The organism is Xanthomonas sp. 3058, from assembly GCF_014199765.1.
Classification (GTDB): Bacteria; Pseudomonadota; Gammaproteobacteria; order Xanthomonadales; family Xanthomonadaceae; genus Xanthomonas; species Xanthomonas campestris_B.
Genome location: NZ_JACHOF010000006.1, coordinates 111,232 through 166,417, shown reverse-complemented (window position 1 = coordinate 166,417; position 55,186 = coordinate 111,232). Strand labels below are relative to the sequence as shown.

Below are 55,186 nucleotides of genomic sequence, written 5' to 3'. Positions count from 1 at the left end.
CATGTGGCTGTCGGTCTCGTTGGTCGCGTAGCCGAACATCAGGCCCTGGTCGCCAGCGCCCTGTTCTTCGGGCTTCTTGCGGTCCACGCCCTGGTTGATGTCCGGCGACTGCTTGCCGATCAGGTTGAGCACGCCGCAGGTCTCGCCGTCGAAGCCGACGTCGGAGCTGTTGTAGCCGATGTCCAGGATCACCTTGCGGGTCAGCGCTTCCAGGTCGATCCAGGCGCTGGTGGTCACTTCGCCGGCGACGATCGCCACGCCGGTCTTGACCATCGTCTCGCAGGCCACGCGGGCGCGCTTGTCCTGGGCCAGGATGGCGTCCAGCACTGCGTCGGAGATCTGGTCGGCAATCTTGTCCGGATGGCCTTCGGAGACCGATTCGGAGGTGAACAGATAGCTGGACATCAGGCTTATATCCCTTAATTCGGATGAAAAGATGGGTGCGGATGATACACCCTCCGGCACGCCTGCGCATTGTGCGCCTGAATGGGCTGGTGTGGCGTTAAAACCGTGTGCTGGCGCGGGTTTGCATGGTCATGCGGTTGTCTTGATACTGCCATGCGGTGGTCGTGTCGAGCGGTCAGCATGCGCCCGTGCCGGGGCTGCGTCGCTGCATGCAGAGGTGGTCCCGGGGGAATCTGAGATGTCTTCGGGCATCGTCGTGCTGGAGTGAGGGCGCAGGACCACGTTGGCAGCCAAGTGGCCCTGGGCGGGATCGCCAGTGCGGCAAGCTGCGCCGCAGCGATGCGGGTGCGCTGACCGTTCGACGCGATGCCGACGCCTGCAGGCGGCGCACGCACCGGCTGCGCACGCACCGGCTGCGCACCGCTTTGCCAGCGGCTGCGAGGATTTTTGCCCTGGAGACGTCCGCATGCGCCTGTCCACCTTGCATCCTCCCGTCCGCGCCTTGTTTCTGTCCGATCTGCATCTGGGGTCGCAGCACTGCCATGCCGCCGAGATTGCCGCGTTCATTGCCCGCCAGCGCTGTCAGACCCTGTATCTGGTGGGCGATATCGTCGACCTGTGGTGGATGTCGCAACGCCGCGCGGTCTGGGACGCGGCGCATCAGCAGGTGATCGCCGCGTTGCATGCGCAGGCCAGGCGTGGCACCGAGATCGTCTACGTACCCGGCAATCACGATCGTGCCATCCGCCGCTTCTGCGGCCTGATGATGCCGGCCATGCAGGTGCGTCGACGCAGCATCCACACCTTGCTGGACGGGCGTCGGCTACTGGTCACCCACGGCGACGATTATGATGCGCAGACCCATTTCGGTGGGTTGCAGGAGCGCTTCGGCGACTGGTTGTACTACCGCATCCTCACCGGCAACCAGCTGACCAATCGCCTGCGTCGCCGCCTGGGCATGCGCTATTGGTCGTTGGCCGAATTTCTCAAACGCCGCAGCAGCGCCGCCGAGCGCTACATCGGACGCTTCGTGGCCGCCGGCCTGGCCGATGTGGTGCGGCGCGATCTGGACGGCATCGTCTGCGGTCACATCCATCGTGCGGCATTGCGTATGCAGGCCGGGCACATCTACGCCAATACCGGCGACTGGGTGGAGAGCCTGACGGCGCTGCGCGAGACGCAATGCGGCGCGCTGCAGCTGGTGAATCATCACGGCGAAGTGCTGGCCGAGCTGGCGCCGCAACAGATGGAGCAACGGCGCGCGGCGTGAGTGCGCCGTTGTTGTAGTGGCTGATGCAAAGGCCAAGCCTGCGCCGTTGGATGTGCGGCGCGTTGCGCCGTCTGCTGCGCTCTTGCGAACGGGCATGCGCTCACCGACGCGCTGCCGCTGTTGCAGCGGTGCGGTGCGGCGGAGCGCGTCACCTGGCTGACCGCACGCCAGCGAGAAGTGGCGTGAAGGCTCCGGGCGAGGTCTGGGCTGCTAGCATCGCTGCATGGATTCATTGACCCAGATCGTTCTTGGCGGCGCCGTCGCTGCCGCCATCGCGCCGGCCGGACAGCGCCGCGCCGCCTTGCTGGCCGGCGCCGCACTGGGCACCTTGCCCGACCTCGATGCGCTGGTGCTGCTGCCGCTCACCGACGACCCGGTCACGTTGATGACGGCGCATCGCAGCGTCAGCCATTCGTTGTTCGTGCTGCCGTTGGTGGGCTGGCTGATCTGGTGGCTGTTCCGTCGCTACGGCAACGGGCGCGTGGCCACTGCGCCCAAGCGCTGGTTCTGGGCGATCCAGCTGGCGTTGATCACCCATCCGCTGCTGGATGCCTTCACCGTCTACGGCACCCAGCTCTGGTGGCCGTTGCAGCCGCATCCGGCCATGTGGTCTAGCATTTTCATTGTAGATCCGGCCTACACGCTGTGGTTGCTGCTGGCGTGCGCGGTGGCCTGGTTTGCACGCGCGCGCCCGCTCGCCCAGCACGTGCTGGTGATTGGCCTGGTGCTCAGTTCCGGCTATCTGGGATGGTCGTTGCTGGCCAAGCACCTGGTCGATCGCCAGGCAGATCGCGCACTGGCCGCGCTCGGACTGGGCGATGCGCCGCGTTTTTCGGTGCCGATGCCGCTCAATACCTTGCTGTGGCGAGTGGTGGCGATGACTCCAAACGGCTATGTGATCGGTGAGCGCTCGCTGGTGGCCGACACCGGGCCGATGCAGTTTCGCGGCTATTCCAGCAACACCCAGGCGCTGGGAGAAGTGGCTGCGTTCGATACGGTGCGCCGGCTGACCTGGTTCAATCGCGGCTTCATGCGCGCGCGCCTTGTAGACGACGACTTGATGCTCAGCGACCTGCGCATGGGCCTGGAGCCGGACTACAACTTCAACTTCGTGGTCGCCCATCGCGCCGACGGGCAGTGGCAGCCGATCGTGCCCCGGCAGATCCAGGCTGCTTACCGCGCGCCGGTGGCACGCAATCAGATCGGCGCGGTATTGGCGCAGATGTGGCAGCGCATCTGGCACGAGCCCCGCAGCACCGTGCTGACCGGCGATCTGGAACATGCCGGTTCGCCAGCGGCTGCGCCTGCAGCGGCGAGTCAATAACCGTTGCGCTCGCCTGGGCGAAAGAAGAAACGCTGCAGGCTGTGCGATGGCAGCGCACCTGCGCCTTGCTGCGAGCAACGTGCCTGATGTCGGTGGAAGGCGCTGTCATAGCGAAGGCCGCCGGCTGATGGTTCACAACCACTGTCCGGCTTCGCGCGCCGTATCAGTCGTGTGGTGGAAACCATCGATATCGTGCCGATTCCGTCCAGTGCCGAGCACGATCCGTTCGATGCTGGGGGCGCCGGCGCCGTTGCCACTCTCATGCAGGTAGTGCATCGCTGTCGTCGTGGCCTCGCTGTCGTCGCACCAGTGGAACAGGTGCGCGCTACGCGCACGTGCGCGTGTTGCCCAGGCGGCCGCCTGGTCGTCGAAACTCCCCGCATCTCTGCGCGTATCGCGCACGCAGCGCTCATGCGCGCAACGTCAAAAGCTCAGGCAGCGGCCGATAGCGCGGGCGGTACGCCGGCAATCAACGCGTCGAAGTAGTCGCCGGTCAACGCCAGCTGCGCTTCCGGGGTTTCGGCGCGATTGACCACCGCGCGGAAGTCGGCGCTTTGCGGGTGATCCTTGGCGTACCAGCCCAGATGCTTACGCGCGATACGCACGCCCTGCGGCTGCCCGTAGAACGCATGCAGCGCTTCCAGGTGGTCGAGCAAGGTGTCGCGCACGAAGACCAATGACGGTGGCGGCAACAACTCGCCGGTGGCCAGGTAATGCGCCACTTCGCCGAAGATCCACGGACGGCCCTGCGCGGCGCGGCCGATCATCACCGCATCCACGCCGGTATCGCGCAGCACTTGCGCCGCTTTCTGCGGCGAATCGATATCGCCATTGGCAACCACCGGAATCTGCAGCGCGGCCTTGATCTCGGCAATGGTGGCGTACTCGGCAGTGCCAGTGTAGTGCTGGTCGCGGGTGCGGCCATGCACGGCCAGCGCAGTGATGCCGCAATCCTGCGCGATGCGTGCGATGGTCGGGCCGTTGCGGTGATCGCAGTCCCAGCCGGTGCGGATCTTCAGCGTCACCGGCACATCCACGGCCTGCACCACCGCGCGCAGAATGCGCGCCACCAGCTCCTCGTCGCGCATCAACGCCGAGCCGGCCCAGGCATTGCAGACCTTCTTGGCCGGGCAGCCCATGTTGATATCGATCAGTTGCGCGCCATGGTCCACGTTGTAACGCGCCGCCTCGGCCAGCTGCTGCGGCTCGGTACCGGCGATCTGCACACTGATCGGGTCCGGTTCGCCGGCGTGGTCCATGCGGTGCAGCGACTTGCGCGTGCCCCAGAAGCGCGGATCGGAGATGGTCATCTCCGACACCGCCAGCCCGGCGCCCAGGCGCTTGCACAGCAACCGGAACGGCTTGTCGGTGACGCCCGCCATCGGGGCGAGGATCACCTTGGGGGCGATGGTGTAGGGGCCGATCTGCATGCGCGCATTGTCGCCGCGGTTGCCGCTGCTGCCAACTCGGGCGCCGCCGGAGGGGCGCGTATAGTGGCGAGCGCTCACTCAGGTTGGAGCGGGCCAGCGCATGCGCCAGCCGGGTCGCGCGGACGCGACCGGGCCGAAGATCGCGGTGTCAGCGGATCAGCTGGTACAGCTCGAAGCCCTTGGCGCCGCCGTCCAGGATCAGCAGCAGTTCGTCCGGCCCCAGTGCGACCATCCGGCCGACGCTGTTGCCGTTGGTGCCGTCGGAGAGGTTGCCGGGCGCGTAGCGGCCTTCCGGTGCGTCGTTGACCGTGCTGGCACCAAGGAACGCGAACTCGCGGCTGTCCTTGGCCAGTGGATACAGGGTGCCGCTGCGGCGCTGCGAGCCGTTGAGCTTGCTGAAACGATAGCCGCAGGCATCGCGGCTGATCTCGGCCTTGAAATAGGGGTAGGCATAGGCGAACCGCTGGTCGACCTGGATCGAGCGCACCTTCCAGCGGCCGTCCAGCTTGCCCGGTACCTGCGGCGACTGCGCACGCTGCAGCAGCGTGCGCGCCAGCGCGGCGCCGTCTTGCTGGTCGGCATCGTCGTAGCGTGGCGCGATCGCCTGTTGCAGGCTGTCCGCGGACACGGTCACCGCAGCGCGGTCGGCATCGCTGGCAGTGCCGTTCCAGTCGCAGCGCTGCGCAGCGGCCGACAGCGGGACAAGCCAGGCGCACAGCGCAACGAACGGGATCAGGGAAAAACGACGCATCGAGCACTCCTTGTCGTGATGCAGGCCCGTCGCGGCGACGGGCGGTCAGGTGGGGCAGGGCGAGCGAAGCAAGCCGCTACCGCCATCGGCGCAGGCAGTCAGCCGGCGTCCGGCAGCAGCCGTGGCATCGACGCCGCAGCGCCTTCCACCTCGGTGGAGCGAGCGGCGTAGCGGGTGGCAAAGCGCACGTGGGTGATGAAGCTCGCACCCGGCGACTGCGCCAGCGAGGCCACCAGCGCGCCGTTGAAGGCATCGCCGGCGCCGGTGGTGTCGACCGTCTGCGCGCTTTCCGCACCCACCCGGTAATGCGCGGCGGTGTCGCCACGCAGCTGTTCTTCGGCGTGCGAAATGAACGCGCCCACCGCGCCCAGTGTCACCACCACGGTGCCGCCCGGCAGCAGCTTGCGGCACATCGAATGCAGCGTGTTGCCGTCCAGCGCGGCGACGTCGTCGGCATTGATGCGTTCGCCGACGTGGCGGCCGAGCAGGGCGGCGAATTCGGTTTCGTTCGGCGTCATCACGTCCGACAGCTTGAGCAGGCCGATCGATGTGGGTGCATTGGCCGGTGCAGCGTTGAGCACGGTCAGCACGCCGCATTCGCGCGCCAATGCCAGCGCCGATTCGATGGTTTCCGCCGGCGATTCCAGCTGCGCCAGCAGCACCCGGGCCGAGGCGACCAACGCGCGCTGGTTGTCGATGAAGCCCGCGCTCAGCACGGAGTTGGCGCCAGCGCCGATCACGATGGTATTGCGGCCATGCGCGTCGACATAGATGCCGCCGGTGCCGGTGGGCTCATTGCTGGGCTCGGCGATCAGCGCGAATCCATCGTGCGCGGCCAGCGAGCGCGCCAGCGCACCACCGGCATCGTCGCCCAGCGCGCACAGGAAATGCGTCTTTGCGCCGGCACGCGTGGCGGCGACCGCCTGGTTGAAGCCCTTGCCGCCGGGGCCGGTGCTGTAGCGGCCGGCGATGGTGGCGCCCGGCGCAGGCAGGACATCACAACGCCACACGTGATCGACATTGAAGGATCCGACAACGACGACCGAACTCATAAATACCCTTGCTTGTAATGACTGAATAAAACGTGGCGTGCAGCGATTAGACCGGCACACCGATGAACCCGCGCCGCCTCAACCGAAATGCGAGAGCACCCCGGCAATGGTAGCGGTCATGAAGGTGGCGATCGAACCGCCCAGCACCGCACGCAGCCCGAACTTGGCCAGATCGTGACGCCGTTCCGGCGCCAGCCCCCCGATACCGCCGATCTGGATTGCGATCGAGCTGAAGTTGGCAAAGCCGCACAGCGCATACGTGGCGATCAGCCGGCCTTCGGCGCTCAGGCCCACGCCTGGCACTTCGCCCTTCACGATACGCGACAGTTCGCTGTAGGCGACGAATTCGTTGATCACCACCTTCTGCCCGATCAGCGAGCCGACCGTGGTCGCGTCCGCCCATGGCGTCCCGATGACCCACGCGATCGGCGCCAGCACGTAGCCGAAGATGGTCGACAGGTTCGTCGGGCGGCCCAGCAGCGCAGCAGCGCCGGTGATCTCGCCCAGCCAGGTCAGCGGTGCGTTGATCAAGGCGATCAGCGCAATGAAAGCCAGCAGCATCGCGCCGATGTTCAGCGCCAGCCGCAAGCCATCGCCGGCACCGGCGGCGGCGGCGTCGATGACGTTGCTGGTGGTCTTTTCCACTTCCATCTTGACCGTGCCGCGGGTCAGCGGCGTGCCGGTTTCCGGCACCAGCAGCTTGGCGACCACCAGCGTGGCCGGCGCGGCCATGATGCTGGCGGCGAGCAGATGCTTGGCGTAGAACGCCTGCTGCGCGGGGTCGCTGCCGCCGAGCATGCCGACGTACGCGGCCAGCACGCCGCCGGCGATATGCGCCATGCCGCCGATCATCATCGTCAGCAACTCGGACTGGGTCATCTTGGGGATGTACGGGCGCACCGTCAGCGGCGCTTCGGTCTGGCCGATGAACACGCTGGCGCAGACGCTGGTGGTTTCCGCACCGGACACGCGCATCACCTTGGTGATCGCCCAGGCCATCGCACGCACCACCACCTGCATCACGCCCAGGTGATAGAGCACGCCCATCAGCGCCGAGAAGAAGATGATGGTGGGCAACACCTGGAACGCGAAAATGAAGCCATAGCTGTCGATGTTCATCAGGTTGCCGAAAATGAAGGTGGACCCTTCATTGACGAAGCTCAATACCTTGACAAAGCCCTTGCCCAGCGCGTCGAACACATCGCGTCCGCCCGGCACCAGCAGCACCAGTGCGGCGAACGAGATCTGCAGCGCCAGACCGGTGGCGACCAGCTTCCAGTCGATCGCGCGACGATTGTTCGAAAACAGCCAGGTGATGCCGATAAGCACCGCCAGACCGAACAGGCCGAAACCGATCCTTCCCAAACCTTCGACCATTCCAATCCCCGGAGCTGCTGGCGGCAAACCGAGAAGCCTAGAGCAGGGGGTGACGGTGGGCAAGGCGAGCGGTGTTCAGACGTTCCCCGTCAGCCCGCAACCGAGATGCAGCGGGCGCGGGTAGGGTGGAGTTGGCAAGCGGGTGAGCCACGCTTGCGCAAAGTCGGGGATGTGCGGCGTCGACTGGCTGTCCGGATGACGCCAGCGAAGGCCGCGCTCCGAGACTCGATCCGGCAACCAAGCGCTGCTTGTCGATCAGTTGCCGACTGCAGCCGAAAAGGTGCTTGCGCGCGTGCCGGCGTGGGACCTTATGCGGCATGGATGCCGCCACACGGTCCCGCCCCCGGGTACGCCACCGCGCTCCCACTTTCTGCGGTTACTGATGGGCAAGCAATGCCGTTGGTAGGCGGAATGCCTGCGGATCACGCAGTGATCATTAGGCCAACGTGCCACGCCCTGTCACCCCGGCAACCTCACGTCCTACACTGCGCACGCCGATCCGGGGCAGGGCGCCGCGGAGGTTGTTGGAGTCTGCCAATGCATTACCGTCGTCTGGGGTCCACCGGGCTGCAGCTGTCGGCCCTTTCATTCGGGGCCTGGGTCACCTTCGGCAAGCAGATCGGGCGTGGCGAAGCGCGCAACCTGATCGCCGCCGCCTGGGACAACGGTATCAACTTCTTCGACAACGCCGAGGTCTATGCACGCGGCCGCGCCGAAGAGGTGATGGGCGATGTGATCGCCGACCTGCGTCTGCCGCGCGATGGTTACTGCGTGTCGAGCAAGGTGTTCTTCGGCGCGGTGGACAGCCCGCGCCCCACCCAGCGCGGGCTGTCGCGCAAGCACGTCACCGACGCTTGCCACGCCGCGCTCAAGCGCCTGCGGGTGGAGTATCTGGACCTGTATTTCTGCCACCGGCCCGATCCGGACACGCCGATCCAGGAAACCGTGCGCGCCATGGATGCGCTGATCCGCCAGGGCAAGGTGCTGTACTGGGGGACTTCCGAATGGAGCGCCGACCAATTGCGTGCCGCCATTGCGATCGCCGAGCAGGAACACCTGCACGCGCCGGCGATGGAGCAGCCGCAGTACAACCTGTTGCACCGCGACCGGCTGGAGCGCGAATACGCGCCGCTGTGCGAGGGCGGGCTAGGCACCACGATCTGGTCGCCGCTGGCCTCGGGCCTGCTGACCGGTAAGTACAACGCCGGCGTGGATGCCGACAGCCGCCTGGGCCAGCCGGGCAATCACTGGTTGCAGGACGAAGTGTTGGGCGCACCCGAAGCCCGCCGCCTGGAACGCGCACGCGCGTTCTGCGCACTGGCGGCCGAACTGGGCCAGTCGCCCGCCCGCCTGGCCATCGCCTGGTGCCTGCGCAACCCGCAGGTGTCCACGGTGATCCTGGGCGCCAGCCGGGTAGCGCAACTGGAGGAGAACCTTGGCGCGCTGGAGACGCTGACCCAGGTCGATGCCGCCGATTGGGCGCGGGTGGAGGAAGTGACGCGCTGAGGCGGCGTTGGCCATGCGCAAGGCGTGGCAGCGCGGCGCAATGAGCGCGTTTCAGGCAGTGGTTTGACGCAGACGCTGTGGCTCATGGGTAAGCGCAGTCATCCAGGCGATCCAGGCTGCCGGCGCGGCTGGGTCAGGGCCGGGGTCAGGCTTAAGCCACCGCAGTGCTCCCTCATCCGCCCCTGCGGGGCACCTTCTCCCGTAAACGGGAGAAGAGAAAAGGGCGAACAAAGCAGCTCACCGGAGCCGTGTCCCAGCGTGAAGCTGATTGACCTTGTGAATCGAATTGGTCGAAGTGATCTGAGAATGAAGGGATAAAGATGAGAATGCCTCTTGATCATTAAATGAGAATGGTTATTATTTGTCTGGCCAACCGACTGGAGACCCAGACCATGACCGCTCATCCCGTGCAGCTCCGCTCCGAACCGGTCAACCTGCGCGACCGCGCCGCCCCGCGCGCCGTGCCCGCCGAAGACCTCATCAGCAGCGAGGCGCTGCTCAAGGGCCGTCGCGAAGTGCTGATCCAGCATGGCGACCGTATCTATCGCCTGCGCCATACCAGCAACGACAAGCTCATCCTCACCAAGTAAGACGTTTCATCCGACCCCGCGCCTGCGCGTCGGGTCGGATCACCCATCGCGGGCGCTGCCGCCGCCGTCCGTGCACACCCTGTCTCTTCCCGGCGGCTGATCGCAGCGTTGTCAGCAGCACGCGCTGCCGGGAATTTCCTTCAAAGGTTCCCGATGATTCGCCTGCATCCGCTGGTGGTCGCGCTGTCGCTTGCGCTGCCTGCTGTTCCGTTGTGTGTCCATGCCGCCGACCTCACTGCCGGCGGCGAGACCGCGCGTGAGGTATACGACTTCGATCGCCTGCAGGTCACCGCCACGCGCACCCAGCGCGCCCTGGTCGATGTGCCGAGCACGGTGGATGTGATCGATCGCGAACAGCTCGACAACCAGCTCGTGCGCGAGCTCAAGGATCTGTTCCGCTACACGCCGGGTGTCTCGGTGACGACCAATAGCGGGCGCTTCACCGGTGCCAGCGGCATTCGCATTCGCGGGCTGGACGGCAACCGTGTGGCGATCCTGGTCGACAACGTGCCGGTGTCGGACACCTTCAATTTCGGCAGCTACCTCAACGCCAACCGCAACTTCGTCGATCTGGAAACGCTCAAGCGCGTCGAAGTGGTGCGCGGGCCGGCCAGCTCGCTGTACGGCTCCGATGCGCTGGGCGGGGTGGTGGCGTTCGTCACCAAGGATCCGTCTGATTATCTCAGCGCCGACAAGCACAGCTATGTCGGCCTGAAGTTCGGCTACGAAGGCGACTGGAACGGCCTGTTCGCCGGTGCCACCGGCGCGTTTGGAGGCGAGCGCTGGAGCGGCATGGTGGCGGTGAGTCACCGCCAGGGCCAGGAGGCGCAGAACCAGGGCGACAACCGCAGCCGCGATTTCACCCGTACCGCAGCCAACCCGCAGCGCATCGATGGGCGCAGCGTGCTCGCCAAACTGGTGTACGCCCCGAATGCGCAACAGCGCTTCAAGCTCACCGTGGAAGGCAACGAAGATTACGGCAGCATTGATGCGTTGACCGGCATCGACACACGCACGCCCACCGCGTCGCTGCGCATTCTTTCGCAGCAGGGCCGCGACCACCAGACGCGTGCACGCGTCTCGTTCCGGCACGAACTGGATGCGCTGGACTCGGCGCTCGCCGACGATCTGCAGTGGCAGCTGTATCGCCAGGACAGCGAGAGTCTGCAGCGTACCGACGAGCTGCGTGGCAACAACACCCGCCGTCACAACGAACACAACTTCGATCAGCGTGTGTACGGCTTGCTTGTCAACGCGCACAAATTCATCGACACCGGCACGCTTAGCCACGACATCACCTATGGTCTGGACGGCACCTGGACCGATACCCGCGCCAAGCGCGACGGGTATTCGGTGAATCTGGCCAATGGCGTGGTGACCAATCGCGTGGGGCAGGACGTGTTCCCGGTGCGCGACTTCCCCAAGAGCGAAACCACCAAGCTCGGGTTGTATGCGCAGGACGAGATCCGCCTGTTCGATGGCAAGCTGTCGCTGACGCCGGGTGTGCGCGTGGATTATTTCCGCCTGTCGCCGCAGGTGGACGCTATCTTCCGCGAAGACAATCCCGGCGTTGCCGCTGCCACCATCGACGAACAGCAGGTCTCGCCCAAGTTTGGCGCGGTGTGGCGCTTCAGCGATGCGTGGTCGGCATATGCCAATTACGCGCATGGCTTCCGCGCGCCGCCGTACAACGACGTCAATATCGGCTTCACCAATCTGCAGGCGCGCTATACCGCCATCGCCAACCCGGACCTGAAATCGGAGACCAGCCGAGGTGGCGAGCTGGGGCTGCGTTTCAACGACGCGATCGGGTATCTGGGCGTCAGCGTGTACTACACCGACTACCGCAACTTCATCGAATCGTATGCGCCGGCTGGCTTCAATGCGGAGGGGCTGATGCTGTTCCAGTCGCGCAATGTGGACGATGTGGTCATCAAGGGCGCCGAAGCGCGCGGCGGAATCGATCTGGGCGCCTTGGCCGGCTGGCCGGGTTGGTCGCTCAATAGCGCGGTGGCATATGCGCAAGGCGACAATCTCACCGACGACACACCGCTCAATTCGGTCGACCCGCTGCGCGGCACGCTCGGTGTGGCCTTCGACAGCGATGGCTGGGGCGCGGAGTTGATCGGCACCTTCGTGGCGCGCAAGCGCCGCCCGCAGCTGGACAGCTATTACACCCCGGCCGGCTACGCCACGCTGGACCTGATGGGGCATTGGGCGTTCGCGCCGGGCGCCAAGGTCACCGCCGGCATCTTCAATCTGGCCGATCGCCGCTATGTGGACTGGAATGCGCTGCCCAACGGCACGCTGGCCAGCAGCACGGTGCTCGACCGCTTCACCGGCGCCGGGCGCACTGCCTCGGTCAGTCTGGCCGTGAGCTGGTAGTGGCCATGTCCATCGCCCGTCCACTGCCGTCGTTGTCGCATGCACCTGCCACGCGCGCTGGGTTGCCGCGTCCGCAGCAGTTGGCGGCGCTGGGCACGATGCTGTGTCTGTATCGGCCCGCATTGGGCAATGCACTGGAGGGCTGGCGGCACGCGGTGGATGCGGCGGCGTGCCGCCAGGTCGACAGCGATGGCGTGCGCGAAAGCATCTGGTTCTTCGACGCCGAAGGACAGTGTTGCTGGCGCCTGTGCCTGCTGCCGGACAGCGACTTTCTGATCTGGGATCGGCTGATCTCGCGCCTGCGGCCGCTGCCGATGGAAACCCATGCGGCAGGCGTCGGCGAGCGGCTGTGGCGTCGCCTGGCCGGGCGCATGCGCGGTGAGACCTGGCGATTGAGCGCGCTGCGCCTGCACACCGCCGCCAGTGGCGAGCAACCGTTTGTCGCCAGCCTGGCGACCGTGTCGGCGCTGGGTGCGGACGTTGCCGCGCGGCTGGCACGCGAAGAAGGCATCGACGGTCGCGTGGCCGTGGATGATTGCTGTTGCGCCCGCGCGGCCGCCTTGCGCACTGCTTCCACCCCATCAAGCAAGATCGATTCAACCCACATGACGACGTCGCTGGCGCGCCTGCGTCGCTGACGTCTCCAACCACTACACGAGAGTTCCGATGAGCCGAACGTTTCCGCGTTGCATTGCCCTGACACTGAGCCTTGCACCCTTGATTGCCGCCGCCGATGCCCAGCGTGATCGCCAGAGCATCCTGGCGATGCAGGGCGAATATGCCGTGGATTTTGCCTTCGACGAAACCGTGCTGCTCAAGCCCGGTTACGAGCGCGCCTCGGCCATGCGCAGTGGCGCCAATGAAGTGGTGATCGTGGTGGAGGATTCACCACGCAAGCTGGTGCTGCAGCATCTGTTGGTCGACGAAAAGACCAGGCATGTGACCAAGCATTGGCGGCAGGACTGGGTGTATGAGGCACCGCAACGTTTCGAGTTCACCGCCGACCAGACCTGGACGGTGCATGCACTGCCGCCGGCAGTCACCACCGGCGCCTGGACGCAATGCGTCTACGAGGTCAGCGACGCGCCACGCTATTGCGGCACCGGTCGCTGGGACTACGCCGACGGCCATCCCACCTGGACCAGCGATCCGAGCTGGCGGCCGTTGCCGCGCCGCGAGTACACCAAGCGCAGCGACTACAACGCGCTGTCGGTGATCAATCGGCACACGCTCACGCCCAACGGGTGGACCCACGAACAGTTCAACACCAAGGTGCTGCGCAAGCCCGACGGCAGCCAGGAGGCGATCGCGCGCGAGTTTGGCTTCAACGATTACCGCAAGACCACCGAGGTCGACTTCGCGCCGGCCTATGCGTACTGGAAAGCCACCCAAGGCTACTGGGCCAAGGTGCGCACGCGTTGGGCCCGATTCCTGGACACACCGCCCGGCCTGCATCTGAAAACCAAGCCGGATGGCATGGCAATGATCATGCCGCTGTTCCAGCAGGCCGAAGCGGTGCAGAACCGCAAGCCGGTCAAGGATGCACAACTGGATGCAGTCTTCACACAGTGGGTGGAGCGGGCAGATATATCGCCCTGAACCGGTTGCCGCGAATCACGCACTGCACGCATCACCTGCGCGCTGCGGAGCGTTGTGAAGTTCCGCAGCGCGCGTGATGCGATGCAGCCAGTTTGCGCACCAGACCGTGCGGGGCGCATCGGGGCACGTGGCACACCGATCGCAGGCGCCTTGTCGGGCACCCGCAGTCGCGTTGCTGGCTGGGTTATTCCTTGAACATCAAAAACGCCGCCACCAGGATCAGTCCGAACGCAGCCCAGTGATTCCACTTCAACGACTGGCCCAGGTAGAACGTGGAGAATCCTGCGAACACCAGCAGCGTGATCACTTCCTGCATGCCCTTGAGCTGCGGGGCGGAATACACTGCGCTACCCATGCGATTACCGGGCACCTGCAGGCAGTATTCGAAGAACGCGATACCCCAGCTGACCAGGATGGCGATCATCAGCGGCGTGCTTTTGTACTTCAGATGCCCGTACCAGGCGAAGGTCATGAACACATTGCTGGCGAGCAACAGCAGGATCGGGTACAGGTAAGCGGTGAAGGGCGCAGTGGGCATGACGGCAGGCAGAGATGAACGGGCGGGCAGCATAAGCCAACTGCGTTAAGCGCACGCGACCGTACGGACGAGTCCGGTGCTAGCGCTGCATTCCCCAGCGGCGCACGGTCAGCCGCTCGATCGCCTGGAAGACCACACCTTCCACCAGCAGCCCCAGCACGATCACCATCGCCAGGCCGGCGAACACCCGGTCGGTATACAGTTCATTGCGGTTCTGAAAGATGTACCAACCCAGACCGCCCTGGCCGGAGGTGGCGCCGAACACCAGTTCGGCAGCGATCAGGGTGCGCCAGGCGAACGCCCAGCCGATCTTCAAGCCCGACAGAATTGCCGGCAACGCGGCCGGGATCAGCAATTGCACCACGTAGCGCGAGCCGCGCAGGCCGTAGTTGCGCCCGGCCATGCGCAGCGTTTCCGGTACCGCCTGGAAACCGGCGTACGTGGTCAGCGCCAACGGCCACAGCACCGAGTGCACCAGCACGAAGACCAGGCTGCCGGTGCCCAGGCCGAACCACAGCAAGGCCAGCGGCAGCAGCGCGATGGCAGGCAGCGGATTGAACATGGCCGTCAGCGTGCCGAGCACGTCGCGGCCCCAGCGCGTGGAGGCGGCCAGTGCGGTCAGCACGAATGCCAGCACCACCCCGAGCGCGTAGCCCTGCGCCAGCACGCGCAGCGAAGCGCCCACGCGGCGCAGCAATTCGCCCGACAGCAGCCCTGCGTAAAACGCGCGTGCGGTCTGCAGGGCGCTGGGTAGCATGAGATCGTCGCCGACCACGCGCGCGGCGATCTCCCATCCCGCGACCAACACCGCCAGCACCAGCGCCTTGCGCAGCCAGGGCGGAGCCTGCCAGCGCGTCGGCGTGGCGGCGGCGACCACTGCAGGGTCAAGCGGTTGCAGGGCGACTTCGTACTCGGGGCGCACCGGTGGGATCGGCGGCAGCGCGCTCGCAGTGCGGCGGCTCATGGCAGCGCCTCGCGTTGGCGCACGGCGAGGCGACGCAATGGCGCCACCTTGTTGTCGTTCAGGGTGTCGTCGGGCAGATCGAACAGCAATCGATGAATGCGCTGCGCGGTCTGCTGAAATGCCACGCTGCCGGCGCTGTGCGGGCCGAATGCATGTGCGTTGAGTTCGGCGCGCACCTGGCCCGGATGCGGCGACAGCAGCAACACGCGATTGCCGACCACCAGCGCTTCTTCGATCGAGTGGGTGACGAACAACAAGGTGAAGCGCGATTGTTCCCAAAGTTCCAGCACCTGCTCCTGCATGCGCGAACGCGTCAACGCATCGAGCGCGGCGAACGGCTCGTCCATCAACAGCACGCGCGGGCGCATCGCCAACGCGCGCGCGATCGCCACGCGCTGCTTCATGCCGCCGGACAAGGTGTGCGGATACGCCTCGGCAAAGGCGCTCAGCCCGACCTGCGCCAGGCTGTCGTCCGCACGTTCGCGTGCTTCGGCGCGTGAGAGTTTGCGCGCCGCGCGCAGACCGAACACCACGTTTTCGCGCACGCTCTTCCACGGTGCCAGCTGATCGAACTCCTGAAACACGACCACGCGATCCGGTCCCGGCCCGGTGACCGCGTTGCCGTCCAGACGGATCTGCCCCTCGCGCGGAGTCACGAAGCCGGCCACTGCCTTGAGCAGGGTGGACTTGCCGCAGCCCGACGGCCCCAGCAGCACGAAGCGATCGGCCGCATGCACATCGAAGCGTACGCGGTGGGTCGCACGCACCACGCGTTGCGCGGAGGCGTATTCCAGGCTGACGTGATCGACCTGCAGCAGTGGGGTTGTCATCGATCAGCTCCCGCCCGCAATCGACGGATCATCGAAAAAGTAGTCGTTCAACGTGGTCGGGCGCTGCTTGATCGCGCCGCTGTGTTGCATGAACTTTCCCAGCCCCAAGGTGTTTTGCGGCACCACGGTGAACTGCACCTTCGGGTCCTTGATGATCTGCAACACCAGCGCGCGATCGATGCTCGAGCCATTGCGGCGCAGGAAGATATCCGCGGCCTGCTCCGGGTGTGCGGTGACAAAACGCGCGGCCTGATCCAGCGCAGCGACGAAGGCGCGATAGGTCTTGGGGTTGTCGCGGCGGAATTTCTCGGTGGCATACAGCACCGTCGCCGACGAGGGGCCGCCTTCGATGTCGTAGGAACTGGTCACGATGTGTGCGGCAGGATTGCGCGCCAGCTCCTGTTCCTGAAACGGTGGGCTGGCAAAGTGCGCGGTGATCTCGGTGCGGCCACGGATGATCGCGGCGGCGGCATCCGGGTGCGGCAATGCGACCTGCAGCGGGTCCAGTTGATGCGTGCCCTTGTCGCCCCAGCGTTGCTGCGAGGCGTGCTGCAGAAAGCGCGACTGCACCGACACGCCGGTGGCCGGTAGCGCAATCCGGTCCTGCGGGGTGAAGTCGCCGATGCTCTTGATGCGCGGATTGTTGCTGATCAGGTAGTACGGAAAGTTGCCCAGCGACGCCACGCCGCGCACGTTCTGCCGGCCGCGGGTACGGTCCCAGATGGTGAATAACGGCCCGACGCCGGCGCCGGCGATATCGATCGAACCGGTCAGCAACGCATCGTTGACTGCCGCGCCACCGGACAATTGCAGAAACTGTACGTCGATGTCCACGCCGGCGGCCTTGCCTTGCTGCTCGATCAGTTTCTGGTCCTGCGCCACGTCCAGCAGCAGATAGACGATGCCGAACTGTTTGGCCACGCGCAGTTTTCCTTCGGCCTGCGCATGCGCGCTGTGCAGCAACGGCAATGCGGCCAGGAGCAGCAGCGCAACACGGCGGGAAAAACGTCGGCGCTGCGGACGTGCGTGAGAAGTGACGGTCAAACGCATGCGGCGCTCCAGTCGAGAGGGGGAGGGAGGTCGCGCGTCCCACGGCGCATGACAGGCCTTGAGACGTGCGGGGCGGCGCGTCGTCTAGAACGGCGCATCGCCTTCGATGGTGGTGCGGTTGAGCCGGCGGCGCAGGTGATCGGGCGTCCCGGTTGCCAGATGCATCACCGAGCGGTTGTCCCAGAACACCATGTCGTAGGGCTGCCAACGATGCCGGTACACCAAGGCATCGCGGGTGCTGTGTTCGAACAGGGTCTGCAGCAACGCATCGCTTTCGTCGTCCGGCAAGCCGACGATGCGAGTGGTGAAATGCTCGCTGACGAACAGCGCTTTGTGGCCGGTTTCCGGGTGGGTGCGCACGATCGGATGCTGCACCGGCTTCACTTCGGCGATCTGCTCCGGCGTCAGTGCCGGGCGCCACGGATTGCGCGCACGCAGTTCTTCGTACCTGGCCAGATAGCTATGTTCGGCATGCAGAGCCTGCACGGTGCGCTGGAGCGCGTCGGGCAGGGTTTGCCAGGCCAGATGCTGATTGGCGAACAAGGTATCGCCGCCTTCGCTGGGCAGTTCCTGCGCATGCAACAACGAACCGAGACTCGGCGTTTGCTTGTACGACAGGTCCGAGTGCCAGTAGTGGCCGGCATCGCCCAGGCCGATCGGCTCGCCGTTTTCCTTGATGTTGGAGACCACCAGCACTTCCGGATGTCCGCGCAGCTGGAAATTGCGCAGCACATGGATCTGCAGCGGACCGAAGCGACGGCTGAAGGCGACCTGCTGGGCCGGGGTGATGCGTTGGTCGCGGAAGACCAGCACGTGGTGATCCAGGTGCGCCCGATGGATGCGCGCAAAGGTGTCCGTATCCAAGGGCTGCGACAGGTCCAGGCCGATCACTTCGGCGCCCAGCGGGGCATCGAAGGGGACGATCCGAACGCCGGAAGTCTGTTTGCTGGAAGCGGCATCGCGCGCCGGCTGCGCACGCGCTGCGGATGTGACGCTGACCATGACGGTGACACCTCGACGGCAACGAAGGCCGCCGTACCGGCGACCGGACACACCACTCTAGGCAGTCATGCCGCCGCTGCGAACGAACGATTGGCAAGATGCTTATGCGCTGCCGATATATGCGCCGCCGGCATGCCGGCGGCGCATTCCCGCACCGCCCGCTTCGAATGCGAACTGCGTGCTTCGGTAAGCGCGATCATCCGACGGTCGCGGCCTGGCGGCGGCGTATCCGCGTGGCGCGCGCTGCTACTCCGTCCGCAAGGCCAATGCCGGCGGCGTGGACAAAATCCGCCGCGTGCCCGACCAGCCGGCCAACAGGCTCAACCCCAATCCAAACGCGCCACCGATCAGCAGGCGCGGCCAATCCGGCGTCAGCGCGATCTCGAAGGCCTTCTGCCCGACTACTGCACCGATCACCGCCGCAGCGGTCACCGCCAGCGTCGCTGCCAGCAGGCCGAGTGCACCGAATTCCACCAGCACCGCACCACGCAGCTGGCCGCGTCTTGCGCCCAGCGTGCGCAACACCGCGCTGTCGTAGCGACGCTCGCCTGCGGTGGCCTGCAAGGCGGCCAGCAGCACCAGTACGCCGGCCAGCAGGCTGAAACCCATCACCAGTTGCACGGCCTGCGCCACCTGGTCGATCACCTCGCGCACGCGGCCGAGGATCGCATCGATATCCAGCACCGAAATATTGGGGTAATCGCGGCTCAGCGACGCCAGCTTCGGCGCATTGCCGGGCGGCAGATGGAAGCTGGAAATCAGGTTGTACGGCGCATCGCCGACGGAACCCTGATTGAGCAGCAAAAAGAAATTGACCCGGAACGAATCCCAGTCGGCCTTGCGGATGCTGGTGACGGTGAAACTGCGCTGCTGCTCGCCCAGCAACAAGGTGATGCGGTCGCCGAGTTTGAGCTGATAGCGCTGCGCCCAGCCTTCTTCCACCGAAGCCTCCGGCGCGGTGCTGTCGGCCGCCCAGAACTTGCCTTCCAGCAAGGTGTTTGCCGGCGGAAACGCGTGCCGCCAGGAGAAGTTGACCGGGCGGTTGTCGCCGTCGCCATCGTCGGCTGGATCGCGGTCGCCACGCAGCGGTGGTTTGTCGTTGATCGCCACCAGGCGCCCGGTCGAAAACGGCTCCACGGCGGCATCGTCCACGCCCAAACCGCGCAGCGTCTGCAGCACCGGCTCGGTCTGCTCGGGCTGGATGTTCATCAGAAAATAGTTGGGCGTATCCACCGGCAGGCGCTCGCGCCATTGCCCGAGCAGGCCGGGGCCGACCACCGCCAGCAGCAACAGCGCACATAGCGACAGCGATAGTCCGACCAGCTGCACCACGCTCAACCCACGTCGCCGTGTCAGCGAGGCCAGGCCGAGTTTCCAGGCACCGCGCAGGCGATGCTGGATCGGCCGCAGCAAGGCCAGCAGTCCCAGCCCCAGCAGCATCGCCACCAGTGCCAGCGCGGCCAGGCCGCCCAGCACCCAGCCGGCCAGCACCAGGTTGCCGGTCGCGTACACGGTCAGCGCCAGCGTCGCCGCCAATGCCGCGGCGTAGACCAGCAAGGAACTCGGCGGCACCGCGGCAAAGCTGCGGTTGAGCACGCGCATCGGCGGCACGTTGCGCAGCCGCAGCAGCGGCGGCAGGCCGAAGCCCAGCAACAGCACCAGCCCGATGCCTGCGCCGGCCAGGGCGGGCGTGGCCTGCGGCAACGGCAAGCGGTTCGGAATCAGGCTCCCCAGCGCCTGCACCAGACCTTCCTGCGCCAGCATGCCCAGCCCGATGCCGACCAGGCAGGCCGGGATCGCGGTCAACAGCAACTGCAGCGACAGCATCGCCAGGATGTCGCGCTGACGTGCGCCCAGGCAGCGCAGTACCGCCACGGTGTCGATACGGCGCATCGCAAACCGGTTCGCCGCCAACGCAGTGGCCACGCCGGACAACAGCACCGCCAGCAGTGCCGACAAGGCCAGGAACCGGCCCGCGCGATCGAACGCCGCGCGCATGCCGCGCTGGGTGTCCTCGATGCCGACCAGGCGGTATTCGCTGGCGCGCGGTTTCAGCCAGGCGCGCAAGTCGGCGATCGCATCGGGCGCGCCGGAGAACATCAGCCGATACGAAGCGCGACTGCCCGGGCCGAGCAGGCCGGCACCGGCGATATCGGCGCGATTGACCAGCAGCGGCGGCGACAGCTGCATCAGCTCGCCGGAGGCATCCGGTTCGGCACGCAGCACGCCGGTGATGGTGAGATGGCCGGCGCCGAATTCCAGCTGTTCGCCCACGCGCAGGCCCAGGGCCTCCAGCAGGCGGGGATCGGCATAGGCCTGGCCCGGCGGCGGTGCGCCCGCAGGCTTGCCCTGCATGCCGGCACTGTCCGCGGACACCAGCAATTGCCCACGCAGCGGGTAGCCCGCGCCGACCCCGCGGATATTGGCCATCTGGCTGGCGTCGCCATGGAACAGCACGCTGGGGAAGCTGACCATGCGCGTGCTCTGCAAGCCACGCCGCTGCGCTTCCGCGGCGAAGTCGGCCGGAATCTCCTGGCGGCCGGTCACGCCCAGATCGCCACCAAGTACTTCGGCCGCGCTGGAGGTCAACGCCAGGGTCACCCGATCGACCAGCGTGCCGACGGCCGTCATCACTGCTACGCCCAGCACCAGCGCGGCGAACACGGTCAGCAGGTCGCCGGCCAGGAATTCGCGGCGCACCGCGCGCGCGGCTTGGCGCAGCACGTTCATGCGGCCGAACCCGGCTGGGCGTGCAGGCGGCCGCTGTCGATGCGGTAGATGTGGTTGCAGCGCTGCGCCAGCGTCATGTCGTGGGTCACCAGCACCAGGGTGGTGTCGCTGGTGGCATTGAGCGCGAACAACAGGTCGCTGATCTGCGCGCCGGTGGCCTGGTCCAGGCTGCCGGTGGGCTCGTCGGCAAACAGGATGCGCGGCTTGGCCACGAACGCGCGTGCCAGCGCCACACGTTGCTGCTCGCCGCCGGACAGCTGGCGCGGGTAGTGGCGCGCGCGCGCGCTCAGGCCCACCGCTTCCAGCACTTCGCGCACCCGCGCCGGGTCTTCGCGTCCGGCCAGCTCCAATGGCAGCGCGATGTTTTCTTCGGCAGTGAGTGCCGGCAGCAGATGGAAGCTCTGGAACACGAAGCCCACCTCGCGTGCGCGCAAGGCGGCGCGCGCTTCCTCGTCCAACTGGCCCAGCTCCTGGCCGGACAGCGCGATGCTGCCGCGGCTGGGCAGGTCCAGCCCGGCAAGCAGGCCGAGCAGGGTGGTCTTGCCCGAACCGGACGCCCCGACGATGGCGATGCTGTCGCCTTCACTGACCGTCAAGCTCACGTTGTCGAGGATGTGGAGTGTTCCCTCCGGTCCGCTGACGGACTTGCCGACCTCGCGGACGTCGATGGCGGTGCGGGTGCTGGAGCGGGGGGCCAGACTGTCGATGAGGAATCTCCGAATGCGTGAAAGAACACTGCGATATGGCGTGCTGGTCCTGTGGCTGCTGACACTCTCCCTGCTCGCGCCGGGGATTGCCTCTGCCAAAAGTCCGGCTGCGACCGCACCGATCCTGGTGGTCGGTGACAGCCTGAGCGCTGCGCACAACATCCCGGTACAGTCCGGTTGGGTCACTTTGCTGGACCAACGCCTCAAGCGTGACATGGCGACGCCACCGGCGGTCGTCAATGCCAGCATCAGCGGCGAAACCACCTCCGGTGCGTTGACGCGGCTGCGCGGCCTGCTGCAGAAGCACCGCCCCGGCGTGGTGGTGATCGAACTCGGCGGCAACGATGCGCTGCGCGGGCTGACCCCGGCCCAGCTCAAGGGCAATCTGGAAAAGATGATCCAGCTCAGCCAGCAGGCCGGCGCCAAGGTGCTGCTGCTCGGCATCGATGTGCCACCGAACTACGGCCCGGCTTACCGTGAGCGCCTCAAGGCCACCTATGCCGATCTGTCCAGGCAGTACAAGACCGCACTGGTGCCGTTCTTCCTGGAAAAGGTCGCGCTGCAACCCGGTCTGATGCAGGCCGACGGCCTGCATCCCACGGCCGCAGCCCAGCCCAGGGTGCTGGAAACGGTCTGGCCGGCGCTGCGCCCACTGCTCGGACACTGACAGCTGGCAACTGGCTGCTGTCATAAAACGTTAGTTGGTCTTCACACCCTTTCCACTACCGATCCGGCATGTTTCACAAAGCTGAAGACCGAGGAAAGTCCATGCGTCAGACCAAGGAAACGTCCGGCCTCGTGCTGGTCGTCGAAGACAATCGCAACATCTCCGAAATGATCGGCGAGTACCTGGAAGGCCGTGGCTTCGAGGTCGACTACGCGCAGGACGGACTGGACGGTTACCGTCTGGCCGCCGAGAACAGCTACGACGTGGTCGTACTGGATCTCATGCTGCCGCGCCTGGACGGCATCGAAGTGTGCCGCCGCCTGCGTAACGACGCACGCAAGTCCACCCCGGTCCTGATGCTGACCGCCCGCGACACGCTCGACGACAAGCTCACTGGCCTGGGTTTCGGCGCCGACGATTACCTGACCAAGCCGTTCGCCATTCAGGAACTGGAAGCGCGCCTGCGTGCCCTGATCCGCCGCGAGCGTCGCCAGGTGGGTTCGGAAGTGCTCAAGGTCGCCGACCTGGTGCTGGACCCGGTCAGCATGCGCGCCACCCGTGCCGGCACCGAGTTGCAGCTCTCGCCGATCGGCCTGCGTCTGCTCACCATCCTGATGCGCGAATCGCCGCGTGTGGTCACCCGCCAGGAAATCGAGCGCGAGATCTGGGGCAATGGCTTGCCGGACTCGGACACCCTGCGCAGCCATCTGTACAACCTGCGCAAGATCATCGACAAGCCGTTCGACCGCCCGCTGCTGCACACCGTGCAGAGCGCTGGCTATCGCATCGCCGACATCGCCCAACCGATGGCCTGATGTCACGGCCGGTCGCCGCCCTGGCGACCGGCATTTCCTGCAGGCGCCCCCGCGCCGCTCGTTTCCGCGTGCTGCCGCTTGATTGCACGACGGTTTTACGGAAGCGTTGCCTATAATCCGGCGCTCTCCCCTGGATGCAGCAATGCCACACGGGCTCCCGAGAAAAATACGTCTTGCCTTCCTGCTGCAGGTCGCGCTGGCGAGCCTTGCGATCGTGCTTGGCGGCTACCTCATCTCCTTTGTCATCAAGTACAGCCTGGTGCGCACGGTACTCGCCGACGAGGCCGTGCATTTCTGGCGGATGCAAAGGAGCACGCCGGATCATCGCCCCCCGGAGACGCGCAATATCCAAGGCTATTTTTCGCCTGCCGGGGCCGGCCGTGACATGGTGCCGGCCGCGCTGCGGCAGCTGTCTCCTGGCTTCAGGGAGGTGGCGGCCGCCGATGCGTTGGTATATGTCGATCAACGTCCGCAAGGGCGCTTGTATCTGGTGTTCCCGCGCGCGCGCGCGGCCCATCTGACGCTGTGGTTTGGCGTGGTGCCGGCACTGATCGTGCTGCTGGCGATCTACGGCGTGTCCTGGTTCATCTATCGCGTGTCCAAGCGACTGGTGTCGCCCATCAGCTGGCTGGCGCGCCGCGTCTCGCAATGGGATCCACGCAACCCGGACGTGGATGAACTCGCCCCGGAGCGCTTGCCGGCAGAGCTGCAGGGTGAGACGCGCCAGCTGGCCGCTGCCCTGCATGCGCTTGGGCAGCGGGTCAGCGACCATGTCGCACGCGAGCGCAATTTTACCCGCGACGCCAGCCACGAACTGCGCACGCCGCTGACGGTGATCCGCGTGGCCAGCGACATGGCTCTGGCCGACGACGAATTGTCGCCACGCACCCAGCGCAGCCTGCGTCGCATCCAGCGTGCAGGCCACGATATGGAGGCGGTAATCGATGCATTCCTGATCCTGGCGCGCGAAGCCGAGATCGACCCGCAAAGCGAAACCTTCGATGCCGCCGAGCTTGCCAGCGAAGAACTCGAAAGCGCACGCGAACTGCTCGGCGACAAGCCGGTCGCTCTGCACATGGTGGGCGACCGCAGCCTGCAGATGTTCGCGCCGCCACGGGTGATGCGCGTGGTGCTCAGCAACCTGCTGCGCAATGCCTGCGCCTATACCGACGCGGGCAGCATCGACGTGGAAGTGACCCAGGACCGCATCGTGGTGCGCGATACCGGCATCGGCATGAGCGAAGAGGCTCGTGCCCGTGCATTCGAGCCGTTCTACCGCGCCGATCCGACGCGCCCGCAAGGCACCGGCCTGGGCTTGTCGATCGTGCGTCGGCTGTGCGACCGCTTCGGCTGGCGGATCGAGTTGCATAGCGAGGCCGGCGTCGGCACCTCGGTTGCGGTGGTGGTGGCATGAGGTCTGCGTCGCCAACCTGATATGCGCCGGCGCGGCTTGCGCGGGCGCCAGCCAAGCCGGCGCTACGCCGCAGCCGTTTCGCCGTTGCGGACCGACGCATCGCATCCTGCGGTGCATAACGCGCGCTGAGCCGCCGCGTTGCCGCCGCGCCGCGCACCCGGCTGCATGTACCGGTCATTCCAGCGCAGCACGTCGCCTGCCCATCAAACAACCGATCCGGCGAGCGTAACCGCCGGATCGGCTCTGGATCGGGCTACTTCTGCTCCAACACGGGCGCCACGACCTTGCGCCAGATCGCGTAGCCGTCGGCGGTCATGTGCAGCCTGTCCTCGCGGAACAGTTCCGCGCGCGGCTTGCCGCTGGAATCGAGCATCGGCGTGTAGATATCCACGAAGTCCACGCGAGACAGCGGTGCCAGTGCCGCCTTGATCAGTTCATTGGCCTTGATCACCGCAGGCAGCAACTGCGCGCGCGACGGACTGGGTTTGATCGACAGGTAGCTGATACGCGCATCGGGCAGATCGCGGCGGATACGCATCACGAACGCCAGCACATCGTCGCGCACCTGCTCGGGCGTGCGGCCGCTGTTGAGATCGTTGTCGCCGGCATACAGCACGACCTGGCGCGGCGCATACGGGATGACGATGCGATCGGCGTACCAGGTGCTATCGCGCACTTCCGAGCCACCGAAGCCGCGATTGATCACCGGCTTGTCCGGAAAATCCTGCGCCAGCGTCTCCCAGAAGCGGATCGATGAACTGCCGACGAAGACGATGCCGTGCTTGGGCGGTGGCTGGCGCGCATCGCTGGCTTCGAAGCGCTGCATGTCGTCTTCCCACGCGGCATTGGACACCTGTGCCGGCACCTGCGGCGCCGGATGCAGCGCGGCGGCCTGGACCTGGCTGGACAGCAACACAAGGGCGCACAGCAGCGTGCGCAAGGGATGTTTGATCATGCGGAGAACCTGCGGCAGTCAGCGGGCCGTCATGGTGCGACACGCTGCAGGCTGAGGGCAAACCCGCCGGCACCTGGCGGTGCGCGGCGGCACGGTGCAAGATTCGCACTTTCCTCAGCAGCGACCACGCCATGCGTTCGATCCGTTCCTCGACATGCCCTTGCGGCCGGAAGCGCTGACGCATGGCCGATCAACTGGGACACGTGCCGCGCGGCCCGCGCCGCATGCTCAAGGCAGCGGTCTGGTCGTGGCAGGGATTGCGTGCGGCGTGGCTGCATGAATCCTCGTTTCGGCTGGAGGTCTGTCTTGCCGTGGTGCTGGTACCGCTGGGGCTGTGGCTCGGCCAGTCGGGTCTGGAGCGCATCGCACTGATCGCACCGCTGCTGATCGTGCTGGCGGCCGAACTGCTGAACTCGGCGATCGAAGCGGTGATCGAGCGTTACGGCCCGGAGCATCACGTGCTGGCCGGTCGCGCCAAGGACATGGGCTCGGCGGCGGTATTCCTGCTGTTGATCAATGTGCTGCTGTGCTGGGGGCTGATTCTGCTGCCACGCTTGTTCTGAACAGCGGGCCGTTGTCGGCGCCGATAGCGGCTGGACGGTTGTGACAGGCATGGGACGAGCAAGTGCGTGCAGACGTGCGTGGCGTGCGATGCGCCAGCGCGCGTGTCGCTTGGCCGCGTAGCGTGCCGTACATCCTGCTGGTTGCCAGCATCGAGCTGGGCTCGCCTGCCTGCGCTGCCACGCGGGCACATGTGCATGCCGGCTTGACCTGCCACGTGGCATGCTCGGGTTCTCTTTCAACGGAATCGCCTGCATGCCCGTCCTGATTCGCGCCCTGGTGTTGCTGGTTCTGACCGTCTCGCTGTCAGGTTGCGGCTACAACGCGATCCAGCAGAAGGAAGAGGGAGTCAAGGCCGGCTGGTCGGAGGTGCTCAATCAATATCAGCGCCGCGCCGATCTGATTCCCAACCTGGTGCGCACCGTGCAGGGGTATGCCCAGCAGGAGCGTCAGGTGTTGACCGAAGTGACCAACGCGCGCGCGCGTGTCGGACAGATCCAGGTCAATGCCGATGACGCAGCCTCGTTGAAGCAATTCCAGCAGGCGCAGGGCGAGCTCGGTAGTGCGCTGTCGCGGTTGTTGGTGGTCAGCGAAAACTATCCGCAGCTCAAGTCCGACCAGGCGTTCCGCGATCTGCAGGTGCAGCTGGAAGGCACCGAAAACCGCATCACCGTGGCGCGCGGTCGCTATATCCAGGCGGTGCAGGACTACAACACCTATATCCGCTCGTTCCCGCAGGTGATCACCGCCAAGATCTTCGGCTACCAGCCCAAGCCCAATTTCAGCGTGGAAAACGAAGCGCAGATCTCGCGCGCGCCGCAGGTGGATTTCGGCAATCAACCGGCGCTGCAGCAGCCAGCACAGCAACCACAACAACCGCAGCCCGCACAATAAATACATGCAGCCTGCGCAGTGTCAAAAACGGCGCGATCTCATTCACGAGCTGTCGGGACACGCGCCAGGTTTGCCATGTCGCCCTGTTCATCGCCTGCTGGGTCACTAACAACGCTCGGACGCGGAACATCGACCCCTCTCCTTGCAGAAGAAGGATTGGGGTGAGGGCACGGTGGCGAAGCCCTTGGGCAGCGCCAACGGCATGTCGCTTCGCGCGTACCCTTATCGGCTCCTACGGGGCACCTTCTCGCGGTGGGAGAGGGGAACGGCCGAATCGCAATGCTCAGGTCAGGAGTTAGGTAATGCGGCAAACGCACAGATGGGTAGTTTGGATAATCGCGCTTCTGCTGCTGCCGGCCTCGCTGCTCGCGCAGGACCTTGCCGCCATTCCACCATTGCGCTCGCCGGTGGTCGATCTCACCGGCACGCTGGATGCAACGCAGACTCAGCAGCTGGAGCAGCAGGCGCTGGCCCTGCAGCAGCGCAAAGGCGCGCAACTGCAGATCCTGATCGTGCCGACCACGCAGCCGGAGGCGATCGAGGAATACACCCAACGCGTGTTCGACCAGTGGAAGATCGGCCGCAAGGGCGTGGACGACGGTGTATTGCTGCTGGTGGCCAAGGACGACCGCCGCGTGCGCATCCAGCCCGGTTACGGCCTGGAAGGCGCGATCCCCGACATCACGGCCAACCGCATCATTCAGGAGTACCTGGCACCGCGCTTCCGTGAGGGCGACTACGCAGGCGGCATCCGCGCTGCGACCGCGACGCTGGCCGGCCTGATCGAAGGCGAAGCCCTGCCGGCGCCGGTCAGCGGACACGCCGATGTTGGAACGGGCGACAACCGCGCAGGTGGTTGGATCATGGCGCTGTTCGTCGGATTTGTGGCCGCCATGGCCGCGCGCGGCATTCTCGGGGCGTTGCCGCGGCCGCTGCGTGCGTTGCTGACCGGTGTCGCTGCGGGGGGCGCGGCCCTGCTGTTCACCTCATTGCTGCTGGCCAGTGTGGGCGCTGCGGTGATCGGTTTGCTGGCGGGCCTGGCCTCGGGCTCGCCCGGACGGGTTGTCGGCGGCGGTGGCTGGGGCGGCGGCGGATTCGGTGGGTTTGGCGGCGGCGGTGGTCGCGGCGGCTTCGGTGGCGGCGGCGGTTGGGGTGGGGGTGGCGGATCATCGGGAGGCGGTGGCGCCTCGGGGAGTTGGTAATGCGGTGGCTCAAGCATGTTTTTTCGCCTTCGACGCAGCGTAGTTTTCCGCCCAGTTGCATGGATGCAATCGCTGCGGCGGTGGCGTCCAGCGAGCGCAGCCACACCGGGCAGATCATGGTGGCGGTGGAGTCCGACTTGCCGCTGGCCGCGTTATGGCGCGGGCAGACCGCGCGTCAATGCGCCGAGCAGGCCTTCGCCCGCCTGCGCACATGGGACACCGAAGCCAATAACGGGGTGCTGATCTATCTGCTGCTGGCCGATCACGCCATCGAGGTGGTCGCCGACCGTGGCCTGCGCAGCCGGGTGCCGGAGGCACAGTGGGCCGAGGTGTGCCGGCGCATGCAGCAGTTCCTGCGCGATGGCGAGCACGAAGCGGCGGTGCTGGCCGGGATCGAAGCGGTCACCGATGTGCTGACCGAGCATTTCCCGGCCGTTGCAGGTGCGCAGCATGAAGACGAGCTGCCCGATCGTCCGCAGCTCTTAGGCTGAGCGCGTGCGAGGTGTCAGAATAGACGCCTCGCTTTTTCGTGATCCGCGGTCCGCATGATCTATCTGCACGCCATTGACCCCATTGCCTTCTCGCTTGGCCCGGTGCAGGTGCACTGGTACGGGTTGATGTACCTGGCTGCGTTTTTCTCCGCCTGGGCGCTGGGGCGCTCGCGCATCCTGCGCGGCCGTCTGCCTGGCGTGGACATGGACGGGTTCTCCGACCTGTTGTTCTACGGCATGCTCGGGGTGGTATTGGGCGGGCGCATCGGCTACATGCTGTTCTACGCGTTCGACACCTTTCTGGCCAACCCGGTGATCCTGTTCAAGGTGTGGGAAGGCGGCATGAGCTTCCATGGCGGCTTGCTTGGCGTCCTGATCGCCTGCGGGTTGTGGGCACGCAGGCATCGGCTGCACTTCTTCGACGTGATGGATTTCGTGGCGCCGCTGGTGCCGTTGGGCCTTGGCTTCGGGAGGCTCGGCAATTTCGTCGGCGGCGAGCTGTGGGGCAAGTTCACCCAGGCCGGCTGGGGCGTGATCTTCCCGCATGCGCCGGAGCTGGCCAATCTGATGCCGTCGCAGATCCAGGCGCAATATGCCGCCGGTGCGCTGAATCGGTTTGCCCGCCATCCTTCGCAGCTGTACGAAGCCGCGCTGGAAGGCGTGGTGATGTTCGTGGTGCTGTGGGCATTCTCGATGAAACCGCGTGCGCGTTATGCGGTGTCGGGGATGTTCGCGCTGCTGTACGGCGTGTTCCGTTTCATCGTCGAATTCGTGCGCGTGCCCGACGCGCCGATCGGCTACCTGGCTTTCAACTGGTTGACGATGGGCCAGATACTCAGCCTGCCGCTGATCGTCGGCGGCCTGGTGCTGCTGGCCATCTCGCGCCGCGCGCCGGTGTTGCAGCCGGTGGTGGTGGAGAGCCCGAGCGTGGAGGCTGTCAAGTGAAGCCGTATCTGGACCTGCTGCAGCACGTGCTGGAACACGGCGCGGAAAAATCCGATCGCACCGGTACCGGCACGCGCAGCGTCTTCGGTTGGCAGATGCGTTTCGACCTCAATGCCGGTTTTCCGCTGGTCACCACCAAGAAACTGCATCTGCGCTCGATCATCCATGAGCTGCTGTGGTTTCTGCAGGGCGACACCAACATTGGCTATCTCAAGGACAACCAGGTTCGCATCTGGGACGAATGGGCCGATGCCGATGGCAATCTCGGCCCGGTGTACGGCAAGCAGTGGCGGCGCTGGACCGGACCGGACGGGGTCGAGATCGACCAGATGCAATGGTTGGTGGACGAGATCAAGCGCAACCCGGATTCACGCCGGTTGGTGATCAGCGCCTGGAATGTCGGCGAACTGCCGCAGATGGCATTGATGCCGTGCCATAGCCTGTTCCAGTTCTATGTGGTCGACGGCAAGCTCAGCTGCCAGCTGTATCAGCGCAGCGGCGATATCTTTCTCGGCGTGCCGTTCAACATCGCCAGCTACGCGCTGCTGACCCATATGGTGGCGCAGGCCACCGGGCTGGGCGTGGGCGATTTCGTGCATACGCTGGGCGACGCGCATCTGTACTCGAATCACTTCGAGCAGGCCCGCGAGCAACTGACGCGCGCGCCGCGCGCGCTGCCGATCTTGCGCCTGAACCCCGAGGTCACAGATCTGTTCGCATTTCGCTTCGAAGACATCGCCATCGAGGGGTACGACCCGCATCCGGCGATCAAGGCGCCAGTGGCGGTGTGAGTATTGCGTGCAGGTAGATGGTGATGCCACACGCCGGGTTGATGGTTGAAGGGATAAGCTCGGCTGCATGAAAATCATCTTGATCGTCGCTTTCGACCGCGACAATGCCATCGGCCGCGACAACGAGCTGCCCTGGAAACTGCCGGACGATCTCAAGCGCTTCAAGGCGCTGACGTTGGGCAAGCCGATCCTGATGGGGCGCAAGACCGCGCAGTCGCTCGGGCGTGCATTGCCCGGGCGATTGAATCTGGTGCTGACGCGTTCCGGGCAGGTTCCGTTCGCCGACATGCAGGCGGTGGGCTCGATCGATGAGGCGATTGCGCAGGCTGCTGCGACCGATGCGCAGGAGCTGTGCGTGATCGGTGGCGGCGAGGTGTATCGCCTGGTCATGGAGCGTGCCGATCTGCTGGCCGTGACCGAAGTGGACACCAGGGTGGAACAGGCCGACACCTACTTTCCGCCGATCGACCCGGCCGTGTGGGAGCCCGTACAGCGCCAAGCGCATGAGGCCGATGCGCGACATGCCTTTGCATTCGAGTATGTGGATTATCGGCGGCGTTAAGGGCTGACTGGCAAGCGGGTGATTCGATCCCAGTGACGTCGGTCGCCATGATCCTGGCCGAGGCAGCTAACCGACGATTTCGCCGTCGAGCAGGACATTCCCCGCGCGGGTTTGCGCCACCAGCTTGATAAACCGCAGCTTGCCCTTCACGCCTGCAATCATGCCTTCTCTATGGCCGCGGAAGACGTAGAAGGTTGCTTGGTCGTCATCCTCGAACTGATGCAGAAATTCGAGCGGAACTCCGTCTTCGAAACACCAGCTCGGTTCGAATGCCCATTGCGGCTTCTTGTCGATGCTCACGAACAGACCGGTCAGCTTCTGACCGAGCCATGTCTGCAGATCCGAAGGCCTTTCAGCAGTAAAGGCCGCATAGAGCCTATCGACGAACAGGGTCGACGCAGCGCCTGCGTTTTTTTCTGCGAGCAGGATGTCGTCAAGCCTCTCGTTGAAATCGGCCTTTACTGCGTCAAACGGATTCGCCGCCGCCTTCGCTGCAAACTTCTTTCTCAACGCGTCACCACGATTCATGCTGACATCTCCTCTGGGCGCTTTTGTCGGTGCGTTGGAGGCCGAGCCTGACACAGTGTCGGTCGCGTGGTGGATACGCGATATCGCCACCCTGTGTCGCCGGGGTCATGGCCGGCGGCACGGCTGCAACCCACATACCGAACAAGCCCGCGACTTCAGTCTGCGGCGGGAGCGGTTGGGGGCGGAGTGGAATTGCCGTTTGCAGTATCGCCACCGCCACCGCCACGCTGGCGTTGACGGCGGCGTGGCGGACGGTTGCGCTGCGCGGTCTGCGTTGGCTGGGTGATCGGCATTCCCGGCACCTGCACCACGCGCAGGTCGTCGGTATCCAGCTGCAGGGCGGTGAGCTTGCCGCCCCACACCGCGCCGGTATCGATGGCATGCACGCCTTGCGTGATGGTCAGCCCGAGCGCGGACCAATGGCCGCAGACGATCTTCAGATCACGCTCGACCCGGCCCGGCACTTCGAACCACGGATACAGGCCTTGTGCCTGCGTGCCTGGCGTGCCCTTGTCGTCGGTGGCGATGCGCCCGCGCGGCGTGCAATAGCGCATGCGCGTGAACAGGTTGATGATCGCCCGGCTACGGTCGTAGCCGCTCAAGCCCGGCGACCAACCGGGCTGATCGCCGTACATGTTGCGCAGCAGTTTGCGGTAGCCGCCGCCCTGCAGTTGCTGCTCGACCTCGCGCGCGTGTTTTTCGGCCATCTGGGTGGTCCACTTCGGCGCAAGGCCGGCGTGGATCATCATCCAGCCCAGCGCGCGGTCCACGTGCGCCAGCTTCTGCATGCGCAACCAGTCGAGCAGGACGTCGCGGTCTTCGGCCAGCACGATGCGCTGCAGATCCGGGTTGACCTTGCGCTGTTCTTCTTCCGAGCGCGCGCCGATCGCCAGCAGCGACAGATCGTGATTGCCCAGCACCACCACGCTGTGCGCGCGTAGCGAATGCACCAGGCGCAGTGTTTCCAGCGATTGACCGCCGCGGTTGACCAGGTCGCCGCAGAACCACAGCGTGTCCTGTGCGGGATCGAAATTGATTTTTTCCAGCAAGCGCTGGGTGATGTCGTAACACCCTTGCAGATCGCCAATTGCCCAGACGCTCATCGCGTGCGCTCCATCAGTCCAGCAGTCATCAGTGCAGCGTCCTGGGTACGCTCAGCACAAAGGCGGCGATCGGAGCGGTGAATTCGGTGCCATCGTCGGCCACCATGTCGTAGTGGCCTTGCATCTGTCCCTGCTCGGTCTCCAGCAGGACGCCGGAGGTGTAAGTGAATGCTTCGCCGGGGCGCAGCCATGGTTGCTCGCCGACCACGCCTTCGCCATCGACCTGCTCGGTGCGCCCGTTGGCGTCGGTGATCCGCCAGTGACGCGCGATCAGGCGCGCAGGCACGGCGCCCGCGTTCTGGATGCGGATGCTGTAGGCGAAGGCATAGCGGCCTTCGTCCGGGGTCGATTGATGAGCGAGGAAGCGGGGCGATACCTCGACCTCGACCCGGTAGCGCGGATCATCTTGCATGGCGAAAGTCTAAATAAAACAGTGTGGGAGGAGCGCTCAAGCCAGCTCGACATTGGCCAGACGGATGAAATCCGCGACCTCGAGTTGTTCGGCGCGTGCATCCGGACGCACCTGCGCGGCCTCGAAATGCGCCGGTTCGCAGACAGTGGACAAGGCGTTGCGCAAGGTCTTGCGGCGCTGGCCAAAGCCCGCGCGCACCACGTCGGCAAAGCGCCGGCGATCCTTGATCTGCACCGTGGCCGGATCGCGCGGCACCAGCCGCACCACTGCCGAGTCCACCTTCGGTGGCGGCCGGAACGCGCCCGGCGGCACCACGAACAGCGCGGTCACCTCGCAATACGCCTGCAGCATCACGCTCAGCCGCCCGTAGACCTTGCTGCCGGGACCGGCGGCCATGCGATCGACCACTTCTTTTTGCAGCATGAAGTGCATGTCGGCCACCGCAGCGGCATGGTCCAGCGCATGGAACAGGATCGGCGAGGAGATGTTGTAGGGCAGGTTGCCGACCAGGCGGATCGGTGTGCCATCGGCCAGCGCAGTGAAATCCACGCTGAGCACGTCGCGATGGATGATGCTCAGCGTGCCGATCGGTGCGGCGGCCTCGGTCAAGGGGGCGATCAGGTCGCGGTCGAATTCGATCACGGTCAATGCGCCGTGCTTGCGCAGCAGCGGGAAGGTGATCGCGCCCTGGCCGGGGCCGATTTCGACCAGGTGTTGGCCGGCGCGCGGGTCCACTGCCTGCACGATGCGGTCGATGTAGTACCGGTCGGCAAGAAAGTGCTGGCCAAGCGACTTCTTGGCCGGTGCGCTGAAAGAATGATTCATGCGCGCAGTTTAACGGAGCCAGCGCCTGCACGCGGCGCCGGTGCTGTGCGCATCGCGATGGGCAGGATGCGTGGTGCGCGCCGTCCATCGCACGCACCGCGCCTGACTCAGCCGCGCGCGGCCAGGCGCGCGCACAAGTCGGTCGCTGCCATCAGGCTGGACGGATCGGCAATGCCACGCCCGGCCAGTTCCAGTGCGGTGCCATGATCGACCGCCACACGCGGGTAGGGCAGCCCGAGCGTGATGTTGACCGCCTGTTCGAAGCCGCTGTACTTGAGCACCGGCAGGCCTTGATCGTGATACATCGCCACCACCGCATCGAATCCTGGCAGTTTTTGCGGCAAAAACGCGGTATCGGCCGGCAGCGGCCCGATCAGCTGCATGCCTTCGCCGCGTAGCTGCTCCAGCACCGGAAGGATGATGTCCAGTTCCTCGCGGCCCAGATGCCCGTCCTCGCCCGCGTGCGGGTTGAGGCCGAGCACGGCGATGCGCGGACTGTCCAGGCCGAAGTCGCGGCGCATTGCTGCGTCGGTGATGCGCAGGCAGCGCGTGACGGCATCGGCGGTGATCGCATCGGCCACTGCGCGCAGTGGCAGGTGGGTGGTGACCAGGGCGACGCGCACGATGGCGTTGGCCAGCATCATCACCACCGGGCAGCCGGCCTGTTCGGCAAGCAGTTCGGTGGTGCCGGTGTAGGGGATGCCACCGGCGTTGATCACCGCCTTGTGCACCGGGCCGGTGACGATGCCCTGCAGCGTGCCGGACAGGCAGTCACCGGCAGCGCCACGCAGGCCGGCAATCACGGCCGCTGCGTTGGCGGGGTCTGCCGTGCCAAACCGGGTAGGGACGGCTTGGCGGATCGGATGCAGCGGCAAGTCGCCGGGCGCACGTGCGTGTTGATCCGGGTCGAGCAGCCGCACAGACAACGACAGCGCCTTTGCGGCGCTGTGCAGGGTATCGGGATCGGCGTAGGCGATCAGGTGTGCGTCGGCACGCGGACGTTGGGCGAGCCGGACACAGAGTTCCGGCCCAATCCCGGCCGGCTCGCCTGGCACCAGCGCGAGCGACGGAAGCATCAACTCAGCGCGTCGGCTTGGCCGGCGGCGGTGTCGGTGCGGCAGGCGCGGCCGGTTCTGCCGGCTTGGCCGGAACCGCCGAGGCGTCGCCATCGGCGCGGTCGCCGGTGCGGAAGCTCACATACGCTTCGCCACGCAGTTCCTGCAGGTAGCGGTTGTACTCTTCTTCCAGCTTGCGACGGCCGATCGTTTCACGGACCTGGGCGCGCTGGTTTTCGGCGCTGACGTCGGTCTGGCGGCTCGCCACGCGCTGCACGATATGCCAGCCAGCCTGGGTGCGGAACGGTGCAGACACCGCGCCATCGGCCAACGCTCCCACCTGCGTGCCGAAATCCGGGCCGAACGCATCGGCCGGGAACCAGCCCAGATCACCGCCCTGACTACGGCTGTTGGTGTCCTCGGAGGACTCCTTGGCCGTTGCCTGGAAGTCGGCACCACCGGCAATGCGCGCACGCAAGGTGTCGATCTTGGCCTTGGCCTGCTCTTCGGTCTGGTTGTCGCTGACACGCACCAGAATATGGCGTGCGTTGTATTCAGTGACCAGCTTCTTTTCAGCGCCGGAATTGGCGTCGCGCATTTCCACCAGCTTGAGCAACTGGAAGCCGCTCGGGCCACGCAACGGGCCGGCCACCTGGCCCGGCTTCATGTCGCGGATCAGCTGCGCGAATGCGTTGGGGATTTCGTCCAGGCTGCGCCAGCCCAGGTCGCCGCCTTCCAATGCGTTCGGGCTATCGGAATAGCGCACTGCGGCCGCTGCGAAGTCCAGCTCGCCCTTGTCGATCAATGCCTTCACGCCGTCGACCTTCTTCTGGCCGGTGGCAATTTGATCGGCGGTCGCGCCTTCCGGCAGGCCGACCAGGATGTGCGCCAGGTGGTACTGGCTACCGGTGGTGGCCTGCTGGGCCAGCGCGGTATCCACTTCACCTTCGCTGACGCTGATGCGGCCTTGCGCAAAGCTCTGGCGCAGACGCTGCACGATGATTTCATCGCGCACCGAAGCGCGGAAATCGCCGTAGCCCATGCCGTCGGCGGCCAGCTTCTGGCGCAGGCCATCCACTGTGGTGCCGTTCTGCTGGGCGATGCTGGCGATGGCGCGGTTGAGCTCATCGTCGCTGACACGGATGCCGTTGCCATCGGCGCGGCTGACCTGCAACTTGACCAGGACCAGGCGCTCAAGCACCTGCCGCTGCAGGACATCGTCCGGCGGCAGCTGGCTTTCGCGACCGGCGTACTGCGACTTGACGTTGCGCACAGCGCGATCAAGCTCGCTCTGCAGCACCACGTCTTCGTCCACGATGGCAGCGATGCGATCCAGTGGCTGGGATTGCTGTGCCGAGGCCAGCGGCGAAACCGTGCTGGTGATGACCAGCAACGAGGCAAGAAGAACGGAGAAAGGCTTGGTCATGGAATCAAGTTCGGATCGTAATCGTCCGGATTAGGCGTGGTGTTGCTGGGCGGGACCAGATACAGGTCGTCGCGGTAATAGCCGAGAATAGCACGGCGCAAAGTGCGGTCCGTGTTCTGCCCGAACGAGCTCAGGCCCTTCAGCACGAACTCGAACTGGATGGAGTTGTCCATCTCGCCGTTGCGGTTGCGCACGAACCGGCGCACCAGCCCGCGTACCGCCAGGCAGCAGCTGTCCCACTGCACGCCGCCGATGATTTCCAGCGGCTTGCGGTCCAGCAGCGAGTAGTAATAACGGCCGACCGCGCTCCAGCTGGGATTGATCGGATACAGGAACGAGAAGTCGGCCTGCTCAAGCTGGTCCCTATTGCTGTTGAGATCGCGACGGTAGCGATACGCCAGATTGATGATGCCGTCGTTGTTGAGCAGATAGCGCGTGCGCAGGCTGGCCAGATCTTCCTTGCGCGAGTTCGGGTTCCACTGGTACGTGGCGCCCATCGACCAGCGGTCGTTGATCATGTAGCTGGCATCGGCCACCCAGGCGGACTTGCCCTGATCGATGGTCTGTTCGCTACCGGCTGCGGCGTTGGTGCTGTTGTTGATGCTGACCAGCGAATCGTTGAAATACAGGATCTGGCCCGCGCTCAACGACAACTTTTCGCGGCCATCGTCCTGACGCAACCAGCGCGAGGTCACCGCCAGGGTCAGCTGGTTGGCATCGTTCTGGCGGTCGGCACCGGTGTAGCGCGAATCGCGAAACAGCTGTCCGTAGCTGAAGGTGAACGGACGGGTGTCGAAGACCGGCAGATCGTTCTGGTCGCGGTACGGCACGTACAGGTAGTACATGCGCGGTTCCAGCGTATTGAGATAGTTGGTGCCGAACACCGAGGTTTCGCGGTCGAAGTACAGGCCGGCATCGAGCGAGGCGATCGGCAAGCTGCGGGTGGGCGAGCGGTTGCCGGTCAGCGGCGCGGTGGTCGCAAGTTTCGAATCCAGTTGGTAGGCGGTATAGCGCCAGGCCAAGGTGGGCGTCAGGAACCAGGCCGCGCCCGACAACGGCATCGAGATGTACGGTTTGACGTCCAGGCGCGAGCCGCTGCCGTACTCCTTGTTGCGGATATTGGTACGGACGTACTCATTACCGTTGTTATTATTGTTGCCGCTGTTTGGTGTGAACGTTACCTGGTACGAATCGTCATGGGTGAAGCGCACTGCTTCTGCGTAGACGCCGGCCTCGAAGATGCCGAACGGCTTGTCCCAGGTGAAATAGGCGCGCGGCTGCCGGTTGTAGGGCAGCGACTGCTCATCAAGTGTGTAATCGGTGAGCTGCCAGCGGTCGGCCATCAGACCCGCAGTCCAGGTCTCGCCGGTGCCGTAGATGCCCACGGTGCTCTGCAGGCTGGAGGCCGAGCCCATGCCGTTGATGCGGCTGTTGAAATCCTCCATGTAGCGGGTGTCGCTGACCCAGGAGATGCTGCTGCGCGCCTGCCAGTGGGTATTGAGGTTGTGGTAGCCGCTATAGAAGACGCTGCCACGGTCCTTGTCGCGCAACTTGTCGTTGGGCAGGTAGTTGCCGGTGACTTCGCCGCGGCCGTTGGCGTATAGATAGCGGAATTCGGTGCCGAACATGAAGCCGCGCTTGCTCATGTAGCGCGGTAATAGCGTCGCGTCGTAGTTCGGCGCCAGGTTGAGGTAGATCGGCTGCAGGTAATCGAAGCCGTTGCGGCCGGACAGGCCGAACTGCGGAAACAACAGGCCGGTCTGGCGGCGATCGTCGATCGGGAACTTGAACCAGGGGAAGTACAGCACCGGCACCTTGCCGATCTGCAGCACGGCGTTGCGTGCGGTGCCGAAGCCCTCTTCGTTGTCGACGTCGATCTCCGGCGCGCGCACCCGCCAGATCGGCTGCGAGGGGTCGCAGGTGGTATAGGTCGAGCGATGCATCTGCCCGACCTGGCCCTGCAGATCCACCGATTCGGCCGCACCGTTGCCGCGCCGGTCTACCAACTGGTACTGGATGTTGGTGACCTTGTGGGCGTCGGTGTCCTGATTGCCTTCGGCGCGGTCGGCGACCATGCGGAAGGAGGTGTCCTGGTAGCGGACATTGCCTTCGGCGATGTAGTTGCCGGTCTCGGTGTCCATGCGCAGGTTGTCCGCGCCCAGGAACTGGTCGCCGCGCTTGAGCGCCACATTGCCCTGGTATTGCGGGGTGGTGCTGGTGCCGGACAGCTGGTCGCCTTCGACATTGGTCGGCAGCTGCTGGCGCATCTCGGCGGCCTTGGGGTCGGCGGCGGGGGCGCCGTCGAAGCCAGGTAGCGGGTCCACGGCCGGGCACAATCCCCAGTTCAACGGCTTGTCGGCAGCCATTGCCGGGAGGCAGATGGCGATGCTCAAAGGCAGGGGCAGCAGGCGGAGAGCTCGGCGCACGCGTGATTCAACCAATAAAATGGCGACTAGCTTGCCGTATACCCCGCATGGGGGCAATGAAGAACTCCCTGACCGGGTGGGCGAGGTTCATCGCCAACAGGGGCGCGACTGGCGCGCCGGAGTGGCTCAACGGAGTGCAGCCACGTGCGCCACGCTGCTTTCGCGTAGCGCCTGCAGGTCGTAACCGCCTTCCAGCATGGACACCATCCGTCCGCGCGCATGCCGCTCTGCCAGGGCGCGCAGGGCGCCGGTCAGCCAGGCGAAATCGTCCTCGTCGAGCATCAGGTCGGCCAGCGGATCGCGCAGATGCGCATCGAAGCCGGCGGAAATCAGGATCAGCTGCGGGCGAAACGCATCGATCAGCGGCAGCATCTCGTCCTCCCACACATTGCGGAAGCGCAGCCCGTCGCTGCCCGGCGGCAATAGCAGATTGTGGATGTTGCCGATGCCACGCTCGTGGACGCTGCCCGAGTGCGGATACAGCCCGGACTGATGGGTGCTCAGATACTGCACGCAGGGGTCGCGCTCGAAAATCGCCTGCGTCCCGTTGCCGTGGTGGACGTCGAAATCCACGATGGTGATCCGTTCCAGCCCATGCCGGTCGCGGGCGTGGGCGGCGGCCACGGCGATATTGTTGAACAGGCAAAAGCCCATCGACACCTGACCGGTAGCGTGGTGGCCGGGCGGACGCACGGCGCAGAAGGCGGTGCGGCTGAGGTCCTGCATCACCGCGTCGACCGCGGCGATGCCGGCACCGGCTGCGCGCAATGCCGCCGCCCGCGAGCCGGGCGACATCACGGTGTCCACGTCGAGGCGGTGATGGCCTTCGAAGGCAGTTTCCAGCACCGCGTCTACCTGTGCGCGCTCGTGCACGCGGCACAGGTCGCCGAGTTTGGCCAGCGGCGCCTCGCGCCAGTCCAGATCCGGGAATGCGTCGCGCAAGGCCTGCATCACCGCTTCCAGGCGGGCGGGGCTCTCGGGATGCTCAGGGCCGGCGTCGTGACCGAGGCAGGCGGGGTGGGTAAAGACCAACATGGGGCAAATCTAGCCTCTCCGCCGAGCCAGGCGCATGGTCAAGCGCGCCGGCGGTCGTGCCGCCAGAGCACTTCCTGCTGGCCATCCACGCGCGCCAGCACGCGTGCCAGCACGAACAGCAGGTCGGACAGCCTGTTCAGATAGCCGATCGCCTCGCCGCGTAACGCTTCCTGGCGCGACAGTGCGACAGTCTCGCGCTCGGCCCGGCGCACGATGGTTCGGGCCAGGTGGCAGCGCGCGGCCGCTTCGCCACCGGCCGGCAGGATGAATTCCTGCAGCGGCGGCAGGCTGTCGTTGAAGTGGTCCAGGTGGCGCTCCAGCGCCTGGATATCGGCCGCCTCGATCGCAGCATGGCCGGGGATGCAGAGCTCGCCGCCCAGGTCGAACAGCTGGTGCTGCACGGTGGTCAGCAGCTCGGCGATCGCGGTGGGCACGCCGGGCGCAGCCAACAGCACGCCGATGGCCGAATTGGCCTCGTCCACAGTGCCGTAGGCGTTGACACGCAAGGCGTCCTTGCCGGTCCGGCTGCCATCGCCCAACCCGGTGCTGCCGTCGTCGCCGGTGCGCGTATAGATACGTGAAAGCCGGTTGCCCATCTCAGCCGGCCTGGGTCTGGCCGTGCGCGGTGGTCAGGCGCTCGGCGGCGACCTGGATCAGCGCTGCCGCCGCAACATAGAGCGCGGCGCTGCGCAGATAGGGGCCCAGCCAGTCGGTGTAATTCTTGAACCAGCCGGCCAGGGTCGGCTCGGCCACGCTGGCGCTGATCCAGTAGAAGCTGCCCTGGGCGATCAATTGGCACACCGCCACGGCGATCAGCAGCGCGGGTACCAGCCGGGCCAGCGCGCTCCATTGCGCGCCGTGATAGGTCCGGCGCAGCCACACCCCACCGGCCCACAGCGCGAAATAGGCCGGCATCAGGCACCAGTACGCCGGCGACACGCAGTAGTGCTGCCAGAAGCTCATGCCCTGCTGGGTGATGACCAGCCAGTCCACCGCGACCGCCAGGCCCATCAGCAGCGGGAACGCCAGTTTGCTGCGCGCGGCCAGATGGAACCCGCCGATGAAGAACACCGCCCAGGACGCGTCCGGGACCGGCGCGAAGTGATTGATCCGCGTGGCCGCCATCAGGATGGCGAGCAGGCTCAGAATCAGGGTGTCGTGCGAGCGAGAAGTCATGCGCGGAAGTAGCCGGATTGCAGGTCCGGGAGTGTAGCGTGGAACCTGGCGCACCCGCGCCACCGCCAGGTCTGCGGCGCCCGGCGGCGGGGAGGTAGTCAGGGCGCGGCGGACCGGCAGACGCGTCAACGTGTCCCATCCGGGGCTCGCGATGCGTTGCAGGCGAGGGCTTATCATGTGCGGATGACAGACCCACATGACGTTCTGATCGTTGGCGGCGGCCTGGTCGGCTCCAGCCTGGCGATTGCGCTGGACCGCCTCGGCCTGGATGTCGGGCTGGTGGAAGTCACTTCGGCCGGCACGCCGCCGGCTGTGTTCGACCAACGCAATCTGAGTTTCGCCGCCGCCACCATCAATGCGTTGGGCGCGCTGGGCGTGATGGCCAAGTTGCGCAGCCCGCCCGGGCCGATCCGGCGCATCCATGTCAGCCGCGCCGGCGATTTCGGGCGCGTGCAACTGGATGCCGCCGACTACGGCCGCGACTGCTTTGGGCAAGTGGTGGTGGCCCGCGACTTCGGCGATGCCCTGCAGGCACGCCTGGACGAACTGACGCGGCTGCGCCGGTATCGTCCGGCGCGCTGCATCGGCGTGGAGCCGGTGCAGGCCGGCGTGCGCACGGTACGGCTGGCGACCGACGACGGCGAGCAGCGCATCCGCGCCAAGCTGGTGGTCGGTGCCGATGGCACGCACAGCGCGGTGCGCGAACTGCTGCACATCGAGACCGACACGCACGATTTCCTGCAGACCTTGTTCGTCGCCCGCGTGCGCGCCTCCCGGCCGCCGGATGGCACCGCATGGGAGCGCTTCGGCGAGCATGGGCCGACCGCGCTGCTACCGCGGGGCGACCGCCATTACGGCGCGATCCACTGCGTGGCGCGCGCCGAGGCCGAGGCGGTCGCCGCGCTCGACGAGGCCGGCTGGCTGGCCCGGCTGCAGCGTGCGGCCGGCTGGCGCGCCGGGCGCTTTGTCGCCAGCGGCGAACGTAGCGCCTATCCGCTGGTGCAGGTGCTGGCCAACGACCTGAGCGTCGAGCGCGTGGTGCTGCTCGGCAACGCGGCGCAGACGCTGCACCCCATCGGTGCGCAGGGCTTCAATCTGGGATTGCGCGACGCGCTGACACTGGCCGAACTGATCGAGCACGATCGCAGCGATGCCGGGGCCGGCGCGTTGCTGGCCGACTATGTGGCGCGTCGACGCGTGGACCGCGAGCAGACGATCGGCTTCTCCAGCGGGCTGGCGCGGCTGACCGGCAATCCGGCACCGCTGCTGCGGCCGCTACGCAGTCTGGGATTGCTCGCCACCTCGCAGGCCGCGCCGCTGCAATCGATGCTGGTCGGCGGGGCGATGGGTTTCCGTGGCGATGTGCCGCAGCTGTGCCGGGGCATCGCATGAGCCGCCGCGGTACGCGCGATGCGGTGATCGTCGGCGGCGGCGTGGTCGGCGCCGCCTGCGCGTTGGCGCTGGCCGACGCTGGTTTGAGCGTTGCGCTGGTGGAAGGGCGCGAGCCCGCGCGCTGGCATGCCGATCAGCCCGATCTGCGTGTGTATGCCTTCGCCGCCGACAACGCCGCGCTGCTGGACAGCCTGGGCGTATGGAAGACCGTGCGCGACGCGCGCGTGCAGCCATACCGGCGCATGCGGGTCTGGGATGCCGGCGGTGGCGGCGAGCTGCGCTTTGACGCCGATACGTTGGGCCGCGAACAACTCGGCTGGATCGTCGAACATGCGCTGCTGGTCGATCGCCTGTGGGCGGCCGTGCACAGCGCAGGGATCGAAGTGCATTGCCCGGCGCGCGTGGCCGAACTGGAGCAGGACGCCGGCAGCGTGCGCCTGCGCCTGGACGATGGCAGCCGGCTGGAAGCGGCCATTGCCATCGCGGCCGATGGTGCGTCGTCCACCTTGCGCGATTTGACCGGCCTGCCGGTGTCGCGGCACGCCTACGCACAACGGGGCGTGGTTGCCTTCGTGGAGACCGAACAGCCGCACCAAGCCACTGCCTGGCAGCGGTTTCTGACCACCGGGCCACTGGCGTTCCTGCCGTTTGCCGATGGCCGTAGTTCGATTGTCTGGACGTTGCCCGACAGCGATGCCGAACGTGTGCTGGAACTGGACGATGCGGCGTTTTCGCGCGAGCTGACCCAGGCCTTTGCCGCGCGCCTGGGTGAAGTGCGTGTGGCCTCCGCACGCACAGCATTCCCGCTGCAACGGCAATTGGTGGAGCAGTACGTCAGTGGCCGCGTGCTGACCCTGGGCGACGCCGCGCATGTGGTGCATCCGCTGGCGGGGCAGGGCGTCAACCTGGGCCTGCGCGATGTCGCTGCACTGCGCGCGGAAGTGCGCGCCGCGCTCGCCAAACGTGCGGACTGGGCCGCTCCACACCGGCTGCAGCGCTGGGCGCGCACCCGCCGCAGCGAAAATACCGTGGCCGCGTACGGTTTCGATGCGATCAACAACGTGTTTTCCAACGACGAGATGCACCTGACCCTGCTGCGTGGATCGGTGCTCGGCCTGGCCGGCAGGCTGCCGCCGCTGGTCGATGTGTTGTGGCAACGGGCATCCGGCGGCGCGTAAGCAATCTTACGTCTGCCGGCCTGCTCTCTGGCTAGCCGGCACAGCCGATGATCTATGTCTTTACGATTATAGCGTAGGCCGCATCTTCCATACGACGCACGCGGCCGGGGTGGCTACAGTCGCGGCATGACTTCCGTTTCGCATACGTCCAGACCCACCTTGTTGCTGCTCAGCGGCCTGCTCTGCGACGCCGCCATCTGGCAGCCGCAGCGCGACGCGCTGGCGGATCTGGCCGATGTGCAGGTGCTGGATTTCCCCGGGTTCGACAGCATCGTGCAGATGGCTGCCCATGTGCTGGCGGGCGCACCGCCACGGTTTGCGTTGGCCGGGCATTCGATGGGTGGGCGGGTTGCGCTGGAGATCATGCGTCAGGCGCCCGAGCGCGTGACGCAGCTGGCACTGCTCGATACCGGCATTGCGCCGCGTCGCGATGGCGAACGCGAGGAGCGCCAGGCGCTGGTGGATCTGGCGCAGACGCAAGGCATGGATGCGCTGGCGCTGGCGTGGTTGCCACCGATGCTGCACCCCGCACGCATCGCCGATGCCGGCTTGATGCAAGACCTCAGCGCGATGGTGCAGCGCCAAACCGCGCAGAGCTTCGCTGGCCAGGTCAACGCGTTGCTGGAGCGCCCGGATGCCGCGCCGGTGCTTGCGCAGATCCGCTGCCCCACCTTGCTGGGGGTTGGGCGCCAGGACGCCTGGAGCCCGCTGGCACGGCATCAAGACATGGCGCGGCAGATTCCGCAGGCGCGCCTGGCCGTATTCGAAGATTGCGGGCATATGGCGCCGGTGGAAGCACCCGCTGCGGTGACGGTGGCGTTGCGCGATTGGTTGCAGGCCGCGTGATGGCGCAGGTGACGCAGTGTCTGCGTAACAGCGGCAGTTGCTGACCGCGCCGACCGGTATTGGCTGGACTTCAAGGAGGCTGCATGCACGACGATGCATCGATCACCATTGCCTGCGAGCAATTGATCCGCCGGTTCGCGCTGTACAACGATCGCCACGATCACGAGCAACTCGCTGCATTGTTCACTGACGATGGCGTGTTTGCGCGCCCGAGCGCGCCCGATGCGCCGGTGCATGGCCGTGCAGCGATTCTGCAGGCCTTTCGCGAGCGCCCGCCGCGCACCACGTGTCATCTGATGCTCAACACCCTGGTCAGCATTCAATCGCCCACATTGGCGCACGCGCACAGCAACGTGCTGCTCTACACCGCCGCCGATACGTCGTCGTCGCCGCCGCCGTGGAGCGCGCAAGCACCCGCGTTGCTTGGCAGTTTCGACGATGTACTGGTTTTCGAGCAGGAGCGTTGGTTGTTCAAGCAACGCCTTGGAACGTTGTTGCTGCGTATCGGCAGCTGAGCCGCAATCACCCGCACAGGCACGGTACTGGCGCGCGTTTCGCGCCGCGCGTTGCCGTCCCGCTTTCTCCCCCCACGTCGCGCTCGCAGTCATCTATCCCTTTGCATTGGAGATTCGCCCAGTGGAACGCGTTCGCATCCCCGCCCGTCGCCGCTCTGTCCTGTCACGTGCACTGCCACGCCGGCCGTGTTCATTGGTTGCGGGGGCGTTGTTCGCTGCCGCATTGCCGAGTGCTGCGCTGGCGCAAGCAGTGCCGGAAACAGCCGCACCTCCACAAGGGATCAATCTTGGCGGCACCAGTTTCATGGACGGCTTCGGCTCGCTGACGCCCGGCTGGACCGTCATCGAATATCTGCGTCACTCCAACTTGAATGCCATCAAGAACGCGAGCGGCGACGATTCGCCTGCCTTTCGCGATCCGCAGGTCGATGTCAGCGTGTTGCTCACACAGCTCATCTACGTGACGCCCTACACCTGGAAAAGCGGCTCGCTGAGCTTCAATGCCATCGTGCCGCTGGTCAATTACGACACCGCGTTTGCCGCTGACAGCCCGGTGCGATTGAGCAGCAACGGCTTCGGCATGGGCGACATTTCGTTCGGGCCGGCACTGCAGATGCCGCCGGTGATGCGCGATGGGCGGGTGTTTTTTTTCCAGCGTTTCGCAGTCGATGCGTTTGCGCCGGTGGGTAAGTTCGACCGCGACAAGGCGGTCAATCAAAGCACCGGGTTCTGGTCGGTGGTGCCGCATTGGGCATTCACCGTGCAACCCAGCGATGATTGGGAAATCAGTGCGCGCATCAATTACCTGTACAACTTTCGCACCAGCCGCGCCGGCGGGGTGCCGCCGATTCCCGGGTTCCGTTTCCGCAATGGACAGGCCGGCGATGCGGTGTGGGTCAATCTGGCCACGTCGCTCAAACTCAACGAGCAGTGGCGCGTGGGTCTGAACGGCTACTACCTGCAGCAGTTGAAAGACAACCGCACCAATGACCAGCGTGTGCCGGACAGCAAGCGCACGCAGGTCTATCTGGGTCCCGGCCTGTCCTGGCGCATGGACCAAAAGAATGTGCTCAATTTCAACGTGTACATGCCGATCAAGGTGAAGAACTCGGTGGCCGGCAACAGCTTCAATCTGATGTTCGTGCACTCGCTATAGCGCATGCAAGCTGGCATGCACGCTGACTGTCGTGGTCGGCGTGCATCGTGGAATAAAGCCGTGGTTTGCCGTTTGCGTGTTCGTGTCTCGCAGAGACGACCGACGAGCGCTACACGTGCATCGATGCCATTGCCTCTGCACGGCACCGTACATTCCGAAGACTCATAGCCCCATGCTGTGCCGCTGCGTATTGGCATGTTCGCGGAACAGCAATTCCGCACGCGCGCCATCGCGTTGCTCGATAGCCGCGACGATCGCACCATGCTGGCGGTGCCCGTAATAGAGATCGTCATAGGCCAGCGTGGCAGAGCGCTGACCGAACACCACGTTGACCGGGCTGACGAACGGCACCAGCGTGCAGCGGTCCACCGTCTCGGTGAGGATCGGTTTGTTGGCCGCCACCACGATGGCGCGATGGAAGCGGGCATTGATCGCACCGTAGGTCTGCTCATCGCCGGCATCGAGGCTGTGCTTGGCAAACAGCCGGTCGCCTTCGCACAGACAATCGTGCAGGGTGGAGAGCAATGTGGCCGACGCGCCCTGTTCGGCCACCGTGCGCGCCGCCATGCCCTCCATCAGCGCGCGCACCGCCAGGGCATCCAGGCTTTCCTGCTGGCTGAAGCGCCGTACCGCATAGCCACGGTTACCGACCTGCACCAGCAGGCCCTCCTGGCATAACGCCGGCAGCGCCTGGCGAATGGGCGTGCGCGAAATGGCCAGGCGCTCGGCCAGGGCCGCCTCGGTAATGCGCTCGCCGGGGGCAAAGGTGCCGCACAGGATCAATTCGCGTAGCTGCTGGACCGCTTGCAATCGATGGTTGTTCGCCATTGGCTCCATTCTCTCGCGCCGTACCGCAGCGCACGTTCCTTCGAAAGGGGGAAACTCGCAATTGCTTGTATAAAGGTCTTGCAGATGAGGTCGCTTGATGGCAATTTGGATCCCAAGGATACCGTTTTGGCGATCCGGAGTGGTTGGTCGTCCGTGTTGGGATCCATTGCATCGTCGATCCTGACTCAATCAATGACGTGCGTGCTGCCTTTCCTGGCTGCGGTGCGTCGCAGGAGCAAAGCATGGCTAGCATCATCGGCGGCATCGGAACCTCGCACGTTCCCACCATCGGCGTGGCTTACGACAAGGGCAAGCAACAGGATCCGGTATGGAAGCCGTTGTTCGACGGCTACACGCCGGTGGCTGAGTGGTTGGCCGAACAACGGGCCGACGTGCTGGTGTTCTTCTACAACGACCACTGCACGACCTTTTTCTTCGATCTGTATCCGACCTTCGCGCTGGGCGTCGGCGAGCGCTTTCCGGTCGCCGACGAAGGCGCAGGGCTGCGTAATCTGCCTCCGATCCGCGGCGACGTGCAGCTGCAAGCGCATATCGCCGAGTGCCTGGTCAACGACGAATTCGATCTGACGGTGTTTCAGGACAAGCCGATCGACCACGGCTGCGCGGCTCCGCTGCCGCTGCTGTGGCCGCATGTGCCGGACTGGCCGGGCACGGTGGTGCCGATTGCGATCAACGTCCTGCAGTACCCGCTGCCGACCGCCCGCCGCTGCTACCGGCTGGGCCAGGCGGTGCGTCGTGCGATCGAGTCGTATCCGCAAGATCTCAGGGTGGTGGTGGTCGGCACCGGTGGGCTATCGCACCAGATCCATGGCGAGCGCACCGGCTTCAACAACACCGATTGGGACATGGAGTTTCTGGACCGCTTCCAGCACGCGCCGGAAACGCTGACCGATCTCACCCACACCGACTACGTGCGCCTGGGCGGTGCCGAGAGCGTGGAGCAGATCATGTGGCTGGCCATGCGCGGCGCGTTGGATGGGCCGATCCGCAAGCTGCATCAGAACTACTACCTGATGACGACCACCGCGATGACCGTGGTGTTATACGAGCCGGGCGAAGAACGCGCCGACGCACCGCGCTCGGCAGAGCTGTTGGCGCGCACCGCCAACGCGGCATGAGGGCCTGCTGATGAATCCGCAAGTAGACGGCATGGACAAGATCGACGGTACCTATCTGTTCGATCTGCGCACCAGCAATCGCGCACTGCGCCTCAATCGTTTCTTCTGGCATATGATCCGCGCCCCATGGCGCGATCGCTTTTTGCAGGATGCGGAAGTGTTGATGCAGGAAGCCGAACTCACCGAACACGAGAAAGCGCTGGTGCGTGCGCGCGACTGGCTTGGACTGGTGCAGTACGGCGCCAATTTTTTTGTGATTGAAAAGTTCGCCCGCGTGGTGCGCACGACCAACCTGCAGGTCTACGCAATCATGCGCGGCGAGTCGTTCGAAGACTTCATGCAGACCCGGCGTGTGCCCGAGGCACGCTGAGCTGCGCGTCCCGGCCTCTGGCCGGGCGCCTCCACCCGACTTCTTAACGTAAGGCCCACCCCCATGACCATGTCCTCCGTGTTCTTCGAACACCGCATCAAGGTCCGGCATCTACGTGTCATCGAGGCGCTGGACCGGCAAAAAAGCCTGCTTCGCGCCTCACGCGTATTGAACGTGACCCAGCCTGCGCTCACGCGTGCCTTGCAGGAGATCGAAGAGATCGTCGGCGCGCCCTTGTTCGAGCGCCATTCCCGTGGCGTGCGCCCCAATGCGATGGGCGAGGTGCTGGTCCAGACCGCGCACGTCGTGCTGGGTCAGTTGCGCCGCGCACAGGATACGTTCGAAGGGTTGCTGCAGGACGATGCGCTCACCATCACCGTCGGCGCTTTGCCGGTGGCGGCGAGCGGCCTGCTGCCGGCAGTACTGGCAGCCTTGTACCGCACCGAACCCACGCTGCGTGTGCGCCTGCTGCATGGACGCACCGATGAATTGCTGCCAAAGCTTGCCGGAAACGAGGTGGATCTGGTTGTTGGACGCCTGTATCCACTGGCGCGCTACGACGCGTTGGTCCGCAAGGTGCTGTACCAGGATCCGATTGCGCTGGTGGCGCGGAGCGACCATCCGTTGTTCGCCAATGGCCCGGTACGAGTCGCCGAAGCGGTCGCGTACCGACAGGTGCTGCCGACCCTGAGTCAGCATGTGGAGCGCGACGTGGCGCAGGTCATGCGCGAGCACGGGCTGGCCACGCGCGATCAACTGCGGTCCAGCTCTGCCAGTTTCACCCGCGAGATCCTGCTCGGCACCGACAGCATCGCGGTGATGCCAAGCATGATGGTGGCTGGCGATATCGCACGTGGCGAACTGCGTGCCTTCCAGCTGCAGCAGCCCTCGCAAGCGCGCGCAGGTGGTGTGATCTATCGCGACAGCAATGCCATCCTCAAACCGGGCGTGCGGTTGTTGATGCGTGAGCTGGAACACCAACTGGCGCTGATGGCGCAACAAGGCGCGGTGTGGGTGGACGAACACATTGGCGAGGACGACATGCTGCTGGATGCGTCTGCGTAACAGATGATCGTCGTGCCAGGTGCGAGGTGTCTCGCCGCGCGGGACGAGTGCGGCATATCGCGTGCTTGGACCGTTGTACGGTGACCATTGCGCTGTCCGGCTGCAGTCGTGAATAGACTCGGCTGCCGCGTAAGGTTGGTTGAAACCCGCTCCATGCCCGGCTGATCCTGCGCCGGGCGAATCAAGCGCCATCGACTGCCGTGACCGACACCAGCCGGGTGCGGGCGTGCGCGACGATGCGCACGCACGCGTCGCACGGCCGCCAACATCAGGCTTCCTTGGCCAAGGCATCCTTCAATCGGGCCTTCTGCAGCTTGCCGGTGGCCGTGCGTGGCAGCGCCTCGACCAAGCGTAGGTGTTTGGGAACCTTGTACTTGGCCAGACGCTCGATCAGGTAGCTGCGGATTTGTTCCAGATCCGTCGCCTCAGCGGCGGGCACGATCGCCAGGTAGCCCACTTCGCCCCATTGCGGGTCGGCCATGCCGACCACGGCGCATTCGCGGATCTCCGGGTGATCGGCCAGCACGGCTTCGATCTCGGCGGGATACACGTTTTCGCCGCCGGAAATGAACATGTCCTTCTTGCGGTCCACCACGAAGAAGAAGCCGTCGTCATCGCGCCGGACGATATCGCCGGTGCGGAACCAGCCCTGCTCATCGCGCATCTCCGCAGTGGCCTGCGGGTCGCGCCAGTAGCCTGGGCTGAGGTTGGGTCCGCGCAACAACAATTCGCCTGGGACGCCCGCCGGGCAGTCGTTGCCATCGGCGTCCACCACCCGCGTCTGCACGCCGGGCGATGAAATGCCCGCCGCACCGAGCTTGTGACGAATCACGTCGCAATCCACCGACATGCCGAACACCGTGCCGGCTTCGCTCATGCCGAAGCCGCAGACCATGGGGATGCCATCGTCCAGCCAGCCCAGCAGGTCGTCTGCGGCGTGCGGCGCGCCGCCGCTGACCAGCGCGGTGAGATGACGCAGCGTGGCCGGATCAAAACCGGGCTGGCTGCGGAACGCCTGCATCATCTGCGGCACGCCGACATAGTGGGTAATGCCCAGCGCCGGATTGCCGAGCCAGCTCAATGTCCGCTTCGGTTCGAAGCCGCTCGAGACCTGGATCGACCCGCCCATCGCCAGCGCCGGCCGCACATTGGTGGCCAGGCCGATGATGTGGAACATCGGCGCCTCGCACAGGAAGCTGCTGTTGCCATCCACGCGCGTGGTGACGCCGAAGTTGTGCGCCACCTGCTGCAGATTCTGTTCGTTCAACATCACGCCCTTGGGCTGGCCGGACGTGCCCGAGGTAAACAGGATCAGGCTCACGCGCTCGGGCGGGATGTACGACGTTTCGGCGGGCGCCAGCGCCTTGGCACTGTCGATGAAGCTGGCCAAGGCGTCCACGTGCGCGCGTCCGGCCGCGACGTCATCGCCCAGTAACAGATACGGCTGCGCGCGTTGCAGCAAGGTGTCGAGCTCGGTGGCGCTCAGCCGCCAGTTGAGCGGCACATAGATCGCGCCGACCCGTGCACAGGCAAAATGCAGTGCGACCTGCCAGACCGAATTGCGGGCCAGCACCGCCAGCCGTTCGCCGTCGACGCAGCCGCGCGTCTGCAGCAAGGCGGCGAGCTGGCCGATCAGGGTGTCCAGCTCGGCATATGTCCATTCCTGCTCCAGCAACAGATCGCGTGCGGCAAGCCGTTGCGGTGTGAGGCGGGCATGGAAGGAAATCGAGTCGGTCGGCATGGGCATGGCGCTGTCTTTCCGAATGCAAAGTGGGGGAGTGACCGGCGTGAGTGCGGCAGAGACGGCAGGAAGGTTGAGGCGCGTGCGCAACGCCGCAGCAGGCGTTCACGGACGCGTTGCTGAAGCACCACTGCAGATGACGTGCCGTGGTGCGCAGCGCGCTGCATGGCGGCGACGCCTGCATGCTCGCCGCGTCGTTGGTGACGTAAACCTCAACTGAGATAGATGGTCTTGGTTTCCAGAAACGCATGCAGGCCTTCGATGCCGCCTTCGCGGCCCACGCCGGACTGCTTGAAGCCGCCGAACGGCATCTCGATATCCACCCACATACCGTTGATCGAATGGCTGCCGCTGCGCACGCGGCGCGCAATGCGATACGCGCGATCGACATCCTCGCCATAGACGGTGCCATGCAAGCCGTAGTCGCTGGCATTGACCTTGGCGATCAGATCGGCCTCGTCGTGATAGTCGATGAAGCTCACCACCGGGCCGAAGATTTCTTCGCGTGCGATGGTCATATCCGGCGTGACGTTGGCGAACACCGTCGGCTCGATGAAGAATCCACGCGGCAAATGCGCCGGGCGGTTGCCGCCCATCACCAACTGCGCCCCTTCGGCGCTGCCCTGCGCGATATAGGACTGCACGCGTTCCAGCTGCCGGCCGAGCGCCAGCGGCCCCATGCCGGTGTCGGCGGCGAACGGGTCGCCGAGCTTGAGTGCGCCCAATGCCGCGCAATACGCCTGCAGGATTTCGTCGCGCCGTTGCGCCGGCACCAGCACACGGGTCAGCGAAAAGCACACCTGACCGGTGATCGGCATGGAGTAGGGCACCAGGCTGGGCAGCACCTTGGAGAGGTCGGCGTCTTCGAGCACGATGGCGGCCGATTTGCCGCCAAGCTCCAGCCCGACCCGCGCCAGGCGTTCGGCGCAGGCCACGCCGATCAGTCGCCCGGCCTGGGTGGAACCGGTGAAGCTGACCTTGTCGACAAGAGGATGCCGGATCAGCTGCTCGCCGACCTCGCGACCGGCCGGCAACAGGTTGAACACGCCATCGGGTACGCCTGCGGCGCTGATGCATTCGGCCAGGATGTACGCATCGATCGGGGTCTCCGGCGAGGGCTTGGCCACCACCGTGCAGCCGGCGGCCAGTGCGGCGGCGACCTTGTAACAGAGCAAGACCAGCGGCGCATTCCAGGGCGTGATCGCCGCAACCACGCCGACTGGTTCCTGCACCACATGCACGCGGCCGCCATTGGCGCGTGCGCGCGGCTCGACGAACGGGTGCGTGGCGATCAGATCGCCGTAGTAGTCGAACAGGCCGGGTGCCTGCTGCGAGGCGCGACGGCTGAAACCGATGGTGGCGCCAACCTGGCCGGTCCAGGCTTCGGCCAGCTCCGGCATGCGTGCGCGCAGTTGGTCGGCAACGCGCTTGAGTATCACCCCGCGCTCGGGAGGCGACAGCTGCGGCCAGGGGCCGGTGTCGAAGGCGGCACGCGCCGCAGCCACCGCGGCCTCGGTATCTGCGTGCGATGGTTCGGTGTAGCGCAGCAGGCGTTCTTCGGTATGCGGGGCAATCACATCGAGATGGCGATCGCCGGTGCTTGCGCGCCACTGGCCGTCGATGAACAGGCCCAGCGGCCCACGCGCGGCGATCCCGCGCAGCGTTGCGGATAAGGCTTCCATACTCCCTCCTCGGTGCAGAAAACCACTGGCAGCGACAGCGATGCGTGGCTTGCACGCATCGCTTCAGGCGCCATGGGACGTGCTTAAGCGCTGTTTTTGGTGAGGTCGTATTCGCCCAGGCCGGGCTTGTAGCTCTTCTCGTCGATGAACTGACGGATGCCTTCCTTGCGGGCCGTGTTGTCGAACGAGTTGGCCGCTTCCTGCATGCGCACCAGATAATCTTCGGCTTCGTCGTAGGTCAGGGTGCCCACGCGGCGCACGGCGTCCTTGGCGTACTTCAAGGCGACAGGATTCTTGCGCAACAACAGTTCGGCCACTTCGCGCGTGCGTGCTTCCAGCCGTTCCAGCGGGACGCTTTCGTTGACCAGCCGCCATTCGGCCGCCTTCTTGCCGTCGATCATTTCGCCGGTGAGCGTCATCCACATCGCATCGCGCATGGACAGCAGCTCGACCGCCACCTTGGTCACGCCGCCGCCCGGCAGGATGCCCCAGTTGATCTCCGACAGACCGAACTGCGCTTCATCGGCGGCAATGGCCAGATCGCAGGCGAACAACGGGCCGAAGCCGCCACCGAAGCACCAGCCGTTGACCATCGCGATGGTGGGCTTTTGATACCAACGCAGCCGCCGGAACCAGCCGTAGGATTCGCGTTGCGAACGGCGCACGCCGCGCAGGCCCTGCGCTTCGGTTTCGCGGAAGTATTCTTTCAGATCCATGCCGGCCGACCAGGCAGTGCCTTCGCCGCCGAGCACCAGCACGCCGACGTTGTCGTCGAATTCCAGCTCGTCCAGCACATCCATCATGCGGCGGTTGAGCGCCGGGCTCATCGCGTTGCGCTTGTCCGGGCGTGCGAACTTCACCCAGGCAATGCGGTTTTCGATGCGAACCGATACCACGTCATGCTCGTTCAAGCGGCGTCTCCTTCAAGTCGGGGCTGCGGGATCAGAGGTCTTCGGTCAACGCGGTCTCTGCCGCGGTTGTCCGCTCCAGCGTGGCGCTGGCGTTCAATTTGCACAGCAGACGGAGCAGGGTTTGCTGTTCGACGGCCTGCAGGCCGGTGCAGGTGCGCGCGACGGCCCGTGCCAGACAGGCCTGCGCCACCTCGAGCGTGCGCTGGCCCTGGTCGGTCAGGTACAGGCCCTTGCTGCGGCGGTCGCGGCCGGCCAGACGTTCGATCAGGCCTTGCTCGGCCAGCGCATTGGCGATCTTCATGCCCGCGGCGCGGTTGACCAGCAGGCGGTTGCCGAGTTCGGTCTGGTCGCAGCCAGGCTGGTCGCGGATGTGGATCAGCGCAGTGACGCGTGCCGGGGTGAGATGCAGCTCACCCAGTTCCTGGCGTGCGGCATGGCTGGACGCCAGGGCGGCCAGTTGCAGTTGGTAGCCGAGGTCTGCGGCAAGTGCCAGGCGAGCGGTCATCGATCCATCCAAATTGTATCCGTTAAATACAATCTAGCCGACCGAAGCGGGCGCTGCAAGAGGTGTTGGCGTTGAAAGCTGAAGTGCAGTGCACGCCGGCGTCCTGCTGGCGCGCCTGCCTACCGCTCAGGTGAGCGGTGTGGTCACGGGGTCAGCCAGCCGGCCAACTGCTCGCGGGTCAGGTAGCCGCTGTGGCGGGTGTCGAGCGCATCGAATTCGTCGGCCAGCGCGGGGTTGGCCTGGGCTTCGGCACGGCTGATGCGGCCGTCGCCGTCCGCGTCCATGGCCTGGAAATCAATGCGGTAGCTGCCGACCACGCTGCTGGGCTGGATCGACCGCACGATCACGCTGGACTCGCCGCGCGGGCGCTCCAGTTGGGTCTGATGGGTGACCTCGCCGCTGGACAGTGGCTGGGTCCGGATGACGTTGGGCACATCGACCAGCGGTACGCTGCTGGCCGGCGTGGGTGCCTGCTGGGCGGATGCGAGGCCGCAAACGAGCAGCAGTGCGGTGCATGTTACGAGACGGCAGATGGTCATCAGATCCCCCTGATGTGGAACAGTTGGTAAGGATAGAGGGTGTGGACACGTTGCGGTGCCGCGCGCGGTGGATGCGGCGCAGCGCGATATCCCTTGCGCAAGCTGGCAACAGCGGGATTGGCATCGACGCTGGACCTGGCAGGGCGACGATGCGTTGCCGTCGCCCTGCAGGCCACTCAGCCGGGGATGAAGGGAAACACGATCTTGAGCAAGCCCTTCAAGCCGCCTTCGGCCGTGCTGGCCACGGCCTTGGCGCCCAGGCTGTTGAGTGCGCGGCGCACATCGTCCCAGCGCAGCTGCGCGATGTCCTTCTTCAACAGATCCGCCACTTCTTCGGCAGTGGGCGTGAGCTTTTGCAGTTCGCGTATGGCCGCCTGCGGGTCGGGCTGCAGATAGCCCCAGCGTTCGGCGATCTTCAGCAGCGTGTCGAAGCGCACCGCGACCACCTCGCGATTGCGCTCGTACACCGGCAGCGCGCCGACATCGAGAATGGCCTGCTCGAATTGCTGCGCGTCGTCGGGATGTT

At 65.7% G+C, this 55,186-nt stretch carries 56 protein-coding genes (2 of these 56 running past the window's edge); 25 read left to right on the top strand and 31 right to left on the bottom strand.

Translation table 11 applies throughout. The features are described 5' to 3' along the window. Positions 1 to 405: the 5' portion of a methionine adenosyltransferase gene (gene metK, locus GGR61_RS10680; protein ID WP_184407338.1), read on the bottom strand. Its footprint begins 807 nt before the window's first position; 405 of the gene's 1,212 nt are visible here — the first part of the coding sequence; the start codon lies at positions 403 to 405; the stop codon falls past the left edge of the window. Positions 406 to 871: 466 nt separating this feature from the next. Between metK and GGR61_RS10675 the strand changes: the two genes are divergently transcribed. Then, complete coding sequence (locus GGR61_RS10675; RefSeq protein ID WP_184407337.1) at positions 872 to 1,675, top strand: UDP-2,3-diacylglucosamine diphosphatase; 804 nt, start codon at positions 872 to 874, stop codon at positions 1,673 to 1,675. 223 nt (positions 1,676 to 1,898) lie between these two features. After that, positions 1,899 to 2,999 (top strand): metal-dependent hydrolase, encoded by a 1,101-nt coding sequence (locus tag GGR61_RS10670; RefSeq protein WP_184407336.1) that lies wholly within the window; start codon positions 1,899 to 1,901, stop codon positions 2,997 to 2,999. Positions 3,000 to 3,131: 132 nt separating this feature from the next. Here GGR61_RS10670 and GGR61_RS10665 read toward each other — a convergent pair whose 3' ends face one another. From GGR61_RS10665 to GGR61_RS10645, 5 genes are all read right to left on the bottom strand, one after another. Next, positions 3,132 to 3,401, bottom strand: a complete 270-nt coding sequence (locus GGR61_RS10665; RefSeq protein ID WP_184621355.1) for a hypothetical protein — start codon at positions 3,399 to 3,401, stop codon at positions 3,132 to 3,134. A gap of 29 nt (positions 3,402 to 3,430) precedes the next feature. Further along, entirely contained in the window at positions 3,431 to 4,429 is a 999-nt protein-coding gene (dusB, locus tag GGR61_RS10660) for a tRNA dihydrouridine synthase DusB (RefSeq protein ID WP_184621354.1), read from the bottom strand. A gap of 148 nt (positions 4,430 to 4,577) precedes the next feature. Continuing rightward, on the bottom strand, positions 4,578 to 5,180 hold the full coding sequence (locus GGR61_RS10655; RefSeq protein ID WP_184621353.1) for a DUF4893 domain-containing protein: 603 nt from the start codon (positions 5,178 to 5,180) through the stop codon (positions 4,578 to 4,580). Positions 5,181 to 5,278: 98 nt separating this feature from the next. Beyond that, complete coding sequence (locus GGR61_RS10650) at positions 5,279 to 6,232, bottom strand: ribokinase (RefSeq protein WP_184621352.1); 954 nt, start codon at positions 6,230 to 6,232, stop codon at positions 5,279 to 5,281. A 78-nt stretch (positions 6,233 to 6,310) separates the two neighbouring features. Then, positions 6,311 to 7,609 (bottom strand): nucleoside transporter C-terminal domain-containing protein, encoded by a 1,299-nt coding sequence (locus GGR61_RS10645; RefSeq protein WP_184621351.1) that lies wholly within the window; start codon positions 7,607 to 7,609, stop codon positions 6,311 to 6,313. A 537-nt stretch (positions 7,610 to 8,146) separates the two neighbouring features. Here GGR61_RS10645 and GGR61_RS10640 point away from each other — a divergent pair. From GGR61_RS10640 to GGR61_RS10620, 5 genes are all read left to right on the top strand, one after another. Continuing rightward, positions 8,147 to 9,115 (top strand): aldo/keto reductase, encoded by a 969-nt coding sequence (locus tag GGR61_RS10640; RefSeq protein WP_184407331.1) that lies wholly within the window; start codon positions 8,147 to 8,149, stop codon positions 9,113 to 9,115. Between the two features lie 350 nt (positions 9,116 to 9,465). Beyond that, the gene (locus GGR61_RS10635; protein WP_184407425.1) at positions 9,466 to 9,705 is read left to right on the top strand and encodes a hemin uptake protein HemP; all 240 of its coding nucleotides are present in this window, start codon (positions 9,466 to 9,468) and stop codon (positions 9,703 to 9,705) included. Between the two features lie 153 nt (positions 9,706 to 9,858). Next, positions 9,859 to 12,090: a TonB-dependent hemoglobin/transferrin/lactoferrin family receptor gene (locus GGR61_RS10630; protein WP_184621350.1), complete on the top strand. Its 2,232-nt coding sequence runs from the start codon at positions 9,859 to 9,861 to the stop codon at positions 12,088 to 12,090. A gap of 5 nt (positions 12,091 to 12,095) precedes the next feature. Continuing rightward, a complete protein-coding gene (locus GGR61_RS10625; protein WP_184621349.1) occupies positions 12,096 to 12,728 on the top strand; it encodes a Hemin transport protein in 633 nt (210 codons plus the stop codon). A 28-nt stretch (positions 12,729 to 12,756) separates the two neighbouring features. Then, the gene (locus GGR61_RS10620; protein WP_184621348.1) at positions 12,757 to 13,689 is read left to right on the top strand and encodes a DUF6607 family protein; all 933 of its coding nucleotides are present in this window, start codon (positions 12,757 to 12,759) and stop codon (positions 13,687 to 13,689) included. Positions 13,690 to 13,873: 184 nt separating this feature from the next. On the opposite strand, the gene GGR61_RS10615 is transcribed toward GGR61_RS10620, so the two are convergent. From GGR61_RS10615 to GGR61_RS10585, 7 genes are all read right to left on the bottom strand, one after another. Further along, complete coding sequence (locus GGR61_RS10615; protein ID WP_184407327.1) at positions 13,874 to 14,227, bottom strand: DMT family protein; 354 nt, start codon at positions 14,225 to 14,227, stop codon at positions 13,874 to 13,876. A 79-nt stretch (positions 14,228 to 14,306) separates the two neighbouring features. Further along, complete coding sequence (locus GGR61_RS10610) at positions 14,307 to 15,191, bottom strand: ABC transporter permease (protein ID WP_184621347.1); 885 nt, start codon at positions 15,189 to 15,191, stop codon at positions 14,307 to 14,309. Further along, a complete protein-coding gene (locus GGR61_RS10605; RefSeq protein ID WP_184621346.1) occupies positions 15,188 to 16,021 on the bottom strand; it encodes an ABC transporter ATP-binding protein in 834 nt (277 codons plus the stop codon). The genes GGR61_RS10610 and GGR61_RS10605 overlap by 4 nt, the downstream gene beginning before the upstream one ends. Positions 16,022 to 16,024: 3 nt before the next feature. Continuing rightward, positions 16,025 to 17,071 (bottom strand): ABC transporter substrate-binding protein, encoded by a 1,047-nt coding sequence (locus GGR61_RS10600; protein ID WP_184621345.1) that lies wholly within the window; start codon positions 17,069 to 17,071, stop codon positions 16,025 to 16,027. Positions 17,072 to 17,155: 84 nt separating this feature from the next. Next, positions 17,156 to 18,073 carry a TauD/TfdA family dioxygenase gene (locus tag GGR61_RS10595; protein WP_184407323.1) on the bottom strand — a complete coding sequence of 306 codons (918 nt, stop codon included), beginning with the start codon at positions 18,071 to 18,073 and terminating at the stop codon, positions 17,156 to 17,158. 246 nt (positions 18,074 to 18,319) lie between these two features. Then, positions 18,320 to 20,803: an FtsX-like permease family protein gene (locus GGR61_RS10590; RefSeq protein ID WP_184621344.1), complete on the bottom strand. Its 2,484-nt coding sequence runs from the start codon at positions 20,801 to 20,803 to the stop codon at positions 18,320 to 18,322. Continuing rightward, positions 20,800 to 21,405, bottom strand: coding sequence for an ATP-binding cassette domain-containing protein (locus tag GGR61_RS10585; protein WP_308112749.1), 606 nt, complete (start codon positions 21,403 to 21,405; stop codon positions 20,800 to 20,802). Before GGR61_RS10585 ends, GGR61_RS10590 begins: the two co-directional genes overlap by 4 nt. A gap of 103 nt (positions 21,406 to 21,508) precedes the next feature. On the opposite strand from GGR61_RS10585, the gene GGR61_RS10580 reads away from it, so the two are divergent. From GGR61_RS10580 to GGR61_RS10570, 3 genes are all read left to right on the top strand, one after another. Further along, a complete protein-coding gene (locus tag GGR61_RS10580; protein WP_184621343.1) occupies positions 21,509 to 22,177 on the top strand; it encodes an arylesterase in 669 nt (222 codons plus the stop codon). Between the two features lie 101 nt (positions 22,178 to 22,278). Then, entirely contained in the window at positions 22,279 to 22,992 is a 714-nt protein-coding gene (locus GGR61_RS10575) for a response regulator transcription factor (RefSeq protein WP_002811889.1), read from the top strand. Positions 22,993 to 23,134: 142 nt separating this feature from the next. After that, positions 23,135 to 24,406, top strand: coding sequence for a HAMP domain-containing sensor histidine kinase (locus GGR61_RS10570; protein ID WP_184621342.1), 1,272 nt, complete (start codon positions 23,135 to 23,137; stop codon positions 24,404 to 24,406). 253 nt (positions 24,407 to 24,659) lie between these two features. Here the strand turns inward: GGR61_RS10570 and GGR61_RS10565 are convergent, their stop codons facing one another. Beyond that, a complete protein-coding gene (locus tag GGR61_RS10565; protein WP_184407318.1) occupies positions 24,660 to 25,361 on the bottom strand; it encodes an SGNH/GDSL hydrolase family protein in 702 nt (233 codons plus the stop codon). Between the two features lie 182 nt (positions 25,362 to 25,543). Between GGR61_RS10565 and GGR61_RS10560 the strand changes: the two genes are divergently transcribed. From GGR61_RS10560 to GGR61_RS10530, 7 genes are all read left to right on the top strand, one after another. Further along, positions 25,544 to 25,924 carry a diacylglycerol kinase gene (locus GGR61_RS10560; RefSeq protein WP_184407317.1) on the top strand — a complete coding sequence of 127 codons (381 nt, stop codon included), beginning with the start codon at positions 25,544 to 25,546 and terminating at the stop codon, positions 25,922 to 25,924. 253 nt (positions 25,925 to 26,177) lie between these two features. Continuing rightward, positions 26,178 to 26,816, top strand: coding sequence for a LemA family protein (locus GGR61_RS10555; protein ID WP_184621341.1), 639 nt, complete (start codon positions 26,178 to 26,180; stop codon positions 26,814 to 26,816). A gap of 302 nt (positions 26,817 to 27,118) precedes the next feature. After that, entirely contained in the window at positions 27,119 to 28,018 is a 900-nt protein-coding gene (locus GGR61_RS10550) for a TPM domain-containing protein (RefSeq protein WP_184621340.1), read from the top strand. After that, a complete protein-coding gene (locus GGR61_RS10545) occupies positions 28,018 to 28,509 on the top strand; it encodes a TPM domain-containing protein (RefSeq protein ID WP_184621339.1) in 492 nt (163 codons plus the stop codon). Before GGR61_RS10550 ends, GGR61_RS10545 begins: the two co-directional genes overlap by 1 nt. A 54-nt stretch (positions 28,510 to 28,563) precedes the next feature. After that, a complete protein-coding gene (lgt, locus tag GGR61_RS10540; protein WP_184407313.1) occupies positions 28,564 to 29,454 on the top strand; it encodes a prolipoprotein diacylglyceryl transferase in 891 nt (296 codons plus the stop codon). Beyond that, a complete protein-coding gene (locus GGR61_RS10535; RefSeq protein ID WP_184621338.1) occupies positions 29,451 to 30,245 on the top strand; it encodes a thymidylate synthase in 795 nt (264 codons plus the stop codon). The genes lgt and GGR61_RS10535 overlap by 4 nt, the downstream gene beginning before the upstream one ends. A 67-nt stretch (positions 30,246 to 30,312) precedes the next feature. Next, on the top strand, positions 30,313 to 30,807 hold the full coding sequence (locus tag GGR61_RS10530; RefSeq protein ID WP_184621337.1) for a dihydrofolate reductase: 495 nt from the start codon (positions 30,313 to 30,315) through the stop codon (positions 30,805 to 30,807). Between the two features lie 66 nt (positions 30,808 to 30,873). Here the strand turns inward: GGR61_RS10530 and GGR61_RS10525 are convergent, their stop codons facing one another. The 10 genes from GGR61_RS10525 to GGR61_RS10480 all read right to left on the bottom strand — a co-directional run bounded on the left by GGR61_RS10525 (position 30,874) and on the right by GGR61_RS10480 (position 40,793). Continuing rightward, entirely contained in the window at positions 30,874 to 31,335 is a 462-nt protein-coding gene (locus GGR61_RS10525; protein ID WP_184621336.1) for a hypothetical protein, read from the bottom strand. Between the two features lie 155 nt (positions 31,336 to 31,490). Further along, positions 31,491 to 32,438: a symmetrical bis(5'-nucleosyl)-tetraphosphatase gene (locus GGR61_RS10520; RefSeq protein ID WP_184407309.1), complete on the bottom strand. Its 948-nt coding sequence runs from the start codon at positions 32,436 to 32,438 to the stop codon at positions 31,491 to 31,493. Positions 32,439 to 32,466: 28 nt separating this feature from the next. Then, entirely contained in the window at positions 32,467 to 32,850 is a 384-nt protein-coding gene (gene apaG / locus GGR61_RS10515; RefSeq protein ID WP_184407308.1) for a Co2+/Mg2+ efflux protein ApaG, read from the bottom strand. A 36-nt stretch (positions 32,851 to 32,886) separates the two neighbouring features. After that, positions 32,887 to 33,675 (bottom strand): 16S rRNA (adenine(1518)-N(6)/adenine(1519)-N(6))-dimethyltransferase RsmA, encoded by a 789-nt coding sequence (gene rsmA / locus GGR61_RS10510; protein WP_184407307.1) that lies wholly within the window; start codon positions 33,673 to 33,675, stop codon positions 32,887 to 32,889. A gap of 107 nt (positions 33,676 to 33,782) precedes the next feature. Beyond that, positions 33,783 to 34,751, bottom strand: coding sequence for a 4-hydroxythreonine-4-phosphate dehydrogenase PdxA (gene pdxA, locus GGR61_RS10505; protein ID WP_184407306.1), 969 nt, complete (start codon positions 34,749 to 34,751; stop codon positions 33,783 to 33,785). A 4-nt stretch (positions 34,752 to 34,755) separates the two neighbouring features. Then, the gene (locus GGR61_RS10500) at positions 34,756 to 36,156 is read right to left on the bottom strand and encodes a peptidylprolyl isomerase (protein WP_184621335.1); all 1,401 of its coding nucleotides are present in this window, start codon (positions 36,154 to 36,156) and stop codon (positions 34,756 to 34,758) included. Continuing rightward, positions 36,153 to 38,582 (bottom strand): LPS-assembly protein LptD, encoded by a 2,430-nt coding sequence (lptD, locus tag GGR61_RS10495; RefSeq protein ID WP_184621334.1) that lies wholly within the window; start codon positions 38,580 to 38,582, stop codon positions 36,153 to 36,155. Before lptD ends, GGR61_RS10500 begins: the two co-directional genes overlap by 4 nt. Positions 38,583 to 38,708: 126 nt before the next feature. Next, on the bottom strand, positions 38,709 to 39,617 hold the full coding sequence (locus GGR61_RS10490; RefSeq protein WP_184621333.1) for a histone deacetylase family protein: 909 nt from the start codon (positions 39,615 to 39,617) through the stop codon (positions 38,709 to 38,711). A gap of 38 nt (positions 39,618 to 39,655) precedes the next feature. Beyond that, positions 39,656 to 40,213, bottom strand: coding sequence for a cob(I)yrinic acid a,c-diamide adenosyltransferase (locus tag GGR61_RS10485; RefSeq protein ID WP_184621332.1), 558 nt, complete (start codon positions 40,211 to 40,213; stop codon positions 39,656 to 39,658). Position 40,214: 1 nt separating this feature from the next. Beyond that, positions 40,215 to 40,793: a hypothetical protein gene (locus GGR61_RS10480; protein ID WP_184621331.1), complete on the bottom strand. Its 579-nt coding sequence runs from the start codon at positions 40,791 to 40,793 to the stop codon at positions 40,215 to 40,217. Positions 40,794 to 40,976: 183 nt separating this feature from the next. Between GGR61_RS10480 and ubiH the strand changes: the two genes are divergently transcribed. The 5 genes from ubiH (at position 40,977) to GGR61_RS10455 (ending at position 45,880) form a co-directional block, all read left to right on the top strand. Beyond that, positions 40,977 to 42,185 carry a 2-octaprenyl-6-methoxyphenyl hydroxylase gene (gene ubiH, locus GGR61_RS10475; protein WP_184621330.1) on the top strand — a complete coding sequence of 403 codons (1,209 nt, stop codon included), beginning with the start codon at positions 40,977 to 40,979 and terminating at the stop codon, positions 42,183 to 42,185. After that, a complete protein-coding gene (locus GGR61_RS10470) occupies positions 42,182 to 43,363 on the top strand; it encodes a UbiH/UbiF family hydroxylase (RefSeq protein WP_184621329.1) in 1,182 nt (393 codons plus the stop codon). Before ubiH ends, GGR61_RS10470 begins: the two co-directional genes overlap by 4 nt. A 126-nt stretch (positions 43,364 to 43,489) precedes the next feature. After that, positions 43,490 to 44,209: an alpha/beta fold hydrolase gene (locus GGR61_RS10465; protein WP_184407298.1), complete on the top strand. Its 720-nt coding sequence runs from the start codon at positions 43,490 to 43,492 to the stop codon at positions 44,207 to 44,209. A gap of 83 nt (positions 44,210 to 44,292) precedes the next feature. Then, the gene (locus GGR61_RS10460) at positions 44,293 to 44,724 is read left to right on the top strand and encodes a nuclear transport factor 2 family protein (RefSeq protein WP_184407297.1); all 432 of its coding nucleotides are present in this window, start codon (positions 44,293 to 44,295) and stop codon (positions 44,722 to 44,724) included. A gap of 121 nt (positions 44,725 to 44,845) precedes the next feature. Continuing rightward, positions 44,846 to 45,880, top strand: coding sequence for a transporter (locus GGR61_RS10455; RefSeq protein WP_184621328.1), 1,035 nt, complete (start codon positions 44,846 to 44,848; stop codon positions 45,878 to 45,880). A gap of 162 nt (positions 45,881 to 46,042) precedes the next feature. On the opposite strand, the gene GGR61_RS10450 is transcribed toward GGR61_RS10455, so the two are convergent. Then, positions 46,043 to 46,717 (bottom strand): GntR family transcriptional regulator, encoded by a 675-nt coding sequence (locus tag GGR61_RS10450; RefSeq protein WP_184407295.1) that lies wholly within the window; start codon positions 46,715 to 46,717, stop codon positions 46,043 to 46,045. A gap of 233 nt (positions 46,718 to 46,950) precedes the next feature. Between GGR61_RS10450 and GGR61_RS10445 the strand changes: the two genes are divergently transcribed. The 3 genes from GGR61_RS10445 (at position 46,951) to GGR61_RS10435 (ending at position 49,282) form a co-directional block, all read left to right on the top strand. Continuing rightward, complete coding sequence (locus GGR61_RS10445; protein WP_184407294.1) at positions 46,951 to 47,847, top strand: gallate dioxygenase; 897 nt, start codon at positions 46,951 to 46,953, stop codon at positions 47,845 to 47,847. Between the two features lie 10 nt (positions 47,848 to 47,857). Beyond that, the gene (locus GGR61_RS10440; RefSeq protein ID WP_184407293.1) at positions 47,858 to 48,217 is read left to right on the top strand and encodes a protocatechuate 3,4-dioxygenase; all 360 of its coding nucleotides are present in this window, start codon (positions 47,858 to 47,860) and stop codon (positions 48,215 to 48,217) included. A gap of 63 nt (positions 48,218 to 48,280) precedes the next feature. After that, positions 48,281 to 49,282: a LysR substrate-binding domain-containing protein gene (locus GGR61_RS10435; RefSeq protein WP_184407292.1), complete on the top strand. Its 1,002-nt coding sequence runs from the start codon at positions 48,281 to 48,283 to the stop codon at positions 49,280 to 49,282. A gap of 268 nt (positions 49,283 to 49,550) precedes the next feature. Here the strand turns inward: GGR61_RS10435 and GGR61_RS10430 are convergent, their stop codons facing one another. The 6 genes from GGR61_RS10430 to GGR61_RS10405 all read right to left on the bottom strand — a co-directional run. Next, complete coding sequence (locus GGR61_RS10430; RefSeq protein WP_184621327.1) at positions 49,551 to 51,029, bottom strand: AMP-binding protein; 1,479 nt, start codon at positions 51,027 to 51,029, stop codon at positions 49,551 to 49,553. 206 nt (positions 51,030 to 51,235) lie between these two features. Next, complete coding sequence (locus GGR61_RS10425) at positions 51,236 to 52,705, bottom strand: aldehyde dehydrogenase (RefSeq protein ID WP_184621326.1); 1,470 nt, start codon at positions 52,703 to 52,705, stop codon at positions 51,236 to 51,238. An 83-nt stretch (positions 52,706 to 52,788) separates the two neighbouring features. Continuing rightward, positions 52,789 to 53,616, bottom strand: a complete 828-nt coding sequence (locus tag GGR61_RS10420; RefSeq protein WP_184407289.1) for a p-hydroxycinnamoyl CoA hydratase/lyase — start codon at positions 53,614 to 53,616, stop codon at positions 52,789 to 52,791. A gap of 31 nt (positions 53,617 to 53,647) precedes the next feature. Then, positions 53,648 to 54,121: a MarR family transcriptional regulator gene (locus GGR61_RS10415; protein ID WP_184621325.1), complete on the bottom strand. Its 474-nt coding sequence runs from the start codon at positions 54,119 to 54,121 to the stop codon at positions 53,648 to 53,650. 143 nt (positions 54,122 to 54,264) lie between these two features. Further along, positions 54,265 to 54,660, bottom strand: a complete 396-nt coding sequence (locus tag GGR61_RS10410; RefSeq protein WP_184621324.1) for an EF-hand domain-containing protein — start codon at positions 54,658 to 54,660, stop codon at positions 54,265 to 54,267. Between the two features lie 176 nt (positions 54,661 to 54,836). Beyond that, a protein-coding gene (locus GGR61_RS10405) for a hypothetical protein (RefSeq protein WP_184407286.1) crosses the window boundary here: on the bottom strand, positions 54,837 to 55,186 show its 3' portion. 373 nt of this gene lie beyond the right edge of the window; 350 of the gene's 723 nt are visible here — the last part of the coding sequence; the start codon falls outside the window, past its right edge; its stop codon occupies positions 54,837 to 54,839.

What these genes read in the sequence shown, in the direction of transcription:
- GGR61_RS10675 (WP_184407337.1), top strand. Translation starts at nt 872, where the DNA reads ATGCGCCTGTCCACCTTGCATCCTCCCGTCCGCGCCTTGTTTCTGTCC.
- GGR61_RS10670 (WP_184407336.1), top strand. Translation starts at nt 1,899, where the DNA reads ATGGATTCATTGACCCAGATCGTTCTTGGCGGCGCCGTCGCTGCCGCC.
- dusB (WP_184621354.1), bottom strand. Translation starts at nt 4,429, where the DNA reads ATGCAGATCGGCCCCTACACCATCGCCCCCAAGGTGATCCTCGCCCCG.
- GGR61_RS10655 (WP_184621353.1), bottom strand. Translation starts at nt 5,180, where the DNA reads ATGCGTCGTTTTTCCCTGATCCCGTTCGTTGCGCTGTGCGCCTGGCTT.
- GGR61_RS10650 (WP_184621352.1), bottom strand. Translation starts at nt 6,232, where the DNA reads ATGAGTTCGGTCGTCGTTGTCGGATCCTTCAATGTCGATCACGTGTGG.
- GGR61_RS10645 (WP_184621351.1), bottom strand. Translation starts at nt 7,609, where the DNA reads ATGGTCGAAGGTTTGGGAAGGATCGGTTTCGGCCTGTTCGGTCTGGCG.
- GGR61_RS10640 (WP_184407331.1), top strand. Translation starts at nt 8,147, where the DNA reads ATGCATTACCGTCGTCTGGGGTCCACCGGGCTGCAGCTGTCGGCCCTT.
- GGR61_RS10635 (WP_184407425.1), top strand. Translation starts at nt 9,466, where the DNA reads ATGGTTATTATTTGTCTGGCCAACCGACTGGAGACCCAGACCATGACC.
- GGR61_RS10630 (WP_184621350.1), top strand. Translation starts at nt 9,859, where the DNA reads ATGATTCGCCTGCATCCGCTGGTGGTCGCGCTGTCGCTTGCGCTGCCT.
- GGR61_RS10625 (WP_184621349.1), top strand. Translation starts at nt 12,096, where the DNA reads ATGTCCATCGCCCGTCCACTGCCGTCGTTGTCGCATGCACCTGCCACG.
- GGR61_RS10620 (WP_184621348.1), top strand. Translation starts at nt 12,757, where the DNA reads ATGAGCCGAACGTTTCCGCGTTGCATTGCCCTGACACTGAGCCTTGCA.
- GGR61_RS10615 (WP_184407327.1), bottom strand. Translation starts at nt 14,227, where the DNA reads ATGCCCACTGCGCCCTTCACCGCTTACCTGTACCCGATCCTGCTGTTG.
- GGR61_RS10610 (WP_184621347.1), bottom strand. Translation starts at nt 15,191, where the DNA reads ATGAGCCGCCGCACTGCGAGCGCGCTGCCGCCGATCCCACCGGTGCGC.
- GGR61_RS10605 (WP_184621346.1), bottom strand. Translation starts at nt 16,021, where the DNA reads ATGACAACCCCACTGCTGCAGGTCGATCACGTCAGCCTGGAATACGCC.
- GGR61_RS10600 (WP_184621345.1), bottom strand. Translation starts at nt 17,071, where the DNA reads ATGCGTTTGACCGTCACTTCTCACGCACGTCCGCAGCGCCGACGTTTT.
- GGR61_RS10595 (WP_184407323.1), bottom strand. Translation starts at nt 18,073, where the DNA reads ATGGTCAGCGTCACATCCGCAGCGCGTGCGCAGCCGGCGCGCGATGCC.
- GGR61_RS10590 (WP_184621344.1), bottom strand. Translation starts at nt 20,803, where the DNA reads ATGAACGTGCTGCGCCAAGCCGCGCGCGCGGTGCGCCGCGAATTCCTG.
- GGR61_RS10580 (WP_184621343.1), top strand. Translation starts at nt 21,509, where the DNA reads ATGAGGAATCTCCGAATGCGTGAAAGAACACTGCGATATGGCGTGCTG.
- GGR61_RS10575 (WP_002811889.1), top strand. Translation starts at nt 22,279, where the DNA reads ATGCGTCAGACCAAGGAAACGTCCGGCCTCGTGCTGGTCGTCGAAGAC.
- GGR61_RS10570 (WP_184621342.1), top strand. Translation starts at nt 23,135, where the DNA reads ATGCCACACGGGCTCCCGAGAAAAATACGTCTTGCCTTCCTGCTGCAG.
- GGR61_RS10565 (WP_184407318.1), bottom strand. Translation starts at nt 25,361, where the DNA reads ATGATCAAACATCCCTTGCGCACGCTGCTGTGCGCCCTTGTGTTGCTG.
- GGR61_RS10560 (WP_184407317.1), top strand. Translation starts at nt 25,544, where the DNA reads ATGGCCGATCAACTGGGACACGTGCCGCGCGGCCCGCGCCGCATGCTC.
- GGR61_RS10555 (WP_184621341.1), top strand. Translation starts at nt 26,178, where the DNA reads ATGCCCGTCCTGATTCGCGCCCTGGTGTTGCTGGTTCTGACCGTCTCG.
- GGR61_RS10550 (WP_184621340.1), top strand. Translation starts at nt 27,119, where the DNA reads ATGCGGCAAACGCACAGATGGGTAGTTTGGATAATCGCGCTTCTGCTG.
- GGR61_RS10545 (WP_184621339.1), top strand. Translation starts at nt 28,018, where the DNA reads ATGCGGTGGCTCAAGCATGTTTTTTCGCCTTCGACGCAGCGTAGTTTT.
- lgt (WP_184407313.1), top strand. Translation starts at nt 28,564, where the DNA reads ATGATCTATCTGCACGCCATTGACCCCATTGCCTTCTCGCTTGGCCCG.
- GGR61_RS10530 (WP_184621337.1), top strand. Translation starts at nt 30,313, where the DNA reads ATGAAAATCATCTTGATCGTCGCTTTCGACCGCGACAATGCCATCGGC.
- GGR61_RS10525 (WP_184621336.1), bottom strand. Translation starts at nt 31,335, where the DNA reads ATGAATCGTGGTGACGCGTTGAGAAAGAAGTTTGCAGCGAAGGCGGCG.
- GGR61_RS10520 (WP_184407309.1), bottom strand. Translation starts at nt 32,438, where the DNA reads ATGAGCGTCTGGGCAATTGGCGATCTGCAAGGGTGTTACGACATCACC.
- apaG (WP_184407308.1), bottom strand. Translation starts at nt 32,850, where the DNA reads ATGCAAGATGATCCGCGCTACCGGGTCGAGGTCGAGGTATCGCCCCGC.
- rsmA (WP_184407307.1), bottom strand. Translation starts at nt 33,675, where the DNA reads ATGAATCATTCTTTCAGCGCACCGGCCAAGAAGTCGCTTGGCCAGCAC.
- pdxA (WP_184407306.1), bottom strand. Translation starts at nt 34,751, where the DNA reads ATGCTTCCGTCGCTCGCGCTGGTGCCAGGCGAGCCGGCCGGGATTGGG.
- GGR61_RS10500 (WP_184621335.1), bottom strand. Translation starts at nt 36,156, where the DNA reads ATGACCAAGCCTTTCTCCGTTCTTCTTGCCTCGTTGCTGGTCATCACC.
- GGR61_RS10490 (WP_184621333.1), bottom strand. Translation starts at nt 39,617, where the DNA reads ATGTTGGTCTTTACCCACCCCGCCTGCCTCGGTCACGACGCCGGCCCT.
- GGR61_RS10485 (WP_184621332.1), bottom strand. Translation starts at nt 40,213, where the DNA reads ATGGGCAACCGGCTTTCACGTATCTATACGCGCACCGGCGACGACGGC.
- GGR61_RS10480 (WP_184621331.1), bottom strand. Translation starts at nt 40,793, where the DNA reads ATGACTTCTCGCTCGCACGACACCCTGATTCTGAGCCTGCTCGCCATC.
- ubiH (WP_184621330.1), top strand. Translation starts at nt 40,977, where the DNA reads ATGACAGACCCACATGACGTTCTGATCGTTGGCGGCGGCCTGGTCGGC.
- GGR61_RS10470 (WP_184621329.1), top strand. Translation starts at nt 42,182, where the DNA reads ATGAGCCGCCGCGGTACGCGCGATGCGGTGATCGTCGGCGGCGGCGTG.
- GGR61_RS10465 (WP_184407298.1), top strand. Translation starts at nt 43,490, where the DNA reads ATGACTTCCGTTTCGCATACGTCCAGACCCACCTTGTTGCTGCTCAGC.
- GGR61_RS10460 (WP_184407297.1), top strand. Translation starts at nt 44,293, where the DNA reads ATGCACGACGATGCATCGATCACCATTGCCTGCGAGCAATTGATCCGC.
- GGR61_RS10450 (WP_184407295.1), bottom strand. Translation starts at nt 46,717, where the DNA reads ATGGAGCCAATGGCGAACAACCATCGATTGCAAGCGGTCCAGCAGCTA.
- GGR61_RS10445 (WP_184407294.1), top strand. Translation starts at nt 46,951, where the DNA reads ATGGCTAGCATCATCGGCGGCATCGGAACCTCGCACGTTCCCACCATC.
- GGR61_RS10440 (WP_184407293.1), top strand. Translation starts at nt 47,858, where the DNA reads ATGAATCCGCAAGTAGACGGCATGGACAAGATCGACGGTACCTATCTG.
- GGR61_RS10435 (WP_184407292.1), top strand. Translation starts at nt 48,281, where the DNA reads ATGACCATGTCCTCCGTGTTCTTCGAACACCGCATCAAGGTCCGGCAT.
- GGR61_RS10430 (WP_184621327.1), bottom strand. Translation starts at nt 51,029, where the DNA reads ATGCCCATGCCGACCGACTCGATTTCCTTCCATGCCCGCCTCACACCG.
- GGR61_RS10425 (WP_184621326.1), bottom strand. Translation starts at nt 52,705, where the DNA reads ATGGAAGCCTTATCCGCAACGCTGCGCGGGATCGCCGCGCGTGGGCCG.
- GGR61_RS10415 (WP_184621325.1), bottom strand. Translation starts at nt 54,121, where the DNA reads ATGACCGCTCGCCTGGCACTTGCCGCAGACCTCGGCTACCAACTGCAA.
- GGR61_RS10410 (WP_184621324.1), bottom strand. Translation starts at nt 54,660, where the DNA reads ATGACCATCTGCCGTCTCGTAACATGCACCGCACTGCTGCTCGTTTGC.